The organism is Aeromonas sp. 600282 (assembly GCF_049175755.1).
In the GTDB taxonomy this organism is placed as follows: Bacteria; Pseudomonadota; Gammaproteobacteria; order Enterobacterales; family Aeromonadaceae; genus Aeromonas; species Aeromonas veronii_A.
Map to the genome: position 1 here is coordinate 57672 of NZ_JAAKVR010000018.1, position 57531 is coordinate 115202.

Here is a 57531-nt window from a genome sequence, read left to right on the forward strand (position 1 = left end):
GGTCGGCTGATCAGCCTGCACCTCACCCTTTTTCAGGGCGAAGTGAACCTGATTGTCGATGGTGTCGCGGAAGGTGATGAGGTCAAACTCGCCAAACTCGGTGGGCAGCTTGCACTCGGCCACCTTCTCGACCGTGGTCTCGTGCTGGTTGCGGTACTCGATAAGGTCGGCGATGGTGCCAAGCTTGATGCCGTGCTCCTCGGCGAACAGCTCCAGATCCGGACGGCGCGCCATGGTGCCATCTTCGTTGAGGATCTCGACGATGACGGCGGCAGGCTCGAAACCGGCCAGACGGGCCAGATCGCAGCCCGCTTCGGTGTGGCCGGCACGGGTCAGCACGCCGCCATCCTGCGCCATCAGCGGGAAGATGTGGCCCGGCTGCACCAGATCGGCTGCCTTGGCATTGGGCGCCACTGCCGCCTGCACGGTCACCGCACGATCGGCGGCTGAGATACCAGTGGTCACCCCTTCCGCCGCCTCGATGGAGACGGTAAAAGCGGTGGAGAACTGGGCATTGTTGCGATCCACCATCAGCGGCAGCGCCAATTGCTTGCAGCGATCCCGGGTCAATGTCAGGCAGATGAGGCCACGGCCGTAGCGGGCCATGAAGTTGATATCCTCCGGACGGACGCAGGAGGCGGCCATGATGAGGTCCCCTTCGTTCTCCCTGTCTTCGTCATCCATCAGGATCACCATCTTGCCAGCCTTGATATCGGCAATGATTTCCTGGGTTGTGCTCAGCGCCATGGGCTACTCCATCAGTGTGCTTGGGGGTTGAGCCCGCAGGCTCAACGCAAATGCGTGTGTATGTTGCTCTAGATTGGGGCTAGCGGCTCCATTTCAATCAGAGCGGGATCACAGAAAATCGTTTTGGTGGCCAGACTCAGCGCACACCGTCAGAGAAAACCGGCCTTGGCCAGCGTCTCCATGGTCAGGGTCGAGGCGCTGCTCTCCTGACTTTTTCCCATCATCAGCCGCTCCAGATAACGGGCGATCTGATCGACCTCGAGGTTGACCTTGTGACCCGGCTTCCAGCTGGCAATAGTGGTCTCCTGCGCGGTGTGGGGCACGATCGTCAGGCGGAAAAGGTCCCCCTGCACCGCGTTGACGGTGAGGCTGATGCCATCCACCGCAATGGAGCCCTTCTCGGCGATATAGCGGGAGAGTTCCCCCGGCGCCTTGATCCAGTACTCGATGGCGCGGCCGCTGCTGGAGACGCTTTTCACCTCCCCTACCCCATCCACATGGCCGGAGACCAGATGGCCGCCGAGGCGGGAGGTGGGCATCAGCGCCTTCTCGAGGTTGACCCGATCGCCCACTCTGGCGGCGGCAAAACCGGTACGGGAGAGGGTTTCCAGCGACACGTCGGCGGTATAACTCTTGTCGCCCAGCGCCACCACGGTGAGGCAGACGCCGTTGGTGGCGATGGAGTCGCCCAGTTTGACGTCGCTAAAATCCAGACCTGGTGCGTGGACGGTGAGGGCCATGTCATCGCCCTGACGGCGCAGCTCGGCCAGGGTTCCCACCGCTTCGATAATTCCGGTAAACATGCAGATCACCTTGCTGATGACGGGGACTGATTATGCCCCCTTGAACATTGATAAATCAGGCTATTTTGGCGGTAATGCGAATATCCGGCCCCACCATGCGCACATCCTTGATGGCAAGCTTGGGGGCCTGGAACAGCCGGGTCAGACCCGGCAGATGGAACAGGCCGCGCCCTTCGTCACCCATCAGTTTGGGAGCCTGATAGAGCACCAGCTCATCCACCAGCCCTTTTTCCAGCAGAGCGCCGCAGAGCCGCGGGCCCGCCTCGACCAGCACCGAGTTGACGTTCTGTTTGGCCAGCAACATGAACAGGCTGACCAGATCCAGCTTGCCATCCAGCAGCGGCAGCTCCAACTGCTGCACCCACTCGGGCCACTCGCCGGACGCCTTGTGACGGGCCAGCAGCACCGGGCTCTCGCTCTGGAACAGCGGCAAGTCGGGTGTGAGGCGGTTTTGCGAATCGACGATGACCCGCAGCGGCTGGCGCAGGGTCTCTTTGGGGTAGCTCGCCTTGACCGAGGGGGGCAGCTCGTCCCAGCGCACGGTCAGGGAAGCGCCATCGGCCAGCACGGTTTCGGCGCTGGAGAGCACCGCATCGTGGCGGGCCCGCAGCCGCTGCACGTCACGGCGCGCATCCGGGGAGGTGATCCACTGACTCTCGCCGCTCGCCATGGCGGTGCGGCCATCGAGGCTGGCCCCCAGCTTGACGGTCACCCGCGGGAAGGCGGTACGCATCCGCTTGAAAAAGCCCGGGTTGAGCGCCTCGGCTTCGCTCGCCAGCAGGCCGAAATCTGTCTTGATCCCCGCTTCGGAGAGCATCCGCAGGCCACGTCCGCCCACCTGGGGATTGGGATCGACCATGGCCGCCACCACCCGGGCCACGCCGGCGTTGATCAGCGCCTCGGCGCAGGGGGGAGTACGACCGTGATGGGAGCAGGGTTCGAGGGTTACATAGGCGGTAGCGCCACGGGCGTTGTCACCGGCGGCGCGCAGGGCGTAAACCTCGGCATGGGGCTCGCCCGCCTTCTGATGCCACCCTTCGCCAACCACCACGCCATCTTTGACCAGCACGGCGCCGACGCAGGGGTTGGGGGCCGTGGTGTAGCGGCCGCGGCGGGCCAGTTCGAGGGCCCGACTCATCCATTGGTAATCATCTTGACTAAACATTCGGGCTCCTTTGACAACACATCTCGGCTTTACGCAGTATCGTAGGTTCGATTAGCGCAGCGTAATCGGACGCGGCAACATGGGTGAGAATGGCGGTTTACTTCTCCAGCTTGGCAATCTCTTCGCCGAACTCGCGAATATCTTCGTGTCCTGAGGTAGAGAGGGGCGAAGCGGATATCCACTTGCCCATCCGATACCATCATTTCTCCAATTTGGCGATCTCTTCACCGAACTCGCGAATATCTTCGAAGCTGCGATAGACGGAGGCAAAGCGGATATAGGCCACCTTGTCCAGACTCTTGAGCTCATCCATCACCAGATTGCCTACCAGCTCGGAGGCGACTTCACGCTCGCCGGTGGCACGCAGGCGGGATTTGATATGGTTGACCGCCTTTTCGATGGCCTCCATGCTCACCGGCCGCTTCTCCAGCGCCCGCAGGATGCCGGCGCGCAGCTTGTCTTCATTGAACGGCTCGCGGGAACCGTTGGACTTGATGACGCGGGGCATCACCAGTTCGGCCATCTCGAAGGTGGTAAAACGCTCGTGACAGAGCAGACACTCACGACGGCGGCGCACCTGATGGCCTTCTGCCACCAAGCGGGAATCGATCACCTTGGTATCAACCGCACTACAGAATGGGCAATGCATCGGACCTCCGGCGTTAATGGAACAGGGACCGGCCCGGCGGGCCAGGATCTAGGTCGGCCAGTGTAGCACGGCCATCCAAAACCGGTAAAAGCCAGAAAAAACAATGCCACCCGCAGGTGGCATTGGTCTCAAACCGGATGGTCTGACTTATCAGCCATAAACCGGGAAGCGGCGGCAGATATCCAGCACCTTCTCACGCACGGTGGCCAGCACGGCATCGTTATCGTGGTTGTCCAGTACGTCGCAGATCCAGTGGGTCAGCTCGATGGACTCGGCTTCCTTGAAACCGCGGCGGGTGATGGCCGGGGTACCGATCCGCACACCAGAGGTGACGAACGGGGAGCGCGGGTCGTTGGGCACGGAGTTCTTGTTGACGGTGATGTTGGCTTTGCCCAGTGCAGCGTCAGCATCCTTACCGGTCAGCTCGCGGCCGATCAGGTCAACCAGCATCAGGTGGTTGTCGGTACCACCGGAGACGATCTTGTAACCGCGCTCGATAAAGGTGGCAGCCATCGCCTTGGCGTTTTTGACGACCTGAGCCTGATAGGTCTTGAACTCCGGCTCCAGCGCCTCTTTGAAGGCAACGGCTTTACCGGCGATGACGTGCATCAGCGGGCCACCCTGACCACCCGGGAAGACGGCAGAGTTGAGCTTCTTGTAGAGCTCCTCGTCGTCAGCGGCGGAGAGGATCAGACCACCACGCGGACCGGCCAGGGTCTTGTGGGTGGTGGAGGTGACCACGTGAGCGTGGGGAACCGGGTTCGGGTAGACACCAGCGGCAATCAGACCAGCCACGTGAGCCATGTCGACGAACAGGTAGGCACCGACCTTGTCGGCGATTTCGCGCATGCGGGCCCAGTCAACGATGCCGGAGTAGGCGGAGAAGCCACCGATCATCATCTTCGGCTTGTGCTCGACAGCCTGACGTTCCATGTCGTCGTAGTCGATCTTGCCGGACTCATCGATACCGTAAGGCACGATGTTGTAAAGCTTGCCGGAGAAGTTGACCGGAGAGCCGTGGGTCAGGTGACCGCCGTGGGCCAGGTTCATGCCCAGTACGGTGTCGCCCGGCTGCAGCAGGGCCATGTAGACGGCGCTGTTGGCCTGGGAGCCGGAGTGCGGCTGCACGTTGGCGTAAGTGGCCCCGAACAGCTCTTTGGCGCGCTCGATGGCCAGGGTTTCGACCACATCCACATACTCGCAACCACCGTAGTAACGCTTGGAGGGGTAACCTTCGGCGTACTTGTTGGTCAGCTGGGAGCCCTGGGCTTCCATGACACGGGGGCTGGTGTAGTTCTCAGACGCAATCAGCTCGATATGCTCTTCCTGACGACGGGTTTCGTCTGTGATGGCCTGCCACAATTGCGGATCATAATTGGCGATGGTCATGTCACGTTTCAACATCCGTTTCTCTCCTGAAAATCGTTTGCGCGTTAGGTGAAGTGGGCGCTGGCATTGTAACGTGAGCTGGATCAAAGAGACAGTCCAACCACCTAAAAAAATGTTGAATTTATGTTGTAAAAAACAAGATTCCCTCCCCGTTCAATACCCTGGCCGCTCCGCCAAGCGGCACATTTTTCATCCCGCTGCGGGCGGGCAAAACCCGAAGGGGATCACAACGCCCTCTTTATCCATCCTGTAACATATTCATTCGAAACAAATTTAATGATGATGGAGCTGATTGCAGCCATGCATCCGAGGGGCTGCACCTAACCGGAGGAGTTCAAGATGGACCATCTGCTGACATTCGTGATCCTGGCTGTCTTTTTTCTGTTCTACTGGGTCTACTACACCAGCCAACGCAAGCATGTCCCCACCACCTCGTGGGATCAACTCCCCACCAAAGCCGACTATCTGGCGGCCCACCCTGAATCAGTCGATGGCGACATCATCTTCTGTTATCACTGCGGCCACCACGAGTTGCTGGAGGTGGGCATGGTGCACCTGACCGATTTTCGCCGGGAATGGGTCTGTGCCAAGTGCAAGCAGGTGCTGTTTCGCGAGAGCGAATAACGGCGCAGGGGCTGGCCCCCTCTGAACGTTGTGCATCGCCAGCAGGGATCAGAATGGCGCATCCCTGTTGGCCGCCAGCCACTGCTGCAACCCGCTCACCGCCGCGTCAAATTGCGCCCCGATTGCCGCAGGCTCACCGCCTCCCGCCTCAAGAGCCGCGCAATGGCTGGCAAATTCGGTCAACCCCAGCGCCAGCGCACTCCCCTTGAGCTTGTGCGCCAGCTGACGTTGCTCACTCCCCTCACCCTGAGCCAACTTATCCACCAACACCCGCCCTTGCGACTCAAACAGCGCGACCAGCTGGCGGATCCGCGCCATGCCGAGCAGGAGCAGATCGGCATCCAGCACCGGATTGGCCCACTCGGGGTGGTTAGTTGGGGGCACGGCTACTGATAATTGCACCTGCGGCTCAATAGCGGCGCCCTCTTGCCGAAATAGTTGATCGATGGCGTTCGCCAGCACCGCCAGCCGCACCGGCTTGCCGACAAAATCGACAAAGCCGGCGGCAAGGCAGTGGCGGATATCCTCCGGATACATCTGGGCCGAGATGGCGATGGCGGGCAGCGGCCGCTCATGCATCTCCTCGCTGATGGCGGCCAGATCCTCGCGCAGGGTCATGCCGTCCATATCGGGCAGATTGATATCGAGCAGCGCCAGCTCGAAGGGGCGCTCGGTCACCAGCGCCAGCGCGCTGCGGCCATCCTCCGCCAGGGTGACGCGATGGCCGAGGCGGGTCAGCATGCCGTGCGCCACCAACCGGTTGATCTCGTTATCCTCCACCAGCAGGATGTCACGGGACTGGCCAAGGTGCAGCGGTTGCGCCTCGGCGGGCAGCTGGGCACTCGAGCGTTGCAAGGGCAGGCTGAAGCTGAATTCACACCCCTTGCCCGGTTCGCTGACAAGGCTCAGCTCGCCACCCATGGCGGCCACCAGCTTGCGGCTGATCGCCAGTCCCAGCCCGGTGCCGCCCTGATGGCCTATATCACGCTTGCGCTGGCGAAACGCCTCGAACACCGCCTCCTGCTCATCGGCCGGAATGCCGGGGCCTGTATCGCGCACCACGAAGCGGATGCAGGGCTCGGCGCAAGGGCCTTGGCAGGCAAGAGGTGCCACCGTCAGGGTAATCTGGCCACGGGCGGTAAACTTGACCGCATTGCCGAGCAAGTTGCCGAGCACCTGGCGCAGCTTGCCCAGATCCCCCTCGACCACAGGCGCCAGCCCGGGCGCATACTCCAGCGCCAGGGTGACCCCCTTGGCCTCTGCTTTTGGCCGGAACAACGCGCTGAGCTCATCCACCAACAGGAACAGGGGGAAGGGCTCACGGCGCGCCTCCACATGGCCCGCTTCTATCTTGGAGTAGTCGAGAATGTCGTTGAGGATCTCCAGCAGGGATTCGCCACTGTGCTCGATGGCGGCCAGATATCGCTGCTGGGTATCGCTCAGGTGGGTATCTTCCAGCAGCGTCAGGCCCCCGAGAATGCCGTTCATGGGGGTGCGGATCTCGTGGCTCATGGTGGCGAGAAACACCGACTTGGCCCGGTTGGCCTGCTCTGCCTCGGCGCGGGCCTGCCGCTGCTTCTCCACCTCCTCATTGAGCCGCTCGTTGGCGTGGCTGAGCTGGCCGGTGCGCTCCTCGACCCGCGACTCCAGCTCGCGCTGATAGCGGCCCAGCTCCACCGCATTGTCACGAAACACCTGCAGGGCCCGCCCCAGCTCCGCCAGCTCATCGCGCCCGGTACTGGCGATAGGCTCAAGGGGGGCCAGATCCCCGCGCGCCAACCGGCTCATCCCCGCCACCGCCCGTTGCAGCGGCCAGACGATCCGGCCATAGACCATGCGCCACATCAGCAGCATCAGCAGTAGCAGGGTGAGCAGGCCAATGGCCATCAACGCCTGCTCCAGCAGCCTGAGGCGCTGGCTTAGCGCCTGCTGGCTCTGCCCCAGCGAATCGCGGGCACGGCTGACCAGCTCTCCGACCTGCTGGTTGAGGCTGCTCATCAGGGCCTCATTGGCATTGGCCAGCACCCGCAGCGCCTCCCCCTTGCCGAGCCAGTCACTGCGCAGTTGTACCAGCTTGTCGCTCTGCGCCAGCACAGTCAGCGCCTGCGCCACCGCCTGCCTGCGGGCCGGATCGGTCACCACCCCGGCCCGCAGTTGCAAGATAGCCAGCTCCCTCTGCCCCTCTTGCAATAGCGTTTGCAACTGTTCCTGTCGTTCGCTGCGCCACATCTCTTCGATGCGCTGCTGCTGCATCAGGGTGCGATGGCGCAGCTCGGTCATCTGCTCCAGCCAGTCGAGATCCTGCTCCAGCAGGCGGTCCAGCGTCCGGGTCGCCTGCGCACCTTGCTGTTGGTAGAGGGAACCCAATCCCGCCACCATCACGGTTTCGGCGTTCTCCATCTGGCTGCGCGCCAGCTCGGCAATCTGCCCGGCCGCCGCCACCAGACGGGCCCGCTGCGCTTCACCCTGCACCATCAGGGTCAGGCGCTCTCCCACCAGCCAACCCTGCTGGCCCAGATTGCCGATGATGCTCTGACTGAGCTGATCGAGGCTTGTTGAACCCTGCCCACGACCAAGTTGCGCCAGCACCTGTTGCAGCTGTTGCCCCTGCAGGGTGAGCAAGCGTCCCTGATGCTCCCGCTCCTGCTCGCTGGTTGCTGTGGCCAGCAGCCGCGACGCGCTCTGGATCTCGCCGCTGAGGCGAGAGAGCGTGCGGGCCAGCTCCTGATCGGCCAACGTCTGCTGCACCCCTTGCTCCAGCTGGCGCAGATGGCTAAGCCCCACCCAGCCCAGCAGGGAGGCACTCAGGGTCAACAACGCCATCAGGGAGAAGGCCAGCAGCAACTTGCCACCCAGGCCGGAAAAGATTCTCACGGGAAGTCCCTTGGTTGTGGTCGGCTTTGACCGGATAATATGCCCCAACACTTTAACAAAACCCCTGGCCATGCGAAGCGTCTATCTCTCCCCGTTGTTGCTCATGTGGTTGCTAATGCTTCCCCGCGCCGCCCTCGCCTTTGCGGTCGATATCTGGCCCGGCGGCGAATTCAGCGGCCAGCCGCTGCGCCAGCAGTGGCCGGAACCCGCCGCCGCAACCAAACCGCTGACCCTCTGTGCCCTCTACCCCCATCTGCGCGACGCCTACTGGCTTTCGGTCAATCAGGGCATGGTGGACGAGGCGAAGCGGCTGGGAGTCAAGTTGCAGATCCACGAAGCGGGGGGCTATGGCGCCCTCGCCGAGCAGCGCCAGCAGTTGCTGCGCTGCGTGCAGGAAGGGAGCGACGCCATCTTGCTCGGCGCGGTGAGCTATCAGGGCTTGCGCGAGGCCATCGAGGCCACGCCGCTGCCGCTCTTTGGTCTGGTCAACGATCTGCCCAGCGGTCTGGTGCAGGCCAAGGTGGGGGTCTCCTGGTACCAGATGGGCTGGCAAATCGGCCACTGGCTGGCGCAGCGTCACCCCGCTGGCAGCAAACCGGTCTCGGTTGCCCTCTTCCCCGGCCCGCAGGCGAGTGGCGGCAACAACTTCGTCGAGCCGGGCTTTGCCGACGCCATCAAGGGGAGCGCCATCAAGCTGGTCACCACCGAGCGCGGCGACAACAGCCGGGAAATCCAGCGCACGCTGGTGCAGCAGACGCTGGCCCGCTATCCCGACCTCGACTATCTGGTGGGGGGCGCCATCGCCGCCGAAGTGGCGGTCAACGAGCTGGCGCAGCGCCATCTCGACAGACCACGGGTGCTGAGCACCTACTTCAGCCACGGGATACAGCGGGGCCTGCGCCGGGGCAAGATCCTGGCAGCCAACAGCGATCAGATGCGGCTGCAGGGGCGCCTTGCGGTCGCTCAGGCGGTCTGCCTGCTACAACACCCTGATGCCAATGCCGAGCAGTGTCCGCGGGTGATGGGGCCACCCATTCTGACGCTGTCTGCGCCACTGACCGACCCCGCCGATTCCCTCTCGGATGGCGCTTTTCGTCCCGTCTATCGGGTCGAATAGCCGTTCCAAATCCGATTAGCACACTCAAGGAGAAGAGATGAAAGAGTTACATGCCAGCTGCCTGTGCGGCGCCGTCGCCCTGACCCTGCCGGATCAGTTTGACTATATGGGGAACTGCCACTGCAGCGAATGCCGCAAGTTTTCAGGGGGAGATTACGCCTCGGTCGGCGGACTGGATGGCAACAAGGTCACCATAGTGAAGGGGGAAGAGGCCATCGGCCGCTACCGGAAATCGGCAGAGACCACCCTGGCCTTCTGTCGTCACTGCGGCTCCAGCCTGTTCAGCCAGAAGAGCAGCAGCGGCAAGATCAATCTGCGCCTCGGAGTACTGGACGACGTGCCGAGCCAGCGGCCCGCGTTTCACATCTTCGTTGGCTCCAAGGCGCCCTGGCACCAGATTGGCGACGACTGCCCGCAATTTGATACCCGCCCGCCGGTCTGATACCCGGTCAAACAGGCCAGGGCCACCGCAACGGAGTCAGGAGGCTATCTCGCCGGCAAACAGATAGCCTTCACCATGGACGGTGACAAACAGCTGGGGATCCCGTGGATCCGCTTCCATCTTGCCGCGCAGCCGCCGGATCAACACATCTATGGTGCGATCGCTCGGGCCATCGCCGCGATGGCTGATGAGGGTCAGGATCCGCTCCCGACTGAGCACCCGCCCGGCATGGGCGACAAAGGCCACCAGCACTTCATATTCGGCCTTGGTCAGGCGCACCGGCACTCCGTCCTTGCTGAGCTGGCGACGGGGGATGTCAAAACGCCAGGGGCCAAAGCGCACCGCATCGTCAGCCACCGCAGGCTCGCTCGACGCAGCGGCCGCCAGCGAGATCCGCCACAGCAGATTCTTGACCCGCACCAGCAACTCCCGTAGCTCGAACGGCTTGGTGACATAGTCGTCGGCCCCCATCTCGAGGCCGACAATCCGGTCCACCGCATCGCTGCGGCCGGTGACCAGAATGATCCCCACCGTGCTGCGCGCCCGCAGTTCACGGGTCAGCAGCAGACCATCTTCCCCCGGCAGGTTGATATCCAGCATCACCAGATCGACCGGCTGCTCCGCCAGCACGGCGCGCATCTCCTGGCCATTTTCGACCGCCGTCACCCGATAGCCCTCCCGCTCGAAATAGCCGGTCAGCTTCTCGCGGGTAACCGCATCATCTTCAACAACCAGAATGTGGTAGCTCATGGGCAGGGTTCACGATGGTCGACAAGGGAGGATTATTCTATTCACATTTTGTCATAAATACCCCTATTTCATTAATTTGTGGCGGCAGCCCTGTTCACAACGCCTCCCTATCATGGCTCCCATCAAAAAAGTGATGTGAGAGAGCATGATGAAAAAACTGTGGCACTTCCTGCGCACCCCCAGCCGCCGCTGGTCGGTACTGGCGCTGCTTCTGGTGGGCGTCGGCGTCACCCTAGCGGGCACCGTCGGCCTGCACTATGGCTTTGAGAAAACCAGCAGCCTCGAATTCTGTATCTCCTGCCACTCCATGAAAGACACCGTCTATCCGGAGTACAAGGAGTCCATCCACTTCAAGAATGCCTCAGGGGTACAGGCGGTCTGTACCGACTGTCACCAGCCGAAGGATTTCGTCGGCAAGGTGGCCCGCAAGATGGAGGCAGCCAACGACCTCTATCAGGAGTACATAGGCCACAGCATCGACACCCAGGAGAAGTTCGAAGACAGGCGCCTGCATCTGGCCGAGAAGGTGTGGGCGCGGATGAGCAGCCAGAACTCCAAGACCTGCAAGTCCTGCCACAGCTACGACAACATGGATCACGCCAAGCAGTCCCCGGCGGCAGCGCTGGCGATGAAAGATGCGGCGGCGAAGAACATGAACTGCATCGAGTGCCACAAGGGCATCGCCCACGAACTGCCCAATATGGCGGGCGGCTTCCGGGCCACTTACGCCACCCTGGTCAACGACGCGCAAGAGGCGCCAGCCGCCGAGACCCTCTACAACCTGGGTGAAAAAGATCTCTATGCCAGCGAACAGAGCACCGACCCGGTCGGCAAACTGCTACCTGCCTCCCGCATCGACGTCGTAGACCGCAGCGGCGATCGCCTCAAGGTGACCATCGAAGGGTGGCGCGAGAGCGATGGCAAGGGCCGGGTGCTGAGTGAATACATGGGCAAGCGGGTCTTCGTCGCCACCATCCGTGATGAACTGAAAGCGAGCGAGAAAGTGCTCAAGCAGGAGACCGACAGCGCCACCCATATCAAGTGGGAGCAGGTTCAGGTGCAGGCCTGGGTCGATGGCAAGGGCTTTGAGTCTTCACTTAAGCCGATCTGGGATTACGCCGGCGAGATGTACAAATCCACCTGCAACTCCTGCCACGGCGCACCGGATCCCGCTCACTTCACTGCCAACGGCTGGATTTCGGGACTCAAGGCGATGTCTGCCTATTACCGTCTGAGCAAGGAAGAGGAGCGCACCCTGCTCAAATACCTGCAAAACCATGCCGCCGATACCGGTGGTCAGGGCAGCCACTAAGTCCGGATTCGAAAGAGGAATAACAAGATGATCAATATTTCCCGTCGTGGTTTTCTGGGTGGCTTGCTGGCCAGCGGTGCCTCTGCCCTGATCGGCCCCTCTCTGCTCGGTCGCGCCGTGATGGCCGCCGAGTCCGGCGACAAGCTGGTGCAGTCCGGCTCCCACTGGGGCGCCTTCCGTGCCCGGGTGGTCGATGGCCGCTGGGTCGAGACCCTGCCGTTCGAGCATGACAAGCACCCCACCGACATGCTCAAAGCCTTGAGTGAGGTGGTCTACAACCCCTCCCGCATCCGCTACCCCATGGTGCGGCTGGACTGGCTGCGCAAGGGGCACCAGTCCGACACCAGCGAACGCGGCCAGAACCGCTTCGTGCGGGTCACCTGGTCCCAGGCGCTCGATTTTTTCTATCACGAGCTGGAGCGGGTGCAGAAAACCTATGGCCCGAGCGCCCTCTATGCCGGCCACTCCGGCTGGCAGTCAGTGGGCAAGCTGCACTCTGCTGGCGCCATGTTGGGGCGTGCCATGAACCTGCACGGCACCTATCTGGCCAAGGCCGGTGACTACTCCACCGGTGCCGCCCAGGTGATCCTGCCCCACGTGGCCGGCGCCATGGAGGTGTATGAACAGCAGACCTCCTGGCCGCTGGTGCTGGAGCACAGCAAGACCATCGTTATCTGGGGCTCCGATCCCATCAAGAACCTGCAGGTTGGCTGGCTGGTGCCGGATCACAGCGTCTACGACTACTGGGCACAGCTGAAAGAGAAGGTGGCCAAGGGCGAGATCCGGGTGATCAGTGTCGATCCGGTCAAATCCAAGACCCAGAAGTACCTCAATTGCGATCAGGTGACCCTGAATCCGCAAACCGACGTGCCGCTGATGCTGGGCATCGCCCACACCCTCTACAGCGAGAAGCGCCACGATGAGGCGTTCCTGAAGAACTACACCACCGGTTTTGACAAGTTCCTGCCCTATCTGCTGGGTACCAGCGACGGTCAGGTGAAGGATGCCGAGTGGGCCGCGGCCATCTGTGGCGTACCAGCCGAGACCATCCGCGAGCTGGCCCGCGCCATGAGCAGCGGCCGCACCCAGCTTATCGGCGGCTGGTGTGTGCAGCGCATGCACCACGGCGAGCAGTACGCCTGGATGCTGGTGGTACTGGCCTCCATGCTTGGCCAGATCGGCCTGCCGGGGGGCGGTTACGGCTTTGGCTGGCACTACAACGGAGCGGGCACCATCACCTCCAGCGGCCCCATCATGTCCGGTTTCAGCTCGGTCATTCCCGGCGTTAAACCACTCCATGACGGCGACTGGAAGGGCTACTCCAAGTACATTCCGGTGGCCCGTTTCGTCGACTGCATCCTCAATCCGGGCAAGCAGATCGCCTTCAACGGCCAGACCATCACCTACCCCCACATGAAGATGGCGGTGTTCTGCGGCAACAACCCGTTCCACCACCAGCAGGATCGCAACAAGATGGTCGCCGCATGGCGCAAGCTGGAAACCGTGGTCAGCATCGATCACCAGTGGACCGCCAGCTGCCGTTTCGCCGATATCGTGCTGCCCGCCACCACCACCTATGAGCGGGACGACATAGAGCAGTGGGGCTCCCACTCCAACGCGGGCATTCTGGCCATGTACAAGGTGGTTGAGCCGCTGTTCGAGGCGCGGGATGACTACGACATCTTCGCCGATCTCTGCCGTCGCTTCGGTCGCGAGGCCGAGTTCACCGGTGGCAAAAGCAAGCTGGAGTGGATCCAGAGCATCTATGACGATGCCCGCCTGCAGGGTCGCGGCATCGGCATCCGTCTGCCCCGTTTCAGCCAGTTCTGGCACGGCGAGGGCTTCGTCACCTTCCCGGCAGGCCAACCCTGGGTGCGCCACGAGTCGTTCCGTCAGGAGCCGGATCTGGAACCACTGGGTACCCCGTCCGGTCTCATCGAGATCTACTCCAAGACCATCGCCGACTACGGCTATGGGGATTGCCCGGGCCACCCGGTCTGGATCGAGCCCTACGAGCGCTCTCACGGCGGGCCGGGCAGCAAACAGTACCCGCTGCACTTGCAATCCTGCCACCCGGACAAGCGGCTGCACAGCCAGCTCTGCTCCTCCGACAACTACCGCGCCACCTACACGGTGCAGGGTCGCGAACCTGTCTATATGAATCCGCAGGATGCCAAATCCCGCGGCCTCAAGGACGGCGATCTGGTGCGGGTGTTCAACGGCCGCGGTCAGGTATTGGCCGGTCTGGTGGTGAGCGATGACTACGCTCCCGGCGTGGTGCGCATTCAGGAAGGAGCCTGGTATGGCCCGCAAGAAGGTGGCAAGGTGGGCACTCTCTGTACCTACGGCGATCCCAACGTGCTGACCGCCGACATCGGCTCCTCCAGCCTGGCGCAGGCTACCACGGCCCATACCGCGCTGGTGGAGATCGAGAAGTTCCGCGGGCAGGCACCTGCCGTCACTGCCTTCGGCGCGCCGGAATCGGCCAAAGGCATCGACCCCATGTTCCCGGCACTCTGACCCTGGGGGGATGAAAGCGCCCCCTTGAGTTTCCTTTATTTTTAAAGTCGTTAGAATCGGGAGCCATCAAGGCTCCCGATTGCCATCCACGGAGGAAAAATGCAGGAATTTATGGCTACCAGCGAACGCCGGGCCGAACTCTACTGGTGGTTCTCCACCCTGTTCGCCGCCGAACTCAGTGATGAGCAGATCGCCGAATATGACACCTATGATGTGCGAAGCTTCCTGAAAAGCCTCTCCACCCTGGATCCGATGCGCGAAGCCGTGGCCGAACTCAACGAGGCCATCGCCCGCCTGCTGGTGCGCCCGGATCGCCAACTGGAACTCGCCGCCGACTTCGCCGGCCTGTTTCTGGTGGATCCCAAACAGGGCGCCCTGCCCTACGAATCGCTCTATCGTGGCGAGGCAAAGCTACTGATGCAGGCCCCGATGGCCGAGATGCAGGCCCGCCTCGATCGCCTTGGTATCAATGTCAGCGATAAATACAAAGAGCCTGCCGACCATCTGGCCATCGAGCTGGATCTGATGGGCAATCTCATCATCCGCGCGGCGGAAGCCAAGAGCGCGGCCGAACGGGAACGCTGGCTCGACGAGCAGGAAGCGCTGCTGCACGGCCATCTGCTGGGCTGGTTTGACAAGTTCGAAAGCGCCTGTCGCGCCGCCGACCGGTTTGGCTTCTACGGCGCCAGTGCCCGTCTGCTGGGGGTCTTCCTCAAGATGGATGCCAACTACCTCTCTCTGGTCAAACCGGCACCGTCTGCCGACTGAGGCCGCGATGAAGACAGCCCTGCTTCTGATTGCATGCTGGCTGCTGGCCCTGATCCCGCTGGATCAGGGCATTACTCCCCTGATTGCGCTGCTGTTCAACCCGGATCGCGAGCTCTACGGCACCGCCCAGCTCACCGGATTTGCCGGCATCCTGCTCACCCTCTACCTTGCCAATCTCGGCGTCGAGGTGGTGTTGCGCCGCCGCTTCCAGATTGCCGGCATGCTGGCGCTGCTGGCCGCCTGGATCGACTTCATCAACAGCAGCGGCAGCGAGTCGCACTTCCTGCTGCTCTATCTGCTTGCCCTCCCGTTCCATCTGCTCGGCTGGCTGGTACTGGTGCGCGGTATTCAGGCATTTGGCCGAGAGAAAGGCTAAAAAATAGCCAATAATATTGCAAATCATGACAGCCAGGTCAGGCACTTCCCAGTCATTACAAGCACATCGGTACAGCTCCCCGTAATATTTGCTTACATTCAGCTCCCGTTCAGTTTTACAAAAGCCGATATAGTGCCGCTCCTTTCGCCACACTACACAGGAGCAATCGTATGCCTCCACAGGATGCGCGCATCACAGGCCTCGATCTGTTGCGCGGGCTTGTCATCTTCATGGCCGTCTTCGAGCACTACACCGGTTACCTCAACTACTGGTACATCGATTTCTTCAATCGGGAACATGCCTTGTGGGACAGCTTCTATGTATCACACAAGGCAATGGCGGGACACCTGCTCCCCATGGATCAGCTGACAGCACACGCATCAGCCTGGTTAATCCCCTGGGTCAGCCAGATCTACCTGGCCTTGGCCGCATTCAACCTGAGCCGCCGCGATCAGGCCAGCTTCAAGCCGCAGCTGGGCAGCAAGCTGGCCCTGTTTGCCAGCATCATACTGATGCTCTATGTCGAAGGGTTGGTCATTGCCCCCAACTTCGGCGAGGCCATCTCGTTCTACCCGGTCATGCTCTGGATGTGCCTGCTGGCGCTCTTCTCCATGGTGTATGCCTGGTTCGGCATCCGCGGCATGCTCCTGCTGACCCTTCTAAGCCTGCTACTGGATCAACTCGGCGTACAGGATCTGCTCGGCCATATCGACAGCTGGATGAAGCTGCACGTTCACCCAGACTATGAGCTGGATGCCCGTCTCGACCTCTTCATGGCCAGTGGCTGTTTCGGCTTTCTCTATGGCTGGTGCTGGCATCAGCGCCCACAATGGCGAGATCGCCTCAACCGTCTGGTACTGACGCTGTCGCTGGTGGCGCTGGCCATCTATCTCATGTTCGGCGAGACAAGCACGGTCGAGCTCAACGACATCTACGCCAACGAACACGAACTGGCGCTGGACATGATCGGCCGAGCCGGGATCTGGGGTATGGAGTTTCTGGTGATCGGTACCGTGCTCTGGCTACACCAACACAATATCCGTCTCTGCTGGCGACCACTCAACTGGATCGGCATGTACTCGCTGACCGTCTTCATCTTCCACAAGAGCATCTTCGTGCACCTGTGGGGCCCCTTGCTACTGTGGTGGACCGCCCGTCAGGGCACCATACTGCCCAACAGTTTTGGCCTTATCATGTTGCTCTGCACCGCCAGCATACTGCTTATTTATGCTTTCCAGCGCTCCGGCATCATCTGTCATCTGATGGGAATGCATCAGGATCGGGACTGGGCGCGGCTATATGGCAAATAAGTATTGGCTGTCGCTGCTAATACTGGTGACGCTACCATTGCAAGCAAAGGAGTTGTTACTGGGCAGCAGCTGGCAACTGGATAGTAACCAGGCCAGTAGTAACGCAACCCAGCACAGCCAACTCTGGTGGGGTTATGAACGGGAGACCCAGGTTGGGCTCCTTTTCACTAACGGAAGCAGTGCCGGGCTGGCACTACCTCTCTATGAAAAGAGTTTTATCGCCTTGGGAGTTGGATCCATGCCAGTGGTTGATAGTACCCGTTTCAGTGCTATGTGGCGCCTGGGATGGCAGCTGGATGATGACCATCAATTGACGTTGTCCCAGCTCGTCGACCTCACTGGCCGTTATGGCCAGCTCTGGTACATGGAGCACAGCCTGCCGCTGCCGGCCGGGCTCTCCCTCAACCTCTGGCTGACCCGGGGCAGTCAGGCACACATGGCCGCTTATGATGCTCATGAAGGTTGGCGAGACTGGGGGCTAACCCTGGAGCACAGTTGGGCTTGGCAAAAGTGGCAACTCGACGCAGAAGCGGGTGCCAAGCAGTGGCTCATCAAGGATCGCGATTGGCAACCCGTCGTGAACCTGACCCTGAGCTATCGCTTCAGCTGGTAACACTCACACCACAGGCAACTTCCACGTTTACCAGCGCCCACCTATCTTGGGTCCAGCCAAATGAAAACGCACAGACAGTCAAACCCATCGCATCATTAGGCTCTACAATGCAACTGCTTCCTGCAATCAGGGGGATATCCTGTTGCTGCGCACTCCAGGTTTCCTGACCAAATGGCAACATGCCAACCATGTTGCCAAATTCCATTACAACAGAGTCAATCATCGTCAGCCCTCTTTGCCAGCAAGCCGCACAGCTCAAGCACTAACGCTCTGATCGCGCATGATAAACATCCTCTGTTAGCGACATAACGCTCTCTCGGGATGTCAAAAGGACCACGGTAGCAAGGGCTTGCAACTCAGGCTGAACATCTGTGCCCACAAGCCCTTAACAGGGGAAAAAGGGATTATCTATTGGTACGCAACGTCAGGTCGACTGCGTTCATCAAAGGATGATGATGTCATTGGTGCCGCAGGGGAAAATCCCCTGGCGATAGATATGACTATCTGCCAAACGTCAGGGTGGGAACACCACCATCATCCCGCTCATTGAGCATGCGTGTGAGCGGTGAGTCGCCAGAGTAACGGGATCCAGGCTCACTGAGGGAAAATTTGGCCCCCGGTTTTTTTGCCTGCCATGCGTTGCCAAGCTGATCGGCAACCCGATCCCGCACGGTCTGTGACGGCTCCTGATGCGTAATCGCAAACTCTTTGGGGGGCTTGTCTGCCAGTACAGGCACATCAAACTGCCAGAGGGATGCACAGAGCAATAGAGAGAACATAACTACCTCCATCCATCAAAGTCCTCCTTTTTACTCACTCACCACCTGAGTGTCACCCATTACCCTGTAACCAAATGTTGCAGTCTATCCAAAAGTCTAATTGCCCCCATCAGCCAAAGGTATAAGTTGTTACTTAATTATTAAAAGTATGTATTCAAAGGAGTGAGTGATGAGCGAGAGCAAGGTCTATCCGGTCAAACCCCATATCAGCAACAGCGCCCTGCTCGACAAGGGCGACTACGCCGCCATGTACCAGGCCTCCGTCGAGGATCCCGATACCTTCTGGGGTGAACAGGGCAAAATCCTCGACTGGATAAAGCCCTACACCAAGGTAAAAAACACCTCCTACGATCCGGGCCATGTCTCCATCAAATGGTTTGAGGATGGCCAGCTCAACGTCTCCGCCAACTGCCTCGATCGCCACTTGGCAGAGCGTGGCGACAAGGTCGCCATCATCTGGGAAGGGGACAACCCTGCCGAAGATCGCAAACTCACTTATCGCGAATTGCACGCCGAAGTGTGCAAGTTTGCCAACGTCTTGAAAGCACAAGGGGTTCACCGCGGCGACGTGGTCTGCCTTTATATGCCCATGGTGCCCGAAGCCGCCATCGCCATGCTGGCCTGTACCCGCATCGGCGCGGTACACAGCATCGTCTTCGGCGGCTTCTCGCCGGAAGCGCTGGCCGGCCGCATCATCGACTCGGGCTCGCGCATCGTCATCACCGCCGACGAGGGACTGCGTGGCGGCCGTCCGGTGCCACTCAAGAAGAATGTGGATGAAGCGCTCACCAACCCGGATACCCAGGTCAACAAGGTTATCGTGCTCAAGCGCACCGGCGGCAATGTCGCCTGGCACAACCACCGCGACATCTGGTGGCATGAAGCAACCGCCGCCGTCAGCAGCGACTGCCCGCCCGAGGCGATGAACGCCGAAGATCCGCTCTTTATCCTCTATACCTCCGGCTCCACCGGCAAACCCAAGGGGGTGCTGCACACCACCGGCGGCTATCTGGTCTATGCCACCCTCACCTTCAAATATGTGTTCGACTACCACGAAGAGGACATCTACTGGTGTACCGCCGATGTGGGCTGGGTCACTGGTCACTCCTATCTGGTCTACGGGCCGCTTGCCAACGGCGCCACTACCATCATGTTCGAAGGGGTGCCCAACTACCCGGCCACCAACCGCATGAGTCAGGTGGTGGACAAGCACCAGGTCACCATTCTCTATACCGCCCCTACTGCCATCCGCGCCCTGATGGCCAAGGGCAACGAAGCGGTCACCGGCACCTCGCGCCAGAGCCTGCGCATCATGGGCTCGGTGGGTGAACCCATCAACCCGGAAGCCTGGGAGTGGTACTACCGCACCATCGGCGACGAACGCTGCCCCATTGTCGATACCTGGTGGCAGACCGAGACCGGCGGCATCCTGATTACGCCGCTGCCCGGCGTCACCGACCTGAAACCCGGCTCAGCCACCAAACCCTTCTTCGGGGTGCAACCTGCGCTGGTCGACAACATGGGCGAACCGCTGGAGGGGGCCACCGAGGGCAATCTGGTGATCACCGACTCCTGGCCGGGTCAGATGCGCACCGTATTCGGCGATCACGAGCGGTTCGAGCAGACCTACTTCTCCACCTTCCCCGGCCGCTACTTCACTGGCGACGGTGCCCGTCGCGATGCCGATGGCTACTACTGGATCACCGGACGGGTGGATGATGTACTGAACGTCTCCGGCCACCGCATGGGTACCGCCGAAATTGAATCGGCGCTGGTGGCCCATCCCAAGATCGCCGAAGCCGCGGTGGTGGGGGTTCCTCACGAGATCAAGGGTCAGGGCATCTATGCCTATGTCACCCTGATCGCCGGGGAAGAGCCGAGCCGTGAGCTGCACAAAGAGGTGAAGGAGTGGGTGCGCAAGGAGATCGGTGCCATCGCCACGCCAGATGTCATTCACTGGGCGGAGGGGCTGCCGAAGACCCGTTCCGGCAAGATCATGCGGCGAATTCTGCGCAAGATCGCCACCGGCGAGACCGACAGCCTGGGGGATATCTCCACCTTGGCGGATCCGGGCGTAGTAGACAAACTCATCCGCGAGAAGTCGGAAGCAGCCTGATCCCGCTTCGTTTGTTGCTCGACAAAGCCGGCCCTGTGCCGGCTTTGCTGTTTCTACAGCGGTACAAACGGCCTGAGCGGCTGAAACTGGGTGCACAGGGAGGTGGAGCTCAATAAATAGCCAGATGTAGAGATTAGACCAGTAAAATGCTGCTAATTTTCACGAAATCAATATAATTGCGAAATCTGTGTGCCAGGGCACACCGATTTGCGCAGAAAATGGCTAGATTTCAGGTAGTCCACAAGATAGCTGACAGATAGCAGCATGATCATCGAGGATGCACTCAATATGTCGCAACATCGCCGAATTCTCCTGCTCAACGGTCCAAACCTGAATCTGCTGGGCAAACGGGAACCGGGTATCTACGGCAGCAAGACGCTCGATGAGATCGTCGCCGATCTGAAGCTCAACGCCAGCGAACTCGGTGTCACTCTGGAACATCTGCAATCCAACGCCGAACATGAGTTGGTCAGCCGCATCCATCAGGCCATGGGTCAGGTGGATTTCATCATCATCAATCCGGCCGCCTTCACCCACACCAGCGTCGCCATCCGCGATGCGCTGCTGGGTGTCGCCATCCCCTTTATCGAGGTTCACCTGTCAAACGTTCATGCCAGGGAGCCGTTTCGTCATCACTCCTATCTGTCTGATGTCGCCAAAGGGGTCATTTGTGGTCTGGGGGCCGATGGCTATCAATTCGCTTTAACCGCGGCCGTGCGCCATCTGCACGCGGCTTGATAATCACTGATCAGATAAAGAAGAAAGAGAATGCTAATGGATATCCGCAAAATCAAGAAGCTGATTGAACTGGTTGAAGAGTCCGGCATCGCCGAACTGGAGATCTCCGAAGGTGAAGAGTCCGTTCGCATCAGCCGCAACTTCGCAGGCCAGGTCACTGCCGCACCGCAGATGATCATGCAGCAAGCAGCCGCTCCGGTTGCCGCTCCAGCCGCCGCCCCGGTTGCCGCTGCGCCGGCCGCAGATGCCGCACCGAGCGGTCACCTGATGCGCTCTCCCATGGTTGGCTCCTTCTACCGCTCCTCCAGCCCGGAAGCCAAGCCGTTCGTGGAAGTGGGTCAGCAAGTCAATGTCGGCGATACCCTGTGCATCGTCGAAGCCATGAAAATGATGAACCAAATCGAGTCTGACAAGGCCGGTGTGATCAAAGCGATCCTGGTTGAAAATGGTCAGGCCGTCGAATTTGACGAGCCGCTGTTCATCATCGAATAAGGGAAATCGCCACCCATGTTGGACAAAGTAGTCATCGCCAACCGCGGTGAAATTGCCCTGCGGATCCTGCGCGCCTGCAAAGAGCTCGGGATCAAGACAGTGGCCGTTCACTCCACCGCCGACCGGGAGCTCAAACATGTGCTGCTGGCCGACGAATCCATCTGTATCGGCAAACCAGCCAGTACCGACTCCTACCTCAACGTTCCGGCCATCATCGCCGCCGCCGAGGTGACCGGTGCCGTGGCCATCCACCCGGGTTACGGCTTCCTTTCCGAGAACGCCGATTTTGCCGAAGTGGTCGAAAAATCCGGCTTCATCTTCATCGGCCCGCGCGCCGAGACCATCCGCCTGATGGGTGACAAAGTCTCCGCCATCGAAGCGATGAAGAAGGCAGGCGTACCGTGTGTACCGGGCTCTGACGGTCCGGTGGACAACGACACCAAGCGCAATGCCGCTATTGCCAAGCGCATCGGCTATCCGGTGATCATCAAGGCTGCCGGTGGCGGCGGTGGTCGTGGCATGCGCGTGGTACGCAGCGAGGCCGAGCTAGCCTCCGCCATTGCCCTAACCAAATCCGAAGCAGGCCAGTTCTTCAAGAACGACATGGTTTACATGGAGAAGTACCTGGAAAACCCGCGCCACATCGAAATTCAGGTGTTGGCAGACGGCCAGGGCAACGCCCTCTATCTGGGCGAGCGTGACTGCTCCATGCAGCGTCGCCACCAGAAAGTGGTGGAAGAGGCGCCGGCGCCCGGCATCACCGCCGAAATGCGCAAGTTCATCGGCGAGCGCTGTGTGCGCGCCTGTATCGAGATCGGCTACCGCGGTGCGGGTACTTTCGAGTTCCTGTACGAGAACGGCGAGTTCTATTTCATTGAAATGAACACCCGTATCCAGGTTGAGCACCCGGTCACCGAGATGGTCACCGGTATCGATCTGATCAAGGAGCAGCTGCGCATCGCCGCCGGTCAGCCCCTGTCGATCACCCAGCAGGATATCCGCATCCGTGGCCATGCCATCGAGTGCCGGATCAACGCCGAAGATCCGGCCACCTTCATGCCCTCTCCGGGTCTGGTGCAGCGCTTCCACGCGCCGGGTGGACTGGGCGTGCGTTGGGACTCCCACATCTATGCCGGTTACAAGGTACCACCCCACTACGATTCGATGATCGGCAAGCTGATCTGCTACGGCGAGAATCGTGACATTGCTATCGCCCGCATGCGTCATGCGCTGGACGAGCTGGTGGTGGAAGGGATCAAGACCAACGTACCGCTGCAAAAAGAGATCATGAAAGACGAAAACTTCCAGCACGGTGGCACCAATATCCACTACCTGCACAAGAAGTTGGGTCTGTAAGGATCGCTGATAGTGACCGGACTTCCGGTGGAAGTCTGCTCCGCAAGGAGCCTCTGCTGAAAAAGGGCCATGGCGACATGGCCCTTTTTTGTTATCCTTGCGCCCCTCAAATTTGTCGGAGGCCAAGGTGAACCGTTTTGCTCTCGCCCGCCGGGAAGCAGCTTTCTGCCTGCTGCTGACCCTGTTCTACTTCTTTGCCTGGTATGGCACCGCCTATTTTATCCCGCCCCAGCTGGAGTTGTGGGGGCTGCCGCTGTGGTTCCTGCTCAGTTGCATGGTGATGCCGCTGCTGTTCATTCTGCTCTGCGCCCTGATGGTGAACCGGCTGTTTGTGGAGATCCCCCTCGATACCCACTCCCCTTCCGGCAAGGAGTCATCCCATGAATCTTGAGTTGATGCTGCCGCTCGTCATCTATCTGGTGCTGGTGCTAGGGGTGGGTTTCTGGGCCAGCCGCCATCGCGCGCAAGGCAACTTCGTGCAGGAGTACTTCATCGGCAACCGCAGCATGGGCGGGCTGGTGCTGGCGATGACGCTAGTGGCCACCTACACCTCGGCCTCCTCCTTTATCGGTGGGCCGGGCGCGGCCTACAAGATCGGTCTGGGCTGGGTGTTGCTGGCGATGATCCAGCTGCCCACCGTCTGGCTGACCCTGGGGGTGCTTGGCAAGAAGTTCGCCATCATCGCCCGCCGGGTCAATGCGGTGACCATCAACGACATGCTGTGGGCCCGCTATCAGAGCAAGGCGGTGGTGATCCTCGGCTCCGTTACTATCATCCTCGCCTTTATCGCGACCATGGTGGTGCAGTTTATCGGCGGCGCCCGCCTGCTGGAGACCGCTACCGGCCTCTCCTACCAGCAGGGATTGATGCTGTTTGCCAGCTGCGTACTGCTCTACACCATCATCGGCGGCTTCCGCGCCGTGGTAATGACCGATGCTCTGCAGGGGATCATCATGCTGATCGGCACCGGTGCCCTGCTGGCGGGCATTCTGGTCGCCGGTGACGGCTTGCCAAACCTCATCCACCAGCTCAGGGAGATCGATCCCAAGCTGGTGAGCCCGCAGGGGGCCGGCGACATGCTGACCCAGCCCTTTATGCTGAGTTTCTGGATCCTGGTCTGTGTCGGAGTGGTAGGGCTGCCCCACTCGGCGCTGCGCTGCTTTGGCTATCGCGACAGCAAGGCGCTCCATCGCGGCATTCTGATCGGCACCGTGGTCAGCGCCTTGCTGATGTTCGGCATGCATCTGGCGGGCGCTCTGGGTCGCGCCATCCTGCCGGGCATGGACAGCCCGGACAAGATCATGCCCTCCCTGATGATGGAAGTGCTGCCCCCCTGGCTGGCCGGGGTCTTTCTGGCGGCGCCGATGGCGGCCATCATGTCCACCATCGACTCCCAGCTGATCCAGGCTTCCGCCACTCTGGTGAAGGATCTCTATCTCAACTATCTGAGTCCAAAGCAGGAGAAGCTGGAAGTGCGCATCCCCCGCCTCTCCCTGCTCTGTACCCTGATCCTCGGCACTCTGGTGCTGCTGGCGGCGTTGCAACCGCCCGAGATGATCATCTGGCTCAACCTGCTCGCCTTTGGCGGATTGCAAGCGGTGTTCCTCTGGCCACTGGTGCTCGGCCTCTACTGGTCGCGGGCCAACGGCCCGGGCGCACTGGCCAGCATGGTCAGCGGCATCGTCAGTTATGGGGTACTGAGTCAGTGGGGGATCAAGCTGGCTGGCCTGCACGCCATAGTGCCAAGCCTCACGCTGGCGCTGGTGGTCTTTATCACGGTCAGCCTGCTGACGGCACCGCCCTCGCGGGAAGTGCGCGACCTTTTCGGGCAGAAATAATAAAAATATAAATTATGGGTTCCAAAACTATCCCCAAATAGGTGTTTTCCGGTTAAACTGTGCGCCAAGTCACAGAACGTAGCCGCTGTATGCCCGTTAAAGCCACTCGACAAGTCGTTACTCAAGCCCTGCAGCGGCTCGGTTATGCCCTGCTGCTGCCCGTCTCCATCCTGCCGATGGCGGCGCTGATCTACCGGCTTGGGCAACCCGACGTGCTCGATTTGGCGGTGCTCTCCCTCACCGGTCAGGCGATCTTCAGCCAGATGCCGCTCATCTATGCGGTGGCGATCGCCTTTGGCCTGAGTCGGCAGGAGCTGGGCGGACAGACGTTGGCGGGGGCGGTCAACTTCCTGCTGCTCAGCACCGCCTTCAATACGCTGGCCCCCAACCTGCACGCCGACATGATCTGCGGTCTGCTGGCGGGGCTCACCACTGCCATCATCTATCCATGGGTTCACCAGCAAACGCTGCCCCGCTGGCTGCAGATCGCCAGGGGGGAGTTTCCCAGCCTGCTGGTGTCGGCCTTGGCCTGCCTGCTGATCGCCATCCCCCTCTCGCTGCTGTGGCCACCGCTGGAGCGCGGGCTGACCCTGCTCACCTCGGAGCTGCTTACCACGCCGTTTGGCGCCTTCTGCTACGGCACCCTCAACCGCTTGTTAATCCCGCTCGGGCTGCATCAGGTATTGGGCAGCGTCATCGGCCTTGGCGAGAGCAACCTGCAGGCACTGGCCAGCGCCCAGCCCCTTCATGAAGGATATGTAGCCGGTCTTTACCCCATCATAATGTTCGGCCTGCCGGGCGCCTGTTTTGCCATCTGGCTGCACCGCCAGCGGATGCAGCGGCTGCCACAGGGCGGGCTGCTGCTCACCCTTGCGCTCACCTCGGCACTGGTGGGTATCACAGAGCCTATCGAATTTCTGTTCGCCTTTACCGCCCCCTGGCTGTTTCTCGCCCACGCCCTGCTGACCGGACTGTCGCTGGCGGTCTGTAGCGGGCTGGGGATCAAGGTGGGCAGTTACTTCTCCGCCGGTCTGCTGGATCTGGTGCTGAGCTATCAGGCAGGGGAGCACAGCTTCTGGCTCATCCCGGTCGGTATCCTGTTCTTCGTCGCCTACACCCTGCTGTTCTATCAGCTGCTGGAGCGTGCCCCCCTCAGCATGCCGAGCAAGCCCATCGCGGTGGAGCATCCGCGCCTTGCCAGCGTTGCCCCCTCAGACCCGCAGATGCTGGCGATCCAGTACCTCAAGGTGCTGGGCGGGATGGACAATCTGGTGGCGATGAGTGTCTGTATCACCCGCCTCAGCCTGCGGGTGCGCGATATTTCACTGGTGGATGAATCCCGCCTGCTGGGTCTGGGCTGCCTCTCCTGGATCCAGCTCAACGACCACCAGCTGGTGCTGGTGCTGGGCCCCAGCGCCAGCCTGATTGAAGGGCAGATCCGCATGCTGGCGGAGCGCCAGTCGGTCCCCCTCGGCCTCAAACCCAATCAGGAGTCGGCCAGCCAGAGCAGCTGGTAACTCAGGCGAACGGCAACCGCTCGGCCACGAAATCCATCAGGGTGCGCAGAGCGGGGGCCAGATGCTCCCGACTCGGATAGATTAGGTAGAACGGGTTGGCCGGAATGGGCTGATCCGGCAACACCTTCTGCAGCCGCCCCGCCGCCAAATCCCCTTCACAGACATGGTGGGGCAACAGGGCAATCCCCCCCTCGTTGATGGCCAGCTCCCGCAGCGCCAGCAGGCTGTTGCTCAGACAAGCCCCCTGCGGCCGCCAGCCCCCCTCCTGCAATGGCCACACCGGCATGGCCGAGTGCACCAGACAGGCATAACGGCCCAGCTCGCTCAACTGCTGCGGCATGCCGTGGGCCGCCAGATAGGCGGGCGCAGCCACCAGATGACGCGCCACCTGACCGATACGCCGACAGATGAGGCTGGAGTCTTTCAGCGGCGCCGCCCGCAGCGCCAAATCATAACCTTCCCCCACCAGATCGAGCTGTTCATCGCTCAGGGTCAGTTCCAGCACCACCTCGGGATAGAGGGCGCGAAACTCGGCGAGGATCCGGCCAAGCAATAGAGTACCGGTCGCCTCGGGGGCAGTGATCCGCACCCGCCCCGCCGGGGCCGAGCGCAGCCGTGCCATCGCCAGATTGGCACTGCGGGCCAGTGCCAGCAGCCCCTGACAGTGCTCCACATAGAGCTCCCCCTGCGGGGTCAGGCTCAACCTGCGGGTGGTGCGCTGCAACAGCCGCACCCCGAGCTGGGATTCGAGCCGCGAGATCTTCTGGCTCACCGATGACTTGGGCATACCGAGCAGCTCGGCGGCCCGGGTAAAGCTTCCCTGCTCCACCACGGTGGCAAACAGCCCCATCAACTCCAGATCGACATTGTTCATATATTCAAACAGTCTTTACCGATTACCCATCTTAATCTTGATAATCAACCAGACTAGAGTGAGTGGCAATCCCGAACACAGCGATTTGAAAGGAAAAACCATGAAAGCCATTGCCCTGACTCACTATCTGCCAAGCGACCACCCCGACTGCTTTATCGCCGCCAACCTGCCCGATCCGGTTCCGGGCCCGCGGGACCTGCTGGTGCGGGTTAGCGCTACCTCCGTCAATCCGGTGGATACCAAGGTGCGCTCCCCCAAGGCCAAAATTGAAAGCTCGCCCCGGGTGCTGGGCTGGGATGCGGTGGGGGAAGTGATCGCCACCGGCAGCGAAATTACCCTGTTCAAGGCGGGCGACCGGGTCTGGTATGCCGGCGACATCAGCCGTCCGGGCAGCAACAGCGCCCTGCAACTGGTGGATGAGCGCATCGCCGCCATCGCCCCCACCAGCTTGAGCGATGTGGAGGCCGCCGCCCTGCCGCTCACCGCCATCACCGCTTGGGAGACCCTGTTCGAGCGCTTCGCTCTTACCCGCGAAAGCCGTGGCAAACTGCTGATCATCGGCGGCGCCGGTGGCGTGGGCTCCATCGCCATCCAGCTGGCCCGCCAGCTCACCGGCATGGAGGTGATTGCGACCGCCTCCCGCCCCGAGAGCCGCGAGTGGTGCCTCGAGATGGGCGCCCATCAGGTCGTAAACCACCACAAGTTGCAGGAGGAGCTGACCGCCCTTGGCATCACTCAGGTCGATGCCATCTTCTGCACCAACGCCACCGCCGAACACTGGGCCACCATGGCAGGGCTGATCCGCCCGTTTGGCCATATCTGTACCATCGCCGAATCGAGCGAGCCGTGGGATCTCTCCCTGCTCAAGAGCAAGAGTGTCACCTTCAGCCAGGAGTTCATGTTCACCCGCTCCCTGTTCCAGACGCCGGACATGATCGAACAGCACCGCCTGCTCGGCCGGGTGGCGGCACTGGTCGATGAAGGGGTATTGCAGACTACTCTGACCAGAACCATCCCGTCGCTGACCCCGGTCACGCTGGCTCAGGCCCATGCCGAGGTGGAGGCGGGACGCATGGTAGGCAAGCTGGTGATCGACATGAGCGGCTTTGCCAACTAAGCCCTCAAACGCACCATGATGGGATAAGTTCACCAAGGAGATGCCCCAAACGGGCACAACCAGCGGCACTCATGACTTCCTGTGGCAGGCCAACGTCCGACAATCAGCCAAAAAAGAGGCCATTTCGCGAGAAATGGCCTGAATACCTGAACATTGGGGTAACAATCACACACATATCCTTATGCAGGACAATCTAGTCTTTGCATCTGGCGTGCCAACAGCAGCATGAATACGCCAAAACGGCGTCAGCCCGTCCTTGAGCAAGGTGCCGACCTTGCTCTTTTTTTATCTGGCAGACTGTTTACCAGGCAAACAAGTGCAGATAAAAAAATGCCACCCGAGGGTGGCAGTGAAAGATGACGGAACTTGAGCAAAGCGTTCAGCGAAAACCGGTCGTCTTCGCCTGCATAGAGCAATACAGGAACCGTGCCAATCCGGCAAAAGCCCCCGAATCCCTCCACGTCATGGGCAAACCACGACAGCACTGCCCCATGATGGTAGAATCTCGCGGTTTCACATTTATGAAGAGTCAACGCCATGCCCTGGATACAAATTCGAATCAACGCCACTGCCAAGACCGCAGACAAGGTGAGCAACATGCTGCTGGGGCGTGGAGCCCAGGCGGTGACCTTTATGGATGCCAAGGATGTGCCCGTCTACGAACCCATGCCCGGTGAAACCCCGCTCTGGGGCGAGACCGAAGTGATGGGTCTGTTTGATGCCGAAACCGATCCGGCCCCCACCATCGCCTTCTTCCAGCAGATCTTCGGCGAAAACGTCGGCTACAAGGTCGAGCAGCTGGAAGACAAGGACTGGGTGCGCGAGTGGATGGATCACTTCCACCCGATGCAGTTTGGCGAGCGCCTCTGGATCTGCCCGAGCTGGCGCGATGTGCCGAACCCCGATGCGGTCAACGTCATGCTGGATCCGGGTCTGGCCTTCGGTACCGGTACCCACCCCACCACAGCTCTCTGCCTGCAGTGGCTGGATGGGCTGGATCTGACCGGTAAAACCGTGGTCGATTTTGGCTGTGGCTCCGGCATTCTCGGCATCGCCGCCCTGAAACTGGGTGCTGCCCGCGTTATCGGCATCGACATCGACCCGCAAGCCATTCAGGCCAGCCGCGATAACGCCGCGCGCAACGGCGTTGCCGACCAGATTGAGCTCTATCTGCCGGCCGACCAGCCACAAGACGTCGAAGCGGACGTGGTAGTCGCCAACATCCTGGCCGGCCCGCTGCGCGAACTGGCACCGCTGATCGCCGGCCACGGCAAAGCGGGCAGCCTGATGGCCCTCTCCGGCGTGCTGGAGAGCCAGGCTCCGGAGCTGGAAACCATCTACGGCCAGTGGTTCGAGATGGATCCGACCGCCGTCAAGGAGGAGTGGTGCCGCCTCTCCGGCCGCAAACACGGCTAAACATAGCTCCCGCTCTCAAGGCGGTAAGTCAGCATCTTTATTAAACAAGAGCACCCGCGGGTGCTCTTGTTGTTTCTCCCCCCTTTCCTACTCTGGGGGACGGTTCACGCTTCTCTGGCCAATGAGGGATTAACATCGTTCTTCCACATCATTGGGGCCCTGCCATGATCGAATACCAGAAGATGATTAGCAGCCAACCGTACAACTGCATGACACCCGAGTTGGCCCAGTTGCGCCGGGAGGCGGCACGGCGCTATCGCCGTTTCAATCAGGCGGAAGAGGAAGCAGAGCAGCGGGCACTACTGGCGGAGCTGATTGGCGAATTGGCTGAGAATGCCTTTATCTGCCCGCCACTCTACTGCACCTATGGCCGTCATATTCAGCTTGGTAAGGACTCCTACATCAATATGGAGGCGACCCTGCTGGACAATGCCCCCATTCGCATCGGCGCCCATGTGATGATTGGGCCAAACGTGCAGATCTATACTGCAGCCCATGCACTGGAGGCCGACAAACGGATTCAGGGCACAGAGACGGCGCTGCCGGTCACCATTGAAGACAAGGTCTGGATTGGGGGCGGCGCCATCTTGCTGCCCGGCGTCACCATAGGGCGGGAGGCGATCGTCGGCGCGGGCGCCGTAGTCACCAAAGATGTACCGGCCGGAGCTCGGGTAGTCGGCAATCCAGCCCGGATCCTGCCAGCCAAAAACAGGGCATAAGGCTGCCAACCGGGCTGCATCTTGATGCCGCCATCAACTCACAACAACCCCGACACCCCATAAAAAATAAAGCCCAATGTCACGAAGACGTTGGGCTGTTAAAAGGTGCTACGGAATTGCGACTCTCATCGCAGAAAAATTAGAAGGAGTGCCCTTCTAAACTGGCAGGGAGATATTAGCGAATGCGCAAACGTTTTACATAGTGAAATACAACAGGATTGCGAGGTACATCGCACTATTTAAATAATTACCTGCTATGGCGCGCGAAGCCTCTTTGAGCCATTTATTTTCCCCAATTTCTCTGGTTACTATTCACGGTTAAACAGAAAAGCCCCGATTTCTCGAGGCTTTGCTTATCTCAACCGCAACGTGGCCGAAAAGTCAGAAACGGCGGACAAACTCATCGAGCGGCAGCTCGCGCAGTTTACGCGCTTCCAGCATGGGGGTGCCGAGATAGAGGAAACCCACCAGCTGATCCTCTGCCGCCAGTCCCAATCCTTTGTTGATCTGCTCATCGAAGATAAACCAGCCGGAGCGCCAGATACCGTTGAAGCCCTGCGCCTGCGCGGCCATCTGCATCGCCATCAGGGCACAACCGGCAGAGAGCTCCTGCTCCAGTTTCGGCACCTTGGGGTGATCCTGATAACGGGTTGCCACGGCGACGACCAAGGGCGCCCGCAGTGGCGCTTCGCTGCACTTCTTGATGCTCTCTTCATCTTCGCCACGGGCACGGGCCGCCTCGGCCAGCAGCTTGCCCAGCCGCTCACGCCCCTCCCCTTCAAACAGAATGAACTGCCAGGGGGTCAGGGTGCCGTGATCCGGCGCACGCAGGCCCGCCTTGAGGATATTGTCGAGCACCTCACCGCTCGGGGCGGGATCGGCGAGACGGCCACAGGAGTGGCGATTGAGCAACAGGGTGAGGGCATCCATGGGCAATTCCTTCTCTGGGGCAATGATGGCGCTACCTTAGCACAGCACCGAATGAAGAAAACCCCTGAGGCTCAGGGGTTTATCGCACGATAAAGGGCAGGATGGCACAGCTGGCTAGATGATCGCAGCCAGCTCGGCCCCTTGCCGGATGGCGCGTTTGGCATCCAGCTCGGCGGCCACGTCGGCACCGCCGATGATATGCACCGGCTTGCCAGCGGCCTGCAGACCGGCCTGCAGCTCCTTGAGGGGCTCTTGTCCGGCGCAGACTATCACCTGATCCACCGGCAGACACTGCTTGGTCTCGCCCACCTGAATGTGCAAGCCCTCGTCATCGATCCCCAGATATTGCACCCCGGAGAGCATCTGCACCTTACGGTTCTTGAGCACAGTACGGTGGATCCAGCCGGTTGTCTTGCCAAGTCCGTCACCCACCTTGCTCTCCTTGCGCTGGAGCAGCCAGATCTGGCGCTCGGGGGCATCGATTTCAGGAGCCGTGAGGCCACCGCGCTCGCCAAGCTGTTTGTCGATGCCCCACTCCTTGAGCCAGTGATCACGGTGCCCATCGGCATCCATTTCCACCTTCTTCTCTACCAGATACTCAGCCACATCGAAACCGATGCCGCCGGCACCGATCACCGCCACCTTCTGGCCGACCGGCTTGTGATCCCGCAATACGTCGAGATAACTCATCACCTTGGGATGTTCGATGCCCGGAATATTGGGGGTGCGCGGACGAATACCGGTAGCGAGGATCACCTCGTCAAAACCGCCGCCGAGCAGACTCTCGGCACTCTGGCGCTGGCCGAGATAGAGCTCGACGCCGCACTTCTCCAGCCGTTTGGCAAAATAACGCAGAGTCTCGTGAAACTCCTCCTTGCCCGGGATCTGCTTGGCGAAGTTGAACTGGCCGCCGATTTCGCTGGCCTGATCGAACAGGCTCACCTGATGACCGCGCTCGGCGGCGTAACAGGCGAACGCCAGCCCGGCCGGGCCCGCCCCCACTACCGCCAGCTTCTTGGGCTGGGGCACGCGGCCAAAGGTCAGCTCGGTCTCGAAACAGGCGCGGGGATTGACCAGACAGGAGGCGCGCTTCTGCTTGAACACATGGTCAAGGCAAGCTTGATTGCAGGCGATGCAGGTGTTGATCTCGTCCGCCCGATTTTCGGCCGCCTTGATGACAAATTCGGGATCAGCCAGGAAGGGGCGCGCCATGGAGACCATATCCGCCTCGCCACCCGCCAGAATCCGCTCTGCCACCTCTGGGGTGTTAATCCGGTTGGTAGTGATAAGCGGCACCTTGAGATGCTTTTTCAGCTCGGCGGTCACCCAGCTGAAGGCGCCGCGCGGCACGCTGGTGGCGATGGTGGGAATACGCGCTTCGTGCCAACCGATACCGGTGTTGATCAGGGTCACCCCCACCGCTTCCAGCGCTTTGCCAAGGGCAATCACCTCTTCCAGGGTCGAGCCCTGCTCCACCAGATCCAGCATGGAGAGGCGGAAGATGATGATGAAATCCGTGCCCACCCGCTCACGGATGGCGCGGACAATCTCCACCGGGAAGCGCATCCGGTTTTCGCTGCTGCCGCCCCAGCCATCGGTGCGCTTGTTGGTGCGTTCGCAGATGAACTGGTTGATGAGATAGCCTTCCGACCCCATCACCTCGACCCCGTCATAACCGGCCGCCTTGGCCAGCGCCGCAGTGGCGGCGAAGTCGCGAATGGTGCCGCGGATCTGCCGCTCGCTCATGGCCCGCGGCTTGAACGGGGAGATGGGAGCCTTGAGGGCGCTCGGCGCCAGGCTGAACGGATGGTAGGCATAGCGGCCCGCATGAAGGATCTGCAGCGCTATCTTGCCCCCCTCCTGATGCACGGCGCTGGTCACCTTCTTGTGCTTGCTCACCTGCCAGGGAAAGCTCAGCTGAGAGCCGTGAGGCACCAGCCGACCGCGCAGGTTGGGGGCAATGCCGCCGGTGACGATAAGGCCAACGCCACCACGGGCGCGCTCGGCGTAAAAGGCGGCCAGCTTGTCAAAACCGCCCTTCTCCTCTTCGAGGCCGGTATGCATGGAGCCCATCAAGACGCGGTTGCGCAGCTGGGTAAAACCAAGGTCGAGCGGGGTCAGCAGGGTCGGATAGCGGCTCACGATGCCTCCAGTTAATTTTTTGTTATCAAACTGAGGCTAGAGTAAAGAATCGAAAATTCTTTTTCAAACAAATGTTTGGACAATTTTTCAGCGAACAGCCGTGCCCTGAACGAAGATAGGCGGGATCCGCCAGTCGGAAATGGCAATTTCGCCCGCAACTGGTTAATAATGGCTCTTCTCTACCCATTAACAGGGCGATAACGCGACTATGTCTATTTTCAAAGGTCTGGGTTGGTTGTTCCGCAGCCTGTGGCGCCTGCTCAATTTCACCCGGCTGATGCTGGTCAATCTGCTGTTTCTCATCGTAGTGCTGGTCATCGTCTTCAGCGTCAGCCAGAAAGAGGCCCCCAAGGCGCCCATCGAAGGGGCGCTGACCCTCAATCTCAACGGCGTGCTGGTGGAGCAACGCTCCCAGACAGACCCCACCGTACAACTGCTGCGTCAGATGGACAGCAGCGACGAGCAGCCGAGCGAGATCGTCCTCTCCGACCTGCTATGGGCCATCAAGAATGCCAAGGATGACGAGCGCATCAAGGCGCTGGTGATCAAGCCGCAAGGGCTGCAGGGAGCCAACTTCACCAAACTGCAGGAGGTGGCGAGTGCCATCGACTCCTTCCGGGAGAGCGGCAAACCGGTGATTGCCATGGCCGACTTCTACACTCAAGGCCAGTACCTGCTGGCGGCCCACGCCGATCACGTGCTGCTCAACCAGAGCGGCGCCGTGGTGATCGAGGGGCTTGGTGTCTACCAGACCTACTTCAAGTCGGCGCTGGAGAAGCTCAACATCACCCCGCATGTATTCAAGGTCGGCACCTACAAATCCTTCGTCGAACCCTATACCCGCGACGAGATGTCCCCCGAGAGCAAAGAAGCGAACCAGCGCTGGCTGGATCAGCTGTGGCAATCCTATGTGGCTGACGTAGCCGAGCAGCGGGAGATCGAACCCGATGCGGTCGCACCGGGCAAGGAGCGCTTCCTCGAGCTGCTGCGCAAAGCCGGTGGCAATGCCGCCAACTACGCCCTCGACAACGGGCTGGTGGATCAGCTGGCCACCCGCGACGAGATGACCCAGGCGGTCATTAAAGAGGTGGGTGAAGCGGACGACCACGGCTGGAAAGGGGTCGGCCTGAAAGAGTATCTGGCTGCCATTCCGGAACAATATCCCCAGAGCGGCAAGGATGAGGTGGGTCTGGTGGTCGCCAGCGGCGCCATCATGGATGGCGTCCAGCCTGCCGGCACCATCGGCGGCGACAGCCTCTCCGACCTGCTGGCCGATGCCCGCCGCGATGACAAGGTCAAAGCCGTGGTCCTGCGGGTCGACAGCCCGGGCGGCAGCGCCTTCGCCGCCGAGCAGATCCGCGCCGAGCTACTGGCCCTGAAACAGGCAGGCAAACCGGTAGTGGTCTCTATGGGCAGCTATGCCGCCTCCGGTGGCTACTGGATCTCCGCCGATGCGGACAAGATCTTCGCTTCCCCGACCACACTCACCGGCTCCATCGGGGTATTCGGCATGTTCGCCACCATCGACAAGGCGTTGGCCCAGTTCGGTGTCCATACCGACGGGGTTGGCACCACAGATTACGTCGGTGTCGGCCCGACCCGCGCCCTGCCGGATCACGTCGGTCAGGCCATCCAGCTGAGCGTGGAGGATACCTACCAGCGCTTCATCGGTCTGGTGAGCAAGGGCCGTGGTCTGAGCCCGGAAGAGGCCGAAAAAGCGGCCGAAGGCCGAGTCTGGACCGGCGAAGATGCCAAGGCCCTGGGTCTGGTGGACGAGTTCGGCAATCTGGATGACGCCATCAAGGCCGCCGCCGAACTGGCCAACCTCAAGGAGTGGCAGGTCACCCCCATCGAGCAGGAGGAGTCCACCAAGGACAAGTTCCTGCGCCAGCTGTTTGACAGCAGTGCCCAAGTGCTGGCCCCCCAGTTGCAAAGCTGGCTGCCGGCTGGATTTGGCAAGGCATTGGTGGAAGTGAACCGCAGTCTTGACCCGCTCACCCGCTTCAACGATCCGCAAGGCACCTACGCCTTCTGCCCGGTCTGCGTGCAGTGAGCAAGCGGTGACTCACCCATAAAAAACGGCGACCAGATGGTCGCCGTTTTCTTTATTCAGCCAGTGCGCGCGGCACCGCCAACTTGCTCAATCAGGGATTGAGGCGGGTCGGCATACCGGTACGCTGTTCCAGCACCTGCTTGACCACGTTGGAGTCAGACTCGGCGTGAGCGATGAAGCGGGTGATGGCCGGTGTCATCGGGAGCGGCACGGAGGCGGTGGAGTTGAACTCCTCCTCGGTGCGTGACAGCGGCTCGTGTACTTCCATGTAGCGACCGCCATCCGGCTCGACCGTGGTCTTGACCGGCTGGTTGACGAACTGGACGCGGGTGCCGACCGGCACGTTGTCGAACAGATACTTGATGTCGTCAGCGCGCAGACGCACGCAACCGCTGCTCACCCGCAGACCGATACCGAAGGTGGCGTTGGTTCCGTGGATGGCATAGAGGTTGCCGATGTAAAGGGCGTGCAGACCCATGGGGTTATCCGGACCGGCTGGCCATACTGCCGGCAGGGTCTTGCCCTGGGCGGCATAGCGACGACGGATGTTCTCGGTCGGGGTCCAGGTCGGATTGGCGCGCTTGCGCTCTACCTTGGTGATCCAGTTCTCCGGGGTGTTCACCCCCAGCTGACCGATGCCGATGGGCAATACCTGTACCACGTTCTTCCCTTTCGGATAGTAGTAGAGGCGCATCTCGGCAACGTTGATGACGATCCCTTCGCGGGGCGCGTTGGGCAGGATCAACTGGTGAGGGATGATCAGGGTGCTGCCCGCTTTGGGCAGATAGGGATCAACGCCCGGGTTGGCTTCCATGATATTGGTCAAACCCAACTGAAACTCGGAGGCAATCTGCTCCAGCGGACGATTGTCCGCAGGCACCACATATTCCAGATTCTCACCGATCAGACGGCTGTTGGCCGCAGGCAGACGGTACTCGACGGCGGCAGCCTGCTGGCTGATCAGCGCAAGTGTGCATAAAAGGGCCGAAGCGGCAGTGCGAAGGGGGCTCATAAAATTCCTGTGTGGTTTCCTGTACCAAATGGGCCGGAGGCCATCTTATCTTCGGTCTGCCGGTGGCGGGTCAACCTGCACCACGGCGCCAAATAACCGAGCGCGCATTCTTTCCCGAGTCGGCCAAAATTTCAACTTCCATATGTTGCTTTTCTTGTTAAAAGTGGCCGTTTTCGGTGTGATGCTTATCAACAGAGCAAAAGCCCCCTTGGCAAGTCGCCATTGAAAGAGAGATGTACAGCATAGCCCCCTCTCTGCGGACCAACCCCGCCCCCTTAGACCACAGCGCTGTGCCACCTGGTGTCACGGTTGCAGCCCTGGCTGAAACGTTTGTCACCTCGGAGGAGATAGGCCAATGTTGACTGTGGCACTTTCATTGGAGCGAAAAGGTGGAAAATAGCGCTTCGACTACAGCAGGGACTGGCTGCCACCATAAAAAAACCGCTCCGAAGAGCGGTTAATGGAGCCACCAGGCAACCATAAAAGGGACTTCAAGCGTTGTCATTGGAATTACTGGACGGCCGCCTCCCCCGCCGCACCACTCTGCTCTTTGAGGAAGCTGATCCAGGGGGATGCCCGACCGCTGACGTTGCCATTCTGAGCCGCCTGGGTGAAGGCGTTGAGGGCCTCCTTCGGCTTTTGTTGCTCAAAATAGGCGACCCCGGTCAGGAACTTGAGATCCGCCCGCTGTTCACCATTTGCATTGGCTGCCGGTTTGGCGGCCAGCGCCACCAGATCCTGATAGCGTTTGCTCTGGATCATCATGCGCGCCATTTTCAGCTGCAATTCGGCGCTCGGGGCCAGCTGGTAGGACTTGGCCAGGGTGTCGATGGCCGGATCCAGCTCCTTGGCCTGATGCCAGTAGTTGGCCAGGGTCTTGTAGTTGCCAGCGCTCTGCTCAATCACCCCGTCCTTCATCCCCTTCTCCATCACCCGTGCGGCGCGATGGGGAATGCCGGTGAAGGCGAGGTAGTTGGCGAGACGCTGCAGCTCGGCAGCCTCGGTCAACATGCCGAGGTTGTAGGCCGACTCCAGCGCCGCCAGCGCCTTGCCATCGTTGCCTGCCTGCATATGCATGGCCGACAGCTGGGTCCAGTACTTCTTCTTCTCCGGGAACATATTGACCAGAGAGGTCAGCACCTCGGTCGCCGGTTTGTACTGTTTCAGCTCGTAGTGAGCGCCCATCTTCAGCAGATACCAGGACTCCGGCGCTTTACCTGCCGACAGCTTGATCGCCTGATCCACCGCCGGGATCGCGTCACGGTACTGCTTGAGCTGCACGTGGGCGTTGGCCAGCGTGATATAGGCATGGGAGTTGGGCTTGTCATCCTTGCCCTGGTTGGCAAACCACTCCTTCATGGTCTTGATCGAGCCCTGATAATTACCCTCAGCCATATAGAGCTGGGCCAGGTTGTAGCGCACCTGCTGGGCCACCGGTGGCGGCAGGCCGCCTGTCGCGATGGCATCGGCAAAGTACTTGGTCGCCTGACCGTATTTCTCCTGCTGGGCGGCTACGAAACCGAGAGTCTGCAATATGACCCCCTTGTCGTAGACCCGATCACCCACGCTGGAGAGTGCCTCCTGCAATCTGGCATTCGCCAGACCGTATTGCTTGTCAGTGATCAGCTCCTGCGCCTTGTTGACCGCCCGATAGGCCCGATCCGACAGGGCCGGCTGCTCGGCGGCCCAACTGGCGGTGCTGAGCAGCACCGCCATGGCGACCGGGGCGAGGATCATCTTGTGTAACTTGTTCATCGCCACCTTCCTTAGTTGACCGCAAACTCGATCTCTTGCTGCATACGGCTCGCCTGCGGCTTGCCATCCACCATGGCCGGTTTGAACGTCCACTTGGCGATGGTTTTGCGCGCCTCTTTGCCGAGGTCATAGCTGCGCGGCTCTTCCTTGACGATCCGCACGTTGCTGACGGTGCCGCGCTCGGTGACGGTGAACTCCACCAGCACCTTGCCGGAGGCCAGGCCCGCCAGCGCCGCCTTGCGGGGCATCATGGGCTCGAAGGTTGCCAGCGGAATGGCGCCGTTGTTGCCACCGACTCCGCCACCACCGCCGCCGGTGCTGTAGGCCCCCAGCGCGTTGCCACCACCGATGTTGACCGGGATGTCGAGCTTGGGCATGTCCATCGGCGCGCTCTCCATCTTAGGCCGATCCGTGCTGGCCACTTCCATCTCGGGAGGCGGTGGCGGACGCTTGGGCGGCGGCGGTTTGGGCAGCTCCCGCTGTTTCTCTTGCAGGGTCTCCTGGGGCTTGAGGCGGATGAAATCGGTCATGCTGACGTCTTCCTTCTCCACCAGCTCCCGGTGATCCGGTGTGATCAGCTTGTTCATTCCCAGAAACAGAAAGAACACCACCACACAGGAGACCGCCAACGATATCAGGTATCTCATAGGTCTCTCTCCGGCATCAGCTGCTCTTGTCTGCCGCGATGGAGATGTTCTGGACACCGGCCATGCGGATCTGATCCATGACCTGCACCACCAGACCGGAACGGGATTCGTTATCGGCCTGGATCACCACGGCGCTCTCCGGGTTTTCGGCCCGCAGCCGCTCGATGTTGGCGCGTACCGCCCCCACCTCGACCACCCGCTTGTCGACCCAGACCTGACCGTTTTCGCGCACCGCGACCATGATATTGCCCTTCTTCACCGTCTCGGCCGTGCTGGCACTGGGACGGTTGATCTCGACACCGGACTCCTTGACGAAGGAGGTGGTGACGATGAAGAAGATCAGCATGATGAACACTATGTCCAGCATGGGGGTCAAATCGATAGCCGCCTCGTCAGCACCGCTGTCGCTGTAACGTTTTCTCATAGCAGAAACTCCTTGCTTGTTCTGTGCCCCCGGCAGGCCATGCCTCGCCGGGGGTATGCATCCTGCATCAACCGTGTTTCAGGTTGTCTTCCAGCTTTTGCACCGCCAGTTTGGCCTTGTGATCGAGCTGGTTGACAAAAAACAGGCCGGAAAGGGCGGCGATCATGCCCGCCATGGTCGGTACCGTTGCCTTGGAGATCCCCGATGCCATCGCCCGCGGCGAACCGGTGCCGGTGATGGCCAGGGTGTCAAACACCTGCACCATCCCCACCACAGTGCCGAGCAGCCCCATCAACGGGCAGAGAGCGATCAGCACCTTGATGACCGGCATCCCCTTGTCCACCGCCATGGCAACCCGTGAGACCAGCTCGCGCCGGATCTGCTTGGCAGACCAGGAGAGATGATCGGTACGGGCCAGCCAGGTGGCCTTGGTCTGCTTCACCTGCTTGGGGTAGACCGCCATGAAGTAGAACCAGCGCTCCAGCAACAGGGCCCACATCATCAGAGTCAGGAAGAACAGGGCGACCAGTACATCGCCCCCCAATCCCAAAAACCGGCGGACCGACTCGACTTCTTCAATCAACCAGAACCACATGGGTGACTCCTTACGCTGCGGCTTTGGAGGCGTGCAGACGTTCCTGATAACGGGCAACGAAACCGGCGCTCTGCTCTTCCAGCACCTGGATCAGACGACGGCTCTGGGTCTGCACAATGGTGTAGAGGAACAGCATGGGCACCGCGACGACCAGACCCTGCATGGTGGTCACCAGCGCCTCCGAGATACCGCCCGCCATCAGCTTGGGATCGCCGGTACCGAACAATGTGATGGCCTGGAAGGTGGCAATCATCCCCACTACAGTACCGAGCAGGCCCAGCAGCGGCGCGACGGAAGCGATCAGCTTGATGATGCTGATGCCCTTCTCGAACTTGGGCACGTTGCGCAGGATGATCTCGTCGAGCTTGGACTCCAGATCCTCGATGTTGTCACCGCGATGGCTCTGGTAGGCCCCCAGCATGTCACCAATGGGGTTGCCCTTGATGATCTGATCAGATTTCAGCTGCTTGCGCATGGACGAGCCGATCAGCGACAGGCGGATACCGCAGAAGATGGCCAGCAGGGTACCGAGCACGCCGAGCACCATGATGACGTAACCCACTTCACCACCCTGATCGATCCGCTCCTTGAGAGTCGGTGACTGCACCAGCAGAGAGAGGATCACGCCGCGAGACGGGTCGATAAAGATGGGCTTGACCCCGTCACCGCCCTGTTCAAACTCGGCGATCGGTGCCAGCACCCCCTTGTCAGGTTGACGGGAAAGCTGCTCGAACTTGCCGGTCTCCGGCACGAAGGTGAGGTACTTGCCTTCGGAGACAGTGTTGAACTCACCGATCTGGGTGACCGTCTTCTCGGCCTGGTTGCCTTCGCCGTAGACCACAGTCGCCGGGATCTGGCTCACCTTGCCACCGTCCACCATGCGGCTGAGGGTGGTGGTCCAGAACGCTTCCAGATCGTCGCTGGAGGGGAGCTCTTTACTCTCGGCCAGACGGGTCAGCAGCGCGGTCTGTTCCGGATGCTCGACCCGACGGGCGGAGGCGTTGAAGATCCCCTTGAACTCACCGGCGAACTGACGCAGTACGCCGAACATCTCACCCATGTTGCCGGAACGCTGGCGCAGGGTTTCAGTCAGCTCGGTCAGCTGCTTGTCATTGGCATCGAAGGTCGCCTTGAGCTGCTCGCCCTTGGCGGTTTCGGCAGCCAGCTCGGCCTTGGCCTTGGCCAGCAGCGCCCCCTGCTCGTTCTTGTCAGCCAGGAAGCGGGCTTCCCGCTCCTTGTTGAGTTGGGATTCGCTCAGGCTGGAGGCCTTGACCTGATTCAGCAGCGCATTGAGATCCACCGGTTTTTCGGCGGCGGTCACCGGCAGGGTGACCAGGGTTGCTCCCGCAATCAGGGAGGCAATCGCAAGTTTGATTCCTTTCATGATGCTTTCTCCGCAGTTTGAACCGGCAGCTTGATCAGAGCGGGAGGCGCCTGCTTCTTGGCGATGCGAAGGCCCTGTTCAACCGCACTGCGATACTCCTGGGGCAACTCTTCCCACTGGCGAGTCTTCTTGTTCCACATCCCGGTCTCATTGCCATCCGGGGATTGATAAAGCAGCGCGATGCGGCCAACCCGCAGGAACTCGTAGGTCTTCTCGCTACCATCCTTGTCCAGGCTCGCCTTGTAGGATTCGATGGTGCGGCTGAAGCCCTCCTCGATCTGGTAGGCCTCTAGGATCTTGCGGTACTTCTCGGAGATGGTGACATCGGCACGGTTCATCAGGTCGGTCAGGGCTGCTACGCGGTCCTCGCGCTCGACCTTCTGGAACGGCAGATCCAGCGCCACAAACTGCTCGAGGGAGTCGATCATCTTGAGCATCAGGGGGACAACTTCGGTGCTGGTCTGATCAATCTGGGCGATCTGCTTTTGCATCGACGCCAGCTCGGCACTCTGGGACTCGACCATCTTGCTCACCTGCTCGTTGTAGGTGCGCAGACTGTCGACCTGACGCAGGGCTGCCTTGTACTGAGCCAGTGCGGATTCGGCAGATTCGGCATAGCTGTCGATCTTCTGCTGGGAAACTTTGGATGCGTTGTCGGTGGCGGCTTGAGCGTCCACGGCCTGACCGGCAGTGGCGGCACTCAGATTGAAGCTGGTCAACAAGGCGGCCGAAACCAGGCTGCCAAGGAGCGCTTTCTTCATTGTAATGGTCCTTGTCTTCATAGGATTACCCTATCTCCGTAACTTCCTTGGACGTTGGGCACAGCCGGCCCGACCGGGCCGACTGAGGTTGTATATCAACGGGGTTGATTAGAACTTCTGGGTGTAGTCGATGTAGTAGACCCGTCCGTCAATGCTGTAGAGGTATTCATCGTAGGTGTAACCATCATTTGACAGGGAAGGTCCACGGTTGAACATGTTCTTCACGCCGGTCTGGATCTTGGCATTCCAGCTGGTATCGACCGCAACGTTCAGATTCCAGATGGTATTGGAAGCAATATGGCCCTCTTCCTTGTCATCCACATAGTCCTGGCTCTGGGAGTCGATATAGTTGGTGCTCAGGTAGGTATCCAGATTCCACAGCTGTGGGAAGTTGGCACCGATCCCGGAGTTGAAACGGAAATCGGGTTTGCCATTCCAGCCCTTCTTGTCAACCATTGGGCCACCAGCAAACAGACCTTCCTCATATTTCAGGATGTAGCTGCTGCCAAAGTCGTAACGCAGGGTGAAGGAGTTGAAGTCGTACTTGTAGTCCGCCTTGAAGTCGATACCACTGGTCTTGAGTTGCCCCAAGTTGACCATGCCGGCATAGACCTTCTCGACATCGCCGTTGGCGTCACGAATGACGTTCGGGTTGCTGCCGGTATTGAGCTCCTGATAGAACTGGGTCTGGGTGGTAGCCAACTGGATCACGTCATCAATCTTGATGTAGTAGTAATCGAGCGACAGGTTCAGATTGTCCAGCGGATTGTAGGCCGCCCCGATAGTGAAGGTATTGGCGGTCTCTTCCTTCAGGTTCTTGTTGGATTGGCGCGTTGTCTCGTACTGCTCTTCGGAACAGTTTGCAATACCATTGGCCTGGCAGTAGACATAGTCCTTGGCAAAGTCCGCTGACTGGGCATCCGCCGCATAGAGATCATTCAGACCCGGCGCGCGGAAAGACTGGGACCAGGAGGTACGGAACATCAGCTGGTCGAGTGGCTGATAACGCAGACTCGCTTTGGGCGAGAAGGCGCTGCCAAAGTCGCTGTACTTGTCGTAACGACCCGCCAGGTTCAGCTCGATCTGCTCGGTGATGGGGATCAGGCTCTCGATGTAGGTGGCAAACACATCGCGCACACCGCTACCGGAGTTGCCGGATGAACCCAGTACGTTACCCGCTTCGGACTGGCTGTCGTAGGTGTCGGAGTAAACCCAATCGTTATACTCGGCACCCAGATACCAGCTGACCGGGCCAGCAGGCAGTTCGCCCATCTCCCAACCCAGACCGCCATACCACTGGAAGAAATCCATCTTGGAGTTGCGGCTGGTGGTATAAGAGAGATCCTTGGTGGCATCAGCGGAGAAGCTGCCGTTGACGAAGTTTCCACTGTTTACCTGAGTCTGAACCGCCGGCTCCAATACATAGCCATTACCAATACTCTGGTTATCTGTCTTGGAGTACATGTAACCGGCGTTCCACTCCAGATCGCCAACCGCCTCGGTCGGAACCACCCCTTCAAAACCCAGGTTCAGAGTACCGGTCAAGTCGGTCACTTCGTTGTCACGGGGACCGACGTTGTTGAAGCGGTAGTAAACCGTCGCAGCCTTGGCGGTGCTGAAGTTGTTGGCAGACAGGACTGCAGCGCTTTCAGGGGTGGAGCCATCCACGGTGAAGGCACCTGCAGCAGGGGCGAAACGACCAAAACTGGTGACCCGGGAACCAATCATCTGTGGCACGAAATCCACATTGTCGTTGATATGGTAGCGGCCGTTGACATAGACGGTGTCGCGAGTACGCGAGGCGGTCTTGGCTGCGACCTGGGCAAAGTCGAAGCGGCAAGCCGTACCCTTGGTGACAAAACCGGCGCCGGTGCTTTCACAGTCGACCCCATTCAGAGTACGGGTTACGGTCTTGCCAGTTGCCGCGTCTACTCCCTTGATATTGCGACCATAGAGGCTAGGAGACTCAGCCCCCTGCTTGGCCAGATAGTCACGATCCTTGTAATAGATCTCGTCTTTCACATCATGCTCGTAGACCATCATCAGGGAACCTTTCTCACCCGAAATACCGCTGACGATGGAACCACTCTGTTCGTCACCACCTTCCTCGGTCGGTGAACCGACGCGCCCCTGGAATGACAAACCTTCAAAACCCTCTTTGAGGATCACGTTGATAACGCCACCGATGGCATCAGAACCATACAGGGCAGAGCCACCGTCCAGGTTCACTTCCACCCGCTCAACGGCCGCCATGGGGATGGTGTTGAGGTTGATGGCGGTGCCCCCCATGGAGGGAGAACCGGCGATACGCTTGCCATTGAGCAACACCAGTGTGCGATCTTCACCAAGGCCACGCAGCCCTACGGTGGCTTGTGACTGGGCTGAGCTACCGGAGGATGGAGAGAAACCACCAAAGGAGTTGTAGGAGGCCTGTTTCAGATAATCAGCCACAGTCTGCTGGCCAGACTGTTCAATTTGGGCCTTGCTGACAGAGACAACCGGAGTCGCCCCCTCAACATCAACACGAGAGATACGGGAGCCAGTGACTTTGATTTTCTGCAGTTTTTCGACGTTCTGCCCTTCTTCGGCAGATACGGATGGGGCCGCCGCAAGGCTCGCCAAGGCGAACGCAATCGCAGCAGAGATTCTGCTCTTCCTAAGCATCGCTTATATCCTTCCTGGTTGTTTATTGTTTGCTTCCTGATACCGCCCTCTTTGGAGCGATGCGTAAGGCTTATCAATCTTTGACTGGCGACGTCAATGGAGTGGGGGGATCGGGAGGGTGAGATGTGGAATAAGCGGAGTGTATTAATTTTGACCGGCATAATTAGTGAATAATTCTGCCAAAAACATCCCGCGCAATGTGAAATCGTTGTTAAAACATGTAAAAGACGCTGAATTAAAAGTTGATGAACTTATTTGTTTACGTGTTGTCTCTTTATATCTTATTTCGATTTATTGGCAAAAATAAGAATAAAACTCTATTTTAATTATTATTGTGACTGACCACTCCGATGGGGGAGATAGATAAATTTGTCGAGATGATATCGTTTTCCCTTCTTTGACAGCAGAAATAAAAGCACTTAAAATTCAATCACATAAACAAAAACAAGATTCAAACAAACAGCTGTTTATATTTTTTAAAATAATGTTGAGCAGTAGCGTTTTGTTTTGATTTTCACTTTTCAGATAAAAAACGTCATTTTTCGGTGCTTTTGGTCTCAGCGGGTCATTTGTCCCAGTTTTCCATTTCCTTGTACTTGATTTTTGTTGCAGAGCTTTTACAGTGGCCAAGCGGATTGTCTGCTGTTTGGCAACCAATCCAGCGCGTAATGCCAGGAAGGACAGGCCCGTCACCGGATTTGACTGGCCGCAAAAAAGAACAACAAGGACGAGGTTCCACCATGCTGTCGTATTTCCTACGCCGGATGCTTTTGATCATCCCGACGTTTCTCGGTATCACCCTGCTCGTCTTCACCATCACCCGTTTCGTGCCGGGCGGACCGGTCGAACGCATGCTGCTGCAAGCCCAGGTTTCCCAGAATGAATCTGGCCGCTCCAGTGGCAGCAAGGGGGCGCAGGCCCTCTCCGATGAACAGATCGAGGAGCTCAAGGCCTTCTATGGCCTCGACAAGCCCATGCTGGTCGCCTACTGGGAGTGGCTGCAGAAGCTGGCGGTACTCGATCTGGGCGAATCGACCCGCTACTACGAGCCGGTGTGGGATCTCATCAAGGATCGGCTCCCGGTCACCGCCTTCTTCGGGCTGGCGACCTTTCTGCTGAGCTATGCGGTCTCCATTCCACTGGGGGTGGCGAAGGCGCTCAGGCACAACAGCCGCTTCGACTCGTTGAGCTCCATGCTTATCTACATGGCCTATGCCTTGCCCGCCTACGTGGTGGGGATCTTCCTCATCACCGTCTTCGCCTTCCATCTGGAATGGCTGCCAATGGGCGGTTTTCCGGGAGACGACTTTGAGTACATGGAGAGCAGCTGGGATCAGATCCGCACTGTCTTTGCCCACGCCCTGCTGCCGCTTATCGCCTACGCCATCGGCGATTTCGCCATCCTCACCATGACCATGAAAAACAGCCTGATGGAGAACCTGTCGGCCGATTATGTGCGTACCGCCGTGGCCAAGGGACTGCCGTTTCGCAAGGCGGTCACCGACCACGCCATGCGCAACAGCCTGATCCCCATCGCCAGCCACCTGGGGTCTGTGCTTACCGTTTTCTTTGGCGGCTCCTTCCTCATCGAGACCATCTTCAACATCGACGGCATCGGCCTGCTCGGTTACGAGGCGATCGTCGAACGGGATTACCCCACCGTCATGGGCATTCTGGCCATCACCTCCATGCTGATGCTGATTGGCAATATCGTCTCCGATATCTGCGTTGCCCTGGTTGATCCGCGTGTGCGGTTTGGAGATTGACCATGAACCAGACCTCTATTGCCATGCCGATGCTGATATCACGCCATATCGTCTCCGATATCTGTGTTGCCCTTGTTGATCCCCGCGTGCGGTTTGGAGACTGACCATGAAGCTCAATCCGGTTACCTTGAAAAAACTCAAGCGCTTCAAATCGATCAAGCGCGGTTACTACTCCTTCATCATCTTCACCACCCTGGTGCTGCTCTCCCTGCTGGCGGAGCTGCTGGTCAACAGCCGGGCGCTGATAGTGAGCTATCAGGGCCAGCTGCACTTCCCCACCTATGGCGATGTGATCCCCGGTCAGCAGTTCGGGCTCGATTACGAATACGAGACCAACTACCGCCAGCTCAAGGCCAAATTTGCCGCAGAGGGCCAGGGCGACTGGGTGCTGCTGCCGCCGGTGCCCTGGAACCCCTACGAGCAGGATTTCAAGGAGGATGCCTACCCGCCTTACGCCCCCAGCGCGGCCGAGCGCCACTTCCTCGGCACCGACACCAGCGGCCGCGACGTGCTGGCGCGACTGGTTTACGGCTTTCGCATCGCCATCGGCTTTGCCTTTATCGCGCTGGCGGCCAGTTACGCCATCGGGGTCACCATCGGCTGTCTGATGGGCTTTCTCGGCGGCCGCTTTGACCTCATTCTGCAACGCTTTATAGAGATCTGGTCCCAGGTGCCGTTTCTCTACGTCATCATGATCCTGGTGTCGCTGGCCAAGCCCAACTTCGGCCTGTTTGTCGCCATCAACGTGCTGTTCGGCTGGATGGGGATCACCTGGTATATGCGCACCCTCACCTACAAGGAGCGGGCGCGAGACTATGTGATGGCGGCGCGAGCGCAAGGGGCGACCACCGGGCGGATCATCTTCAACCACATCCTGCCCAACACCCTGATGATGATCGTTACCCTGGCGCCATTCGCCGTGGTGGGCAATATCTCCACCCTCACGGCCCTCGACTATCTGGGCTTCGGGCTGGCACCGCCGACCCCGAGCTGGGGGGAGCTGCTCTCCCAGGGCATCAACAATCTGGATGCCATCTGGATCGTCAGCTCGGTGGTGGCCGCGGTGAGTCTGGTGCTGATCATGGTCTCCTTTATCGGTGAGGCGATCCGCGAGGCGTTCGATCCGCGCATATTTACCCGTTACCAATAAGCCAGCCGATGCCAGCGCATCGGCAGGTGCCGGGTAACGAACAGTGATTAATGAAGGACGGGCCGCCGCCATCGGCGGTCCCGGGAGCAAGGGATAATCCCGTTATCAATCAAGACCCCCAGTGCAGGGGCCAGACCTGGAAGTCAAACATGAAAAATAAAATCAAATGGATAGGTGCTCTCTTTGTGCTGGTAAACGGATCCTGGGTCTGGGCGGCCAGCCTGCCCGCGGATCTCAAATGGGAGACCAACGACACGGATCCTGTGTTCGCCTCCCCCAAGGCGCTGTCGGGCGGCAGCCTCAATATGTTTGTGGAGAGCTTTCCGCTGACGTTTCGCACCGTGGGGCCTGACTCCAACGGATCGTTCCGCTCCTTTATTCTCGATAACCAGTTGCGACTCATCAGCTTCCACCCCAATACCGGCAACCCCATCCCCTCGCTGGCGACCCACTGGGCCATCGCGCCAGACAGCCAGACCGTCTACTTCAAGCTGGATCCGCGAGCCAAATGGTCGGATGGCAAGCCGGTCAATGCTGACGACTACACCTTCGGCTACGAGATGATGCGCTCCAAACACATCAAGGGGCCCTGGTTCAACAACTACTACACCACTGAAGTGGTAGCGGTAGAGAAGATCGATGATCACACCATTATGGTCAAAGCGGGCAACCGCAAGGCCAAGATGGACCTGCTCAACACCACCGAGCTGTGGCCCCAGCCCAAACACTACTACAAGCTGACCCCCAACTGGGTGAAGCAGTACAACTGGGCCGTGGTGCCCACCACAGGTCCCTACGTGATCAGCGACGTCAAGAAGGGCAAGTCGGTCACCTTCAGCAAGCAGAAGGATTGGTGGGCAAAGGATGATCGCTACAACCAGTACAGATTCAACATCGACACCATCAAGGTGCAGGTGATCCGCGACCACAACATCGCCTTCCGCCACTTCCTGAAAGGGGAGATCGATACCTTCGAGATGATCCTGCCCAACTGGTGGCATGAAAAAGCGGTCACCCCGGAGTACAAAAAAGGCTACGTGCAGAAGGTGATGGCCATGACCGACACCAAACAGGGCGGTCAGGGGGTGCACCTCAATGTGGCCAACCCCAAGCTGGCGGACGTAAACGTGCGCCTCGGCATCCAGCACGCCTTCAACATCGACAAGATGATCGAGACCGTGCTGCGCGGCGACTATGACAGAGCCACCACCTTTGACTCGGGCTTTGGCGAATTCACCGACATCACGTTGCCGGAGCGGGCTTATGACATCGGTAAGGCGCGGGAGTACTTTGCCAAGGGCGGCTACAACAAGCCGGGGCCGGACGGCATCCTGCAAAATGAGAAGGGTGAGCGGCTGACACTAGCGCTCACCTACACCAGTCAGGAGCACTCCAAGCGACTGACTGTGCTGAAAGAAGAGGCCAAGAAAGCGGGTCTCGATCTGGAGCTTAACCTAGTGGATGGCGCCACCGGCTTCAAGGTGATGCTGGAGAAGAAACACGAGGCGGCCTGGCTCGGTTGGGGCGGCGGCGGTCTCTATCCGCAATATTGGGAATTTTTCCACTCCGCCAACGCCAACAAACCGCAGACCAACAACCTGTTCAACGTAGCGGACAAGGAGCTCGACGCGCTGATCGATGCCTACAACGTCGAATTCGACATGGCCAAACGGGCCAAGCTCTCCCAGCAGATCCAGCAGCGCATCTATGATCTCGCCATCTTCGTGCCTGGGGTGCAGCTCAACTATGTGCGGGCCAGCAGCTGGCGTTATGTGATGCTGCCGGAGGTGCCTGCCACCAAGAACACACCGGATCTGCTCTACTGGCCGATGGACGGTTATCCTCACAGTAGCGGCGGTTTGCTCTGGCTCGATCCCAAGGTGAAGGAAGAGACCCGCAACGCCAAGGAGGCAGGGGAGGCGCTGGCGCCCATCAACCTGCTCGACAAGACCTATGCACGTCATTGATATTCAGGCCATTGCGAAGGGAGCAGCAGTTATGCCCAACACCCAGGCCCCCATTCTTGACGTACCGGATAACGGGGGGGAGTTCGCCGTTGATCACGGCCAGCACCAAGCCCCAATCCTCGAAGTACGCGATCTCGAGGTGGAGTTCGCCGTCGATGACGGCAAGATCAAGGTGCTCGACGGGGTCAGCTTCAAGGTGGCACCGGGTCAGACGCTGGGGATCGTCGGCGAGTCCGGCTGTGGCAAGAGCGTTACCTCGCTCGCCATCATGGGGCTCTTGCCCAAACCCCACGGTCAGGTGGTAGCCGGTTCTATCCGCTTTCAGGGGGAAGAGCTGCTGTCGCTTGCGCCGGATCAGATGTACAAGGTGCGCGGCAACCGCATCTCGATGATCTTTCAGGAGCCGATGACGGCCCTCAACCCGGTGCAGACGGTCGGTGAGCAGCTGATGGAGGTGTTTCGCCTTCATCGCCCCGAGTACGACAAGGCCCAGCGCAAAACCGCGGCCATCGCCATGCTGCAGAAGGTGGGGATCCCGGAACCGGCCCAGCGCTTTGCTGTCTATCCCCACAACCTCTCCGGCGGTATGCGCCAGCGGGTGATGATCGCCATGGCGCTCTCCTGCGAGCCAGACCTGCTTATCTGCGACGAGCCGACCACGGCGCTGGATGTCACCATTCAGGCCCAGATCCTCGAACTGATGAAAGAGCTGCAGGCCCAGACCGGGATGGCCATCATCTTTATCACCCATGATCTGGGGGTAGTAGCTGAGCTATGCGACGAAGTGGTGGTGATGTATGCCGGGCGGGCAGTAGAGCAGGCCGATGTGTTCGAGCTGTTTGGCCATCCCCGTCACCCCTATACCCACGGCTTGATGAGCTCGATCCCGCGTCTCGAGGATGAGCCCAAGAGCCTGCTCAAGACCATCAAGGGACAGGTGCCAGCCCTGCACGAAATGCCCGCTGGCTGCCGTTTCTCCAACCGTTGCCCCCATGCGACCGATCTCTGTGTCAGCGCCATTCCGGCGGTGGAGCAACTCAATCCGCGCCACCATGTCGCCTGTCACTACTGGAAGGAGTTGACCGTATGAGCACTCTGTTATCGGTCAGGGATCTGAAACAGCACTTCCGGCTGGGAGGCGGGTTCCTGCGCAAGCAATATACGGTTCACGCGGTGGATGGCATCAGCTTCGATCTCAAGCAGGGGGAGACGCTGGGGCTGGTGGGTGAGTCGGGCTGCGGCAAGTCCACCCTCGGGCGCAGCCTGCTCAAACTGTTCGAGCCGACCGCGGGCACCATCACCTTCGAGGGGCGCGATATCACCGACCTCAGCCCGAAGGAGATGCGCTCCCTGCGCCAAGAGATGCAGATGGTATTTCAGGATCCTGCAGAATCCCTCAACAGCCGCCACACCGTGGGCCAGATCCTGGAGGAGCCCTTTATCATCCACGGTAAAGGCAACACTGAGCAGCGGCGCGGGTGGGTGCAAGAGCTGCTGGCAAAAGTGGGCCTGCCGGGAAGTGCGGTGGATCGCTACCCCCACGAGTTTTCCGGCGGTCAGCGCCAGCGGATCGGCATCGCCCGCGCCATCGCTCTCAAGCCCAAGCTGCTGGTGTGCGACGAGGCAGTCTCGGCCCTCGATGTCTCGGTGCAGTCGCAGATCGTCAACCTGCTGCTCAGCCTGCAGCGGGAGATGAACCTCTCCATCATCTTCATCGCCCACGATCTGTCGGTGGTCAAACACATCTCGGATCGCATCGCGGTGATGTATCTGGGACGGATCGTCGAGCTGGCGGATGCCCAGTCGCTCTATCTGGCGCCGCGCCACCCTTACACCCAAGCGCTGATCTCCGCCATTCCGGTGCCGGACCCGCGCAGGCGCAGCCAGCGCATTCTGCTGACCGGCGATGTGCCCTCCCCCATCTCGCCGCCAAGCGGCTGCCACTTCCACCAGCGCTGTCCCCATGCGACCGATCTGTGCAAAAGCAAGGCACCAAGGCTTGAGGCGTGTGATGAGTCTCATCATCAGGTGGCCTGCCACACCCCGCTCGCCGTCGGTAGTCACGCCATCAGCGGCAACGCTATAAGCGGCGACAGCAGGCTGGAGCAGGCGAGCTAGGCGCAGCGAACAAACCCCAGGGTAGAAACAGACGAGGCGGCCATCAGGCCGCCTCGTGCTATCGGGTCACGCTTGTCTTATCGTGTCACGGCTGCCGCTTGTCAGGCAATCTGGTAACGGCCCGGCTTGTGGTTGAGTGTCAACACCAGATTACAGATAACCGCCGCCACGATGGAGAGCGCCAGGATCCAGGGCTGCACCACGAAAAACGAGGCAACAACAATGGCGCAATCGAGCCCCATCTGCAGCTTACCCGCCCGGATGCCAAAGCGATCCTGAATAAAGAGCGCCAGAATGTTGAAGCCCCCCAGACTCGACTTGTGACGGAACATGATGAGCAGCCCCATGCCAATCAAGGTACCGCCGATCAGCGCCGCATAGAGGGGCTCTATCTTGCCGATCTGCAACACCCCGTTGAGGTGATCTGTCATGTAGGAGACCGCCGCCACCGAGACAAAGGTGTTGAAGGTAAAACGTGGCCCCATCCGCAGCCATGCCAGCGCATAGAAGGGCAGGTTGATGCCGAAAAACAGCAGGCCGAAGCTGATGCCGGTCACCTTTTGCAGCAGCAGCGCCAGCCCGGCAGTCCCGCCGGTAAGCAGGCCAACCTGATGAAACAGAAAGATGCCGAGGGAAACAAAGCCGGCCGCCGTCAGCAGGGCCAGCACATCCTCATAAATAGGATGAGCAGTGCGAATCGAGGTGTTGTCCATAACCTGTATCCAAGCGAAGTAAAGAGAGAGTGTCTGTCGCCTGCCGTTGCGGGCGGGCTGCGAGCCCTGTCCACAGGGCTTCGTTATGGGGTCCAGTCTATTTTTTGTGAAAAGGATCACAACAGTCAGGCTGAACGCCCCATTCTGGTGCCTGTCATCTGGCATTGACACCCGCTGCACCAAGATGCAGCATGCCGCGCCGACAGAGGCGGTTTGCCATGGCGCAAACGCGCCGGCTCTGCTACAAAGCGCGCAACCCCCTTTTCTCATCACTGTCAGGAGCCCCATGATCTGCACAGGACCCCAACCATGACCTATCTGGTCACCGGTGTTGCCGGCTTTATCGGTTTTCATGTGGCCAGCCGGCTCTGCGCGGCGGGTCATCAGGTGGTGGGCATCGACAACCTTAACGACTACTACGAGGTGAGTCTGAAAGAGGCGCGGCTGGCACAATTGGCCAGTTATCCCCATTTCCACTTCGAACGGGTCGATCTGGCGGATCGCGAAGCGATGGCTACTCTCTTTGCCCGTCATGGTTTCGAGCGCGTGATCCATCTGGGGGCTCAGGCGGGGGTACGCTACTCGCTGGAGAATCCGTTTGCCTACGCCGACAGCAACCTCACCGGCATGCTGACGGTGCTGGAGGGGTGTCGCCAGCACGGGATCCAGCACCTCATCTACGCCTCTTCCAGCTCGGTCTATGGCATGGGGGATCAGATGCCTTACTCCACCGCGCAGCAGGTGGATCACCCGGTCTCCCTCTACGCTGCGACCAAAAAGAGCGGCGAGCTGATGGCCCACGCCTATTCGGCGCTCTATGGCCTGCCCACCACAGGGCTGCGCTTCTTTACCGTCTACGGCCCCTGGGGCCGGCCTGACATGGCCATCATCAAGTTCACCCGCGCCATCCTCGCGGGCGAGCCTATCGACGTATACAACCACGGCGATCTCAGCCGCGACTTCACCTACATAGACGACATCGTCGCGGGGATCCTCACCGTGGCCGACCAGCCGCCCCGCCCCAATCCCGATTGGCATGCCAGCGAGCAGAGCGCGGCCGAGAGCGCCGCCCCCTACCGCATCCTCAATATCGGCAACGGCCAGCCGGTGCGGCTGCTCGATTTTATCGAGGCGCTGGAAGAGGCCATCGGCAAGCCCGCCATCAAGCGGATGCAGCCGATGCAGGCAGGCGACATGCACGCCACCTGGGCCGACAGCGAGCCGCTGCACACCCTCACCGGCCTGCGCCCCGCCACGCCCCTCAAGCAAGGTGTTGCCGAGTTTGTCCGCTGGTATCTCAACTACTACCGGCCCGTCCGCTGACGAGCACGGGCAGCCTCTCGGTCATTGATGAGTTAATCAGATACCACTGATGCCCCGCGGGTTTTAGGATGGCTGAACGCACTGTCTGCGCACCATAGCGAGGATTTGAGATGCAATCACAGGAACAGGGTCTGATCGATGGACTGTTCGACCGCCTCAAGCAAGCGCAAGCCAGGGATAGCAAACGAGACCCACAAGCGGATCAGCTGATCCGCCAGCATCTGGCAGAGCAGCCCGATGCCCCCTACTACATGGCCCAGGCGCTGCTGATCCAGCAGGCAGCCCTTACCCGCCTCAACGATCGAGTCAAGGAGCTGGAGGCCAGCCAGAACAGTTCGAGCGGCGGCAGTTTTCTCTCCGGCCTGTTTGGTAGCGAGAGCAGCATGCCCCCGCGCTTTACGCCGCCACCGGCAACCGCGCCTGCCCAGCCCGCGTCCCGTGCCAGCTCCTTTTTAGGGGGCGCCCTGCAAACCGCAGCCGGGGTTGCCGGTGGCGTGATGCTGGCCGACATGATCGGCGGACTGTTTCACAGCAACCGGCCCGAGGAGATCATCGACATAATAGAGCCAGCGCCCATCGCCAATCCGGTCGATGCGGAACCGGTACGCTGGGACGGCTGGGATTCACCTCCCGATGTTGGCAGCAGTTTTCTCGACGACGATAACCTGAGTGGCGGCTGGGCCGACAGTGACGATAACAACGGCGGTTTCTTCTGACCGTCAAACCATTACTGGCCCCGCATCTGGCGGGGCCCAACTCGATACGAAACCCATGACTATGGAAAGTGTGATGACACCACGGATCGGCAGCGGCATGACGCGATATACTCAGCGCGCTTCGTGCCACCCGGGAACAACTCCCGACCCCAGGCGCTCTGTCCGTGGCCACGCAACACCCCCATGACGACAAGGAGCCACCTCATGATCCGAACCCTGCTTTTGACCGGTGCCGCCATTGCGACCTATGCCCTGACCCAGAGCCACTCTCTGCTTCCCCTGCTCAGCCTGCTGGCCCTGCTTTCGCTCTGGGTTGTCAGCGAAATTGGCAGCTTCTATCGCGCGCTTCCTCCCGCCGTGCTGGATGAGCAGGAGTATCACCACGACTTTTAACCGGATGAAAAATGGTGTGAAACTGTCGAGATGCCGTTAGTTCCATACCGTTTTGCTCTCTGAAACCAACCGGCTATAACAACAGGATCCACTGGGTTCGTGGCGATAGCAGCCATGTTCCTCTATATCTTCTGTACTCAAACAGGAGATAACCCATGAGGCACATCAGCGAAAACGGACTGTTTTTGCTGCTTTTTTTGTCGTTGTTACTGGCAGGTACGCCGCGGGCGATGGCACAAGGCAGGGATTTCAGACAGGCCCCCAAGGCGCTAACGGCGATCAAGCAGGGTCAAGTGGCCCAGCAACACGGCAATCTGCAAAAAGCCATCGCCCTCTACTGTGTCGCCGCCAGCACCGGCAATCCCGAAGGTTATTTCCGGATCGGCCGCCTGCTCGCCACCGGCCCAGCCTCGGTGCGCAGCGCCAGGCTGGCCAACAGTTATCTCGCCATGGCTATGCGCCTGGGTAACCAACAGGCCGCCCGTTACTACAACGCCCGCATCGGCAATGCCCCTATGGGGGAGCGGTGTGGCATCGGGATCCGTGGCGGTCAGGGGAGTTATTCCGCCTTGCCCAGCACACCGTTCAATGTCGAGGCATATCTGGCACGCCAGTCACCGGGCAAACAGAAGCTGGTCACCATGCTGCGTCACGCCGCCAAACACCATAAGGTGGATGCCCGGCTGGTACTAGCGATTGCCATCGCCGAATCCAATCTCAACAGCCGTGCCGTTTCCCCCAAGAATGCCCAAGGGCTGATGCAGCTGATCCCCGAAACCCAGCAACGGTTCGGGGTAACCCGGCCATTCGATCCAGCCCAGAACATCAAGGGTGGCGTCAGTTATCTCAAATGGCTGGATCGCCGCTTCGATGGCGACTGGGTACTGATCTCGGCAGCCTACAATGCCGGGGAAAAAGCGGTGGAACGCTATGGCGGGATCCCACCCTATGACGAAACACAGGAGTATGTAAAACGGGTGCTCTACTTCGCTGGCCACAAGCAGCCCTGAGGCCATTCATCAGCATGTCCGTTACTGACAAAACACGCACCAACATTGCACAACCGTTTTCCTTTCGGTAGGATCCGGCGCTTTCTCGCCAGCCCTACATGTATCCCATGAATATCATCAAACGCTGTTCGCGCCTGCTCACCCTCTTTGCCCTCCTCTCCTCCAGCGTGATGGCGGCCACCCCGGCCCCCATCCTGATCCAGGGGGCGATGGACGTCGAAGTCGAAACTCTCGTTGCCGCACTGAAAGACAAGACGGAGCTGACTGTGGGGGCCTGGACATACTGGCAGGGTACTATCTCGGACTATCCGGTGGTCATCTCCCGCACCGAGGTGGGTCTGGCCAATGCCGCTGCCGCCACCACGTTGGCGATTGAGCGTTTCAAGCCGCGTCTCATCATCAATCAGGGTACGGCAGGAGGCCATGATCCGGCACTGCACCGGGGCGATATCGTTATCGGCACCAAGAGCTTCAACATGGGAGCCTATCGCAGTGACCTGATGCACGCCAAGCAAGGCGTCGATCCGAGCAAATGGCACAACTTCGAGGTCACCATGCGTCTGCGCGATAACGGCAAGCTGGTGGAGCACAGCTCGTTCGCTGGCGATCCCGAGCTGATTGGCCGCGCCCTCGGTATGGCCGATCGCTATCGCCACGGCCGAGTAGTAGGCGGCATCATTGGCACCGCCGATGAGTGGAACCGACAGGTAGCGCGCATCAACTGGCTGCATCAGACCTACCAGACCGCCGCGGAAGAGATGGAAACCTCCTCCGCCGCCCTAGTGGCCGAGGCCTACAAGGTACCCTTTGTCGGCATCCGGGTACTCTCCAATACCGATCTCCACGGTGAAGAGTTTGACCCGCAGACTGCCATCCACTGCCAGCAATTTGTCATTGATTACGCAAACGCGCTGATCAACAGTTTCCACAAGGCATAAGGCCCTATAAGAGGCCGTCATGACAGGCGGCCTATCTTTCCCCCCCATCTTTGCCCCCCCTTGCCCATTGGTTTACAATCGGAACGTTTTTTGGAACCGGGTTGACCTGTGTCGACCAGGCCCCACCACGACATCAGTCTGTTAATGCCAAGACATTAACCTGCTGAAAAGGAAGAGAATTAGCCAATGGCTCAATTTATTTACACCATGAACCGGGTCGGCAAGGTAGTGCCGCCCAAGCGTCATATTCTCAAGAATATCTCCTTGAGCTTCTTCCCGGGCGCCAAGATTGGCGTGCTGGGTCTGAACGGCGCCGGTAAATCGACCTTGCTGCGCATCATGGCGGGCATCGACACCGAGATCGAAGGGGAAGCCCGTCCGCAGCCCGGCATCAAGATCGGCTACCTGCCGCAGGAGCCGAAGCTGGAGCCGGAGCAGACCGTACGCGAAGCAGTCGAAGAGGCCGTTGGCGAGGTGAAGCGCGCCATGGCCCGTCTGGACGAGGTCTATGCGGCCTACGCCGACCCGGATGCCGACTTTGACAAGCTGGCCCGCGAACAGGGCGAGCTGGAGGCCATCATCCAGGCCCAGGGCGGCCACAACATGGAAAACCAGCTGGAGCGTGCGGCCGATGCCCTGCGCCTGCCGG

The 57531-nt window shown here is 60.0% G+C and carries 52 protein-coding genes (2 of these 52 running past the window's edge); 31 read left to right on the forward strand and 21 right to left on the reverse strand.

Features of this window, described 5'->3' with window-relative positions:
- The 5 genes from ribBA to glyA form a co-directional block, all read right to left on the reverse strand.
- On the reverse strand, window positions 1-747 hold the 5' portion of the coding sequence (gene ribBA, locus G5137_RS16545; protein WP_216979379.1) for a bifunctional 3,4-dihydroxy-2-butanone-4-phosphate synthase/GTP cyclohydrolase II. Its footprint begins 363 nt before the window's first position; only the first 747 of its 1110 coding nucleotides appear in the window; it begins with the start codon at window positions 745-747; the stop codon falls past the left edge of the window.
- Window positions 748-896: 149 nt separating this feature from the next.
- A complete protein-coding gene (locus tag G5137_RS16550; RefSeq protein WP_005349507.1) occupies window positions 897-1550 on the reverse strand; it encodes a riboflavin synthase in 654 nt (217 codons plus the stop codon).
- 55 nt (window positions 1551-1605) lie between these two features.
- A complete protein-coding gene (gene ribD, locus G5137_RS16555) occupies window positions 1606-2715 on the reverse strand; it encodes a bifunctional diaminohydroxyphosphoribosylaminopyrimidine deaminase/5-amino-6-(5-phosphoribosylamino)uracil reductase RibD (protein ID WP_005343507.1) in 1110 nt (369 codons plus the stop codon).
- A gap of 199 nt (window positions 2716-2914) precedes the next feature.
- On the reverse strand, window positions 2915-3364 hold the full coding sequence (nrdR, locus tag G5137_RS16560) for a transcriptional regulator NrdR (RefSeq protein ID WP_005338880.1): 450 nt from the start codon (window positions 3362-3364) through the stop codon (window positions 2915-2917).
- Between the two features lie 150 nt (window positions 3365-3514).
- Complete coding sequence (gene glyA, locus G5137_RS16565) at window positions 3515-4768, reverse strand: serine hydroxymethyltransferase (RefSeq protein WP_005338884.1); 1254 nt, start codon at window positions 4766-4768, stop codon at window positions 3515-3517.
- A gap of 324 nt (window positions 4769-5092) precedes the next feature.
- Here glyA and G5137_RS16570 point away from each other — a divergent pair, with 324 nt between their 5' ends.
- Complete coding sequence (locus G5137_RS16570) at window positions 5093-5377, forward strand: hypothetical protein (RefSeq protein WP_076495685.1); 285 nt, start codon at window positions 5093-5095, stop codon at window positions 5375-5377.
- A gap of 48 nt (window positions 5378-5425) precedes the next feature.
- Here the strand turns inward: G5137_RS16570 and torS are convergent, their stop codons facing one another.
- Window positions 5426-8251: a TMAO reductase system sensor histidine kinase/response regulator TorS gene (gene torS, locus G5137_RS16575; protein ID WP_421255680.1), complete on the reverse strand. Its 2826-nt coding sequence runs from the start codon at window positions 8249-8251 to the stop codon at window positions 5426-5428.
- A 70-nt stretch (window positions 8252-8321) separates the two neighbouring features.
- Between torS and torT the strand changes: the two genes are divergently transcribed.
- Window positions 8322-9368, forward strand: a complete 1047-nt coding sequence (gene torT / locus G5137_RS16580; protein ID WP_421255681.1) for a TMAO reductase system periplasmic protein TorT — start codon at window positions 8322-8324, stop codon at window positions 9366-9368.
- A 37-nt stretch (window positions 9369-9405) separates the two neighbouring features.
- Window positions 9406-9810 carry a GFA family protein gene (locus G5137_RS16585; protein ID WP_005338893.1) on the forward strand — a complete coding sequence of 135 codons (405 nt, stop codon included), beginning with the start codon at window positions 9406-9408 and terminating at the stop codon, window positions 9808-9810.
- A gap of 36 nt (window positions 9811-9846) precedes the next feature.
- Here the strand turns inward: G5137_RS16585 and torR are convergent, their stop codons facing one another.
- Window positions 9847-10560, reverse strand: coding sequence for a two-component system response regulator TorR (gene torR, locus G5137_RS16590; protein ID WP_266134180.1), 714 nt, complete (start codon window positions 10558-10560; stop codon window positions 9847-9849).
- Window positions 10561-10705: 145 nt separating this feature from the next.
- Between torR and torC the strand changes: the two genes are divergently transcribed.
- From torC to G5137_RS16620, 6 genes are all read left to right on the forward strand, one after another.
- Entirely contained in the window at window positions 10706-11872 is a 1167-nt protein-coding gene (gene torC, locus G5137_RS16595; protein ID WP_005343495.1) for a pentaheme c-type cytochrome TorC, read from the forward strand.
- A 27-nt stretch (window positions 11873-11899) separates the two neighbouring features.
- Window positions 11900-14392 carry a trimethylamine-N-oxide reductase TorA gene (gene torA, locus G5137_RS16600; RefSeq protein WP_005338899.1) on the forward strand — a complete coding sequence of 831 codons (2493 nt, stop codon included), beginning with the start codon at window positions 11900-11902 and terminating at the stop codon, window positions 14390-14392.
- A gap of 99 nt (window positions 14393-14491) precedes the next feature.
- A complete protein-coding gene (torD, locus tag G5137_RS16605) occupies window positions 14492-15160 on the forward strand; it encodes a molecular chaperone TorD (protein WP_021230390.1) in 669 nt (222 codons plus the stop codon).
- 7 nt (window positions 15161-15167) lie between these two features.
- A complete protein-coding gene (locus tag G5137_RS16610) occupies window positions 15168-15536 on the forward strand; it encodes a hypothetical protein (protein ID WP_216951965.1) in 369 nt (122 codons plus the stop codon).
- 170 nt (window positions 15537-15706) lie between these two features.
- Window positions 15707-16846: a hypothetical protein gene (locus G5137_RS16615; RefSeq protein WP_421222387.1), complete on the forward strand. Its 1140-nt coding sequence runs from the start codon at window positions 15707-15709 to the stop codon at window positions 16844-16846.
- Window positions 16836-17459, forward strand: coding sequence for a MipA/OmpV family protein (locus G5137_RS16620; protein WP_216951967.1), 624 nt, complete (start codon window positions 16836-16838; stop codon window positions 17457-17459). The genes G5137_RS16615 and G5137_RS16620 overlap by 11 nt, the downstream gene beginning before the upstream one ends.
- Here G5137_RS16620 and G5137_RS16625 read toward each other — a convergent pair.
- Window positions 17449-17682 (reverse strand): hypothetical protein, encoded by a 234-nt coding sequence (locus tag G5137_RS16625; protein ID WP_216951968.1) that lies wholly within the window; start codon window positions 17680-17682, stop codon window positions 17449-17451. The two genes, G5137_RS16620 and G5137_RS16625, sit on opposite strands and share 11 nt — an antisense overlap.
- 277 nt (window positions 17683-17959) lie before the next feature.
- On the reverse strand, window positions 17960-18238 hold the full coding sequence (locus G5137_RS16630) for a hypothetical protein (protein WP_216951969.1): 279 nt from the start codon (window positions 18236-18238) through the stop codon (window positions 17960-17962).
- A gap of 169 nt (window positions 18239-18407) precedes the next feature.
- Here G5137_RS16630 and acs point away from each other — a divergent pair, with 169 nt between their 5' ends.
- The 7 genes from acs to G5137_RS16665 all read left to right on the forward strand — a co-directional run bounded on the left by acs (window position 18408) and on the right by G5137_RS16665 (window position 26295).
- The gene (acs, locus tag G5137_RS16635; protein WP_421255682.1) at window positions 18408-20354 is read left to right on the forward strand and encodes an acetate--CoA ligase; all 1947 of its coding nucleotides are present in this window, start codon (window positions 18408-18410) and stop codon (window positions 20352-20354) included.
- Window positions 20355-20642: 288 nt separating this feature from the next.
- Window positions 20643-21092, forward strand: a complete 450-nt coding sequence (gene aroQ / locus G5137_RS16640) for a type II 3-dehydroquinate dehydratase (RefSeq protein WP_139743401.1) — start codon at window positions 20643-20645, stop codon at window positions 21090-21092.
- A gap of 36 nt (window positions 21093-21128) precedes the next feature.
- Window positions 21129-21584 carry an acetyl-CoA carboxylase biotin carboxyl carrier protein gene (accB, locus tag G5137_RS16645; RefSeq protein ID WP_216951971.1) on the forward strand — a complete coding sequence of 152 codons (456 nt, stop codon included), beginning with the start codon at window positions 21129-21131 and terminating at the stop codon, window positions 21582-21584.
- 15 nt (window positions 21585-21599) lie between these two features.
- Entirely contained in the window at window positions 21600-22940 is a 1341-nt protein-coding gene (gene accC / locus G5137_RS16650; protein WP_216951972.1) for an acetyl-CoA carboxylase biotin carboxylase subunit, read from the forward strand.
- A gap of 127 nt (window positions 22941-23067) precedes the next feature.
- The gene (locus tag G5137_RS16655) at window positions 23068-23331 is read left to right on the forward strand and encodes a YhdT family protein (RefSeq protein ID WP_047438157.1); all 264 of its coding nucleotides are present in this window, start codon (window positions 23068-23070) and stop codon (window positions 23329-23331) included.
- Window positions 23321-24778 carry a sodium/pantothenate symporter gene (panF, locus tag G5137_RS16660; protein ID WP_257696664.1) on the forward strand — a complete coding sequence of 486 codons (1458 nt, stop codon included), beginning with the start codon at window positions 23321-23323 and terminating at the stop codon, window positions 24776-24778. The genes G5137_RS16655 and panF overlap by 11 nt, the downstream gene beginning before the upstream one ends.
- An 89-nt stretch (window positions 24779-24867) precedes the next feature.
- Window positions 24868-26295: a PTS transporter subunit EIIC gene (locus G5137_RS16665; protein WP_421255683.1), complete on the forward strand. Its 1428-nt coding sequence runs from the start codon at window positions 24868-24870 to the stop codon at window positions 26293-26295.
- 1 nt (window position 26296) lies between these two features.
- On the opposite strand, the gene G5137_RS16670 is transcribed toward G5137_RS16665, so the two are convergent.
- Entirely contained in the window at window positions 26297-27169 is an 873-nt protein-coding gene (locus tag G5137_RS16670) for a LysR substrate-binding domain-containing protein (RefSeq protein WP_421255684.1), read from the reverse strand.
- Between the two features lie 100 nt (window positions 27170-27269).
- Here G5137_RS16670 and G5137_RS16675 point away from each other — a divergent pair, with 100 nt between their 5' ends.
- From G5137_RS16675 to G5137_RS16685, 3 genes are all read left to right on the forward strand, one after another.
- On the forward strand, window positions 27270-28286 hold the full coding sequence (locus G5137_RS16675; RefSeq protein ID WP_421205870.1) for a zinc-binding alcohol dehydrogenase family protein: 1017 nt from the start codon (window positions 27270-27272) through the stop codon (window positions 28284-28286).
- A gap of 537 nt (window positions 28287-28823) precedes the next feature.
- On the forward strand, window positions 28824-29702 hold the full coding sequence (gene prmA, locus G5137_RS16680) for a 50S ribosomal protein L11 methyltransferase (protein WP_005338919.1): 879 nt from the start codon (window positions 28824-28826) through the stop codon (window positions 29700-29702).
- A gap of 164 nt (window positions 29703-29866) precedes the next feature.
- Window positions 29867-30421, forward strand: a complete 555-nt coding sequence (locus G5137_RS16685; RefSeq protein ID WP_421255685.1) for a sugar O-acetyltransferase — start codon at window positions 29867-29869, stop codon at window positions 30419-30421.
- A gap of 381 nt (window positions 30422-30802) precedes the next feature.
- On the opposite strand, the gene G5137_RS16690 is transcribed toward G5137_RS16685, so the two are convergent.
- Together G5137_RS16690 and G5137_RS16695 are read right to left on the reverse strand one after the other, a co-directional pair.
- A complete protein-coding gene (locus G5137_RS16690; RefSeq protein ID WP_005338924.1) occupies window positions 30803-31351 on the reverse strand; it encodes an NAD(P)H nitroreductase in 549 nt (182 codons plus the stop codon).
- Between the two features lie 114 nt (window positions 31352-31465).
- On the reverse strand, window positions 31466-33493 hold the full coding sequence (locus tag G5137_RS16695) for an NADPH-dependent 2,4-dienoyl-CoA reductase (protein WP_103250990.1): 2028 nt from the start codon (window positions 33491-33493) through the stop codon (window positions 31466-31468).
- Window positions 33494-33701: 208 nt separating this feature from the next.
- Between G5137_RS16695 and sppA the strand changes: the two genes are divergently transcribed.
- On the forward strand, window positions 33702-35546 hold the full coding sequence (gene sppA / locus G5137_RS16700) for a signal peptide peptidase SppA (RefSeq protein ID WP_421205867.1): 1845 nt from the start codon (window positions 33702-33704) through the stop codon (window positions 35544-35546).
- Window positions 35547-35637: 91 nt separating this feature from the next.
- Here sppA and G5137_RS16705 read toward each other — a convergent pair whose 3' ends face one another.
- The 8 genes from G5137_RS16705 to G5137_RS16740 form a co-directional block, all read right to left on the reverse strand.
- The gene (locus tag G5137_RS16705; protein WP_227341312.1) at window positions 35638-36558 is read right to left on the reverse strand and encodes a L,D-transpeptidase family protein; all 921 of its coding nucleotides are present in this window, start codon (window positions 36556-36558) and stop codon (window positions 35638-35640) included.
- 510 nt (window positions 36559-37068) lie between these two features.
- Complete coding sequence (locus G5137_RS16710; RefSeq protein ID WP_216951981.1) at window positions 37069-38313, reverse strand: tetratricopeptide repeat protein; 1245 nt, start codon at window positions 38311-38313, stop codon at window positions 37069-37071.
- A gap of 11 nt (window positions 38314-38324) precedes the next feature.
- Complete coding sequence (locus G5137_RS16715) at window positions 38325-38960, reverse strand: energy transducer TonB (protein WP_064337222.1); 636 nt, start codon at window positions 38958-38960, stop codon at window positions 38325-38327.
- Window positions 38961-38976: 16 nt separating this feature from the next.
- The gene (locus G5137_RS16720) at window positions 38977-39384 is read right to left on the reverse strand and encodes an ExbD/TolR family protein (RefSeq protein ID WP_005338933.1); all 408 of its coding nucleotides are present in this window, start codon (window positions 39382-39384) and stop codon (window positions 38977-38979) included.
- A gap of 67 nt (window positions 39385-39451) precedes the next feature.
- Window positions 39452-39979 carry a MotA/TolQ/ExbB proton channel family protein gene (locus tag G5137_RS16725; protein WP_005338936.1) on the reverse strand — a complete coding sequence of 176 codons (528 nt, stop codon included), beginning with the start codon at window positions 39977-39979 and terminating at the stop codon, window positions 39452-39454.
- A 10-nt stretch (window positions 39980-39989) separates the two neighbouring features.
- Window positions 39990-41363 (reverse strand): MotA/TolQ/ExbB proton channel family protein, encoded by a 1374-nt coding sequence (locus tag G5137_RS16730; protein ID WP_110303404.1) that lies wholly within the window; start codon window positions 41361-41363, stop codon window positions 39990-39992.
- On the reverse strand, window positions 41360-42124 hold the full coding sequence (locus G5137_RS16735) for a DUF3450 domain-containing protein (RefSeq protein WP_005343435.1): 765 nt from the start codon (window positions 42122-42124) through the stop codon (window positions 41360-41362). The genes G5137_RS16730 and G5137_RS16735 overlap by 4 nt, the downstream gene beginning before the upstream one ends.
- A 108-nt stretch (window positions 42125-42232) precedes the next feature.
- Window positions 42233-44788, reverse strand: a complete 2556-nt coding sequence (locus G5137_RS16740; protein WP_216951982.1) for a TonB-dependent receptor — start codon at window positions 44786-44788, stop codon at window positions 42233-42235.
- A 740-nt stretch (window positions 44789-45528) separates the two neighbouring features.
- Here G5137_RS16740 and G5137_RS16745 point away from each other — a divergent pair.
- The 5 genes from G5137_RS16745 to G5137_RS16765 all read left to right on the forward strand — a co-directional run bounded on the left by G5137_RS16745 (window position 45529) and on the right by G5137_RS16765 (window position 51789).
- Window positions 45529-46554 (forward strand): ABC transporter permease subunit, encoded by a 1026-nt coding sequence (locus G5137_RS16745; protein WP_005349436.1) that lies wholly within the window; start codon window positions 45529-45531, stop codon window positions 46552-46554.
- A 106-nt stretch (window positions 46555-46660) separates the two neighbouring features.
- Window positions 46661-47704, forward strand: coding sequence for an ABC transporter permease (locus G5137_RS16750; RefSeq protein ID WP_421255686.1), 1044 nt, complete (start codon window positions 46661-46663; stop codon window positions 47702-47704).
- Window positions 47705-47853: 149 nt separating this feature from the next.
- Window positions 47854-49671: an extracellular solute-binding protein gene (locus tag G5137_RS16755; protein ID WP_421255687.1), complete on the forward strand. Its 1818-nt coding sequence runs from the start codon at window positions 47854-47856 to the stop codon at window positions 49669-49671.
- A 31-nt stretch (window positions 49672-49702) separates the two neighbouring features.
- Complete coding sequence (locus G5137_RS16760; protein ID WP_421255688.1) at window positions 49703-50761, forward strand: ABC transporter ATP-binding protein; 1059 nt, start codon at window positions 49703-49705, stop codon at window positions 50759-50761.
- Window positions 50758-51789 carry an ABC transporter ATP-binding protein gene (locus G5137_RS16765; protein WP_421205864.1) on the forward strand — a complete coding sequence of 344 codons (1032 nt, stop codon included), beginning with the start codon at window positions 50758-50760 and terminating at the stop codon, window positions 51787-51789. The genes G5137_RS16760 and G5137_RS16765 overlap by 4 nt, the downstream gene beginning before the upstream one ends.
- A 101-nt stretch (window positions 51790-51890) precedes the next feature.
- Here G5137_RS16765 and G5137_RS16770 read toward each other — a convergent pair whose 3' ends face one another.
- Window positions 51891-52502 carry a YitT family protein gene (locus G5137_RS16770; RefSeq protein ID WP_005349421.1) on the reverse strand — a complete coding sequence of 204 codons (612 nt, stop codon included), beginning with the start codon at window positions 52500-52502 and terminating at the stop codon, window positions 51891-51893.
- A 309-nt stretch (window positions 52503-52811) separates the two neighbouring features.
- Between G5137_RS16770 and G5137_RS16775 the strand changes: the two genes are divergently transcribed.
- From G5137_RS16775 to ettA, 6 genes are all read left to right on the forward strand, one after another.
- Window positions 52812-53825: an NAD-dependent epimerase gene (locus tag G5137_RS16775; protein WP_421255689.1), complete on the forward strand. Its 1014-nt coding sequence runs from the start codon at window positions 52812-52814 to the stop codon at window positions 53823-53825.
- Window positions 53826-53935: 110 nt separating this feature from the next.
- Window positions 53936-54541, forward strand: a complete 606-nt coding sequence (locus G5137_RS16780) for a DUF2076 domain-containing protein (RefSeq protein ID WP_216949599.1) — start codon at window positions 53936-53938, stop codon at window positions 54539-54541.
- A gap of 204 nt (window positions 54542-54745) precedes the next feature.
- Window positions 54746-54934 carry a hypothetical protein gene (locus G5137_RS16785; protein ID WP_421255690.1) on the forward strand — a complete coding sequence of 63 codons (189 nt, stop codon included), beginning with the start codon at window positions 54746-54748 and terminating at the stop codon, window positions 54932-54934.
- A 155-nt stretch (window positions 54935-55089) separates the two neighbouring features.
- On the forward strand, window positions 55090-55944 hold the full coding sequence (locus G5137_RS16790) for a lytic transglycosylase domain-containing protein (RefSeq protein WP_421255691.1): 855 nt from the start codon (window positions 55090-55092) through the stop codon (window positions 55942-55944).
- Between the two features lie 107 nt (window positions 55945-56051).
- On the forward strand, window positions 56052-56882 hold the full coding sequence (locus tag G5137_RS16795) for a 5'-methylthioadenosine nucleosidase (RefSeq protein ID WP_421173204.1): 831 nt from the start codon (window positions 56052-56054) through the stop codon (window positions 56880-56882).
- A 186-nt stretch (window positions 56883-57068) separates the two neighbouring features.
- Window positions 57069-57531: the 5' portion of an energy-dependent translational throttle protein EttA gene (ettA, locus tag G5137_RS16800; protein ID WP_042054910.1), read on the forward strand. It continues 1205 nt past the right edge of the window; the window shows 463 of its 1668 coding nt (coding positions 1-463); it begins with the start codon at window positions 57069-57071; its stop codon lies off the right edge, out of view.

Excerpts from the sequence above, each read along its gene's own strand:
- sppA (WP_421205867.1), top strand. The coding sequence starts at position 33,702 with ATGTCTATTTTCAAAGGTCTGGGTTGGTTGTTCCGCAGCCTGTGGCGC.
- G5137_RS16665 (WP_421255683.1), top strand. The coding sequence starts at position 24,868 with ATGCCCGTTAAAGCCACTCGACAAGTCGTTACTCAAGCCCTGCAGCGG.
- G5137_RS16670 (WP_421255684.1), bottom strand. The coding sequence starts at position 27,169 with ATGAACAATGTCGATCTGGAGTTGATGGGGCTGTTTGCCACCGTGGTG.
- panF (WP_257696664.1), top strand. The coding sequence starts at position 23,321 with ATGAATCTTGAGTTGATGCTGCCGCTCGTCATCTATCTGGTGCTGGTG.
- G5137_RS16720 (WP_005338933.1), bottom strand. The coding sequence starts at position 39,384 with ATGAGAAAACGTTACAGCGACAGCGGTGCTGACGAGGCGGCTATCGAT.
- torA (WP_005338899.1), top strand. The coding sequence starts at position 11,900 with ATGATCAATATTTCCCGTCGTGGTTTTCTGGGTGGCTTGCTGGCCAGC.
- G5137_RS16735 (WP_005343435.1), bottom strand. The coding sequence starts at position 42,124 with ATGAAGAAAGCGCTCCTTGGCAGCCTGGTTTCGGCCGCCTTGTTGACC.
- G5137_RS16785 (WP_421255690.1), top strand. The coding sequence starts at position 54,746 with ATGATCCGAACCCTGCTTTTGACCGGTGCCGCCATTGCGACCTATGCC.
- G5137_RS16775 (WP_421255689.1), top strand. The coding sequence starts at position 52,812 with ATGACCTATCTGGTCACCGGTGTTGCCGGCTTTATCGGTTTTCATGTG.
- accB (WP_216951971.1), top strand. The coding sequence starts at position 21,129 with ATGGATATCCGCAAAATCAAGAAGCTGATTGAACTGGTTGAAGAGTCC.
- G5137_RS16625 (WP_216951968.1), bottom strand. The coding sequence starts at position 17,682 with ATGATTGACTCTGTTGTAATGGAATTTGGCAACATGGTTGGCATGTTG.
- G5137_RS16685 (WP_421255685.1), top strand. The coding sequence starts at position 29,867 with ATGATCGAATACCAGAAGATGATTAGCAGCCAACCGTACAACTGCATG.
- G5137_RS16740 (WP_216951982.1), bottom strand. The coding sequence starts at position 44,788 with ATGCTTAGGAAGAGCAGAATCTCTGCTGCGATTGCGTTCGCCTTGGCG.
- G5137_RS16620 (WP_216951967.1), top strand. The coding sequence starts at position 16,836 with ATGGCAAATAAGTATTGGCTGTCGCTGCTAATACTGGTGACGCTACCA.
- aroQ (WP_139743401.1), top strand. The coding sequence starts at position 20,643 with ATGTCGCAACATCGCCGAATTCTCCTGCTCAACGGTCCAAACCTGAAT.
- acs (WP_421255682.1), top strand. The coding sequence starts at position 18,408 with ATGAGCGAGAGCAAGGTCTATCCGGTCAAACCCCATATCAGCAACAGC.
- G5137_RS16755 (WP_421255687.1), top strand. The coding sequence starts at position 47,854 with ATGAAAAATAAAATCAAATGGATAGGTGCTCTCTTTGTGCTGGTAAAC.
- G5137_RS16750 (WP_421255686.1), top strand. The coding sequence starts at position 46,661 with ATGAAGCTCAATCCGGTTACCTTGAAAAAACTCAAGCGCTTCAAATCG.
- G5137_RS16690 (WP_005338924.1), bottom strand. The coding sequence starts at position 31,351 with ATGGATGCCCTCACCCTGTTGCTCAATCGCCACTCCTGTGGCCGTCTC.
- G5137_RS16570 (WP_076495685.1), top strand. The coding sequence starts at position 5,093 with ATGGACCATCTGCTGACATTCGTGATCCTGGCTGTCTTTTTTCTGTTC.
- torT (WP_421255681.1), top strand. The coding sequence starts at position 8,322 with ATGCGAAGCGTCTATCTCTCCCCGTTGTTGCTCATGTGGTTGCTAATG.
- G5137_RS16715 (WP_064337222.1), bottom strand. The coding sequence starts at position 38,960 with ATGAGATACCTGATATCGTTGGCGGTCTCCTGTGTGGTGGTGTTCTTT.
- G5137_RS16675 (WP_421205870.1), top strand. The coding sequence starts at position 27,270 with ATGAAAGCCATTGCCCTGACTCACTATCTGCCAAGCGACCACCCCGAC.
- G5137_RS16765 (WP_421205864.1), top strand. The coding sequence starts at position 50,758 with ATGAGCACTCTGTTATCGGTCAGGGATCTGAAACAGCACTTCCGGCTG.
- G5137_RS16730 (WP_110303404.1), bottom strand. The coding sequence starts at position 41,363 with ATGAAAGGAATCAAACTTGCGATTGCCTCCCTGATTGCGGGAGCAACC.
- glyA (WP_005338884.1), bottom strand. The coding sequence starts at position 4,768 with ATGTTGAAACGTGACATGACCATCGCCAATTATGATCCGCAATTGTGG.
- ribD (WP_005343507.1), bottom strand. The coding sequence starts at position 2,715 with ATGTTTAGTCAAGATGATTACCAATGGATGAGTCGGGCCCTCGAACTG.
- G5137_RS16585 (WP_005338893.1), top strand. The coding sequence starts at position 9,406 with ATGAAAGAGTTACATGCCAGCTGCCTGTGCGGCGCCGTCGCCCTGACC.
- G5137_RS16615 (WP_421222387.1), top strand. The coding sequence starts at position 15,707 with ATGCCTCCACAGGATGCGCGCATCACAGGCCTCGATCTGTTGCGCGGG.
- G5137_RS16710 (WP_216951981.1), bottom strand. The coding sequence starts at position 38,313 with ATGAACAAGTTACACAAGATGATCCTCGCCCCGGTCGCCATGGCGGTG.
- torD (WP_021230390.1), top strand. The coding sequence starts at position 14,492 with ATGCAGGAATTTATGGCTACCAGCGAACGCCGGGCCGAACTCTACTGG.
- G5137_RS16550 (WP_005349507.1), bottom strand. The coding sequence starts at position 1,550 with ATGTTTACCGGAATTATCGAAGCGGTGGGAACCCTGGCCGAGCTGCGC.
- nrdR (WP_005338880.1), bottom strand. The coding sequence starts at position 3,364 with ATGCATTGCCCATTCTGTAGTGCGGTTGATACCAAGGTGATCGATTCC.
- G5137_RS16770 (WP_005349421.1), bottom strand. The coding sequence starts at position 52,502 with ATGGACAACACCTCGATTCGCACTGCTCATCCTATTTATGAGGATGTG.
- G5137_RS16790 (WP_421255691.1), top strand. The coding sequence starts at position 55,090 with ATGAGGCACATCAGCGAAAACGGACTGTTTTTGCTGCTTTTTTTGTCG.
- G5137_RS16725 (WP_005338936.1), bottom strand. The coding sequence starts at position 39,979 with ATGTGGTTCTGGTTGATTGAAGAAGTCGAGTCGGTCCGCCGGTTTTTG.
- G5137_RS16745 (WP_005349436.1), top strand. The coding sequence starts at position 45,529 with ATGCTGTCGTATTTCCTACGCCGGATGCTTTTGATCATCCCGACGTTT.
- G5137_RS16705 (WP_227341312.1), bottom strand. The coding sequence starts at position 36,558 with ATGAGCCCCCTTCGCACTGCCGCTTCGGCCCTTTTATGCACACTTGCG.
- prmA (WP_005338919.1), top strand. The coding sequence starts at position 28,824 with ATGCCCTGGATACAAATTCGAATCAACGCCACTGCCAAGACCGCAGAC.
- G5137_RS16760 (WP_421255688.1), top strand. The coding sequence starts at position 49,703 with ATGCCCAACACCCAGGCCCCCATTCTTGACGTACCGGATAACGGGGGG.
- torC (WP_005343495.1), top strand. The coding sequence starts at position 10,706 with ATGATGAAAAAACTGTGGCACTTCCTGCGCACCCCCAGCCGCCGCTGG.
- accC (WP_216951972.1), top strand. The coding sequence starts at position 21,600 with ATGTTGGACAAAGTAGTCATCGCCAACCGCGGTGAAATTGCCCTGCGG.
- G5137_RS16795 (WP_421173204.1), top strand. The coding sequence starts at position 56,052 with ATGAATATCATCAAACGCTGTTCGCGCCTGCTCACCCTCTTTGCCCTC.
- G5137_RS16610 (WP_216951965.1), top strand. The coding sequence starts at position 15,168 with ATGAAGACAGCCCTGCTTCTGATTGCATGCTGGCTGCTGGCCCTGATC.
- G5137_RS16630 (WP_216951969.1), bottom strand. The coding sequence starts at position 18,238 with ATGTTCTCTCTATTGCTCTGTGCATCCCTCTGGCAGTTTGATGTGCCT.
- torR (WP_266134180.1), bottom strand. The coding sequence starts at position 10,560 with ATGAGCTACCACATTCTGGTTGTTGAAGATGATGCGGTTACCCGCGAG.
- G5137_RS16780 (WP_216949599.1), top strand. The coding sequence starts at position 53,936 with ATGCAATCACAGGAACAGGGTCTGATCGATGGACTGTTCGACCGCCTC.